The sequence below is a fragment of the Herpetosiphon llansteffanensis genome, assembly GCF_003205875.1.
GTDB lineage: Bacteria > Chloroflexota > Chloroflexia > Chloroflexales > Herpetosiphonaceae > Herpetosiphon > Herpetosiphon llansteffanensis.
The window spans coordinates 1-57,671 of record NZ_PUBZ01000054.1; the positions used below are offsets into that span (position 1 = coordinate 1).

A 57,671-nucleotide genomic window follows, 5' to 3' on the forward strand; every position below is an offset into this window, starting at 1 on the left:
TCCCGGATCCCCAGCCCCTATGTTCTCTGTTCTCTGTTCTATGCTCTATGCTCTCGGTTCATCCTGCATACTTAATTTTTCGCTCTCGGCCAGCAAATACTCGACGCGGGCAATCACCATATCGATGGCGATGGCATTGAGGCCGCCACGCGGAATAATAATATCAGCATAGCGCTTGGTTGGCTCGACAAACTCAAGGTGCATTGGGCGCACAGTTTTGGTATATTGCTCAATCACCGATTCGATCGAACGGCCCCGTTCGGCAATATCGCGTTTGAGCCGCCGAATAAAGCGCAGGTCTGCATCGGCATCAACATAGATTTTCACATCCATGCATTGGCGTAGCACAGCTTCGGCAAAAATCAAAATGCCTTCAACCAAAATCACCGGACGCGGCTGCACATGCATCACTTCTGGTCGCCGAGCATAACGGGTAAAATCGTAGATTGGCACTTCGATGGTTTGGCCGTTGCACAAGGCTTCAACATGTTCTGCCAATAAATTGCTATCCAGTGAATCAGGATGATCGAAATTAACCAGCAGCCGCTCTTCAAACGAAAGCTCAGCAAAATCACGGTAGTAGGAATCATGTTGTAAAAATGCAATTCGTGATGGCCCGACGCGACTAAGAATCGCCTGAGAAACCGTGGTTTTGCCCGATCCAGTTCCACCAGCGACCCCAATCACAATTGGTCGTTGCTCTGCGCTCACGCCGTTTGTCCTCCATTGTTCGCAAAAGGGGAGCAAAGAACAGCTAGGTTCTTTGCTCCCGTCTGCGCCTATTGTACCTGATTATGCTGCTTTTGCATGTCGCAAGCGTGGAGTATGATCAATTGCGATTCAGCATGCGAAATGTGGTTTAATCGATTCGAGCATTGCCAAGCCTGAAGTATCGAGGAGCAAACTAATGTCAATCTTGCCTCAACCAGTGACGATTCAAGCCTATCAACCAGAGAATCAAGCAGCCAGCGAGCAACTGATGCAGCAATGTTGGCCCGACGATCCCGACACAATCGCCTATTATCGAATTGGCGAGCAGAGCGAACTAACGCTTTGTGCTTGGCAGGAGCAGCAACTGGTTGGCATCAGCAGTCTCTGGAATAATCGCTTTCATCCTCAGCATTGTTACATTGGCATTCACGTTCAGCCTACATACCAACAGACAGGCATCGAGCAACAACTCTACAATCGTTTAATTGCCGAAACAAGCCTGATTGATGGCCGTGGGCTGCAAACCGCCACTTGGAGCCATGCCCAACAGCCGCTGAATTTTTTGCAGGCGCAAGGCTTTCAGATCATTAAAAACACCTATCTTGGTGAATTATCGTTGTCAGCGCTTGAAATTGCCCAGCTGGAGCCAACGCATGAGTTAACAATTGCTTCGTTTAAAACCTATTTAAGTAGCAATCAACCAGAAGCATTGCTCAATTTAATCAATAGCTGCTATCAGGCCAACCATAGCTATAACCCAGCCAGCCAAGCTACACTCGAGGCCCAATCAGCCTTCTTAACCGATCTGCATCCAGCAGCGTCATTTGTCGTTTATGCTGCTGATCAGCTTGTTGGCTTTAATTGCATCTATCATTCAACAGCTGCCCAAACGCTCGAACAAGGCTTGATCGGCGTAGCACCTACCTACAGCGCCCAGCAAGCAGCGATAATTCGCGCATTATTGCAAAAAACTGTGCACTTCGCCCAGCATAATGGCTATCAAAGCCTACGCTACGAAATTGATAGTATCGATCCATGGGCCAGCGAAGTGCTCACATTTTTGCCAATTATCACCCAGCCATGTTGGCAAACCCTCTGTTTGGGCCACAATCCTGAGTGATTAGGCTTGACATGGCATCATCAGCCGACTACTGTACTAGCCCAATAGCTATATGAGGAGCGTGCAGCAATGGGTATGCGTGGCTTATTTGTGGGGATCAATACGTACAGCGAGCGGCCACTCAAGGGCTGTGTCAACGATGTAACTGCCGTGCGCGAACTGCTCAAAACCCAATATAGTGCCGCCGATGATCAACTGCGGCTCATCAGCGATGGAGCTGCCACCCGCCAAGCAATGATCGACAATCTGCGCTGGCTCGCCGAACCGCTCAACGATGGTCAGCCAGAAGTGCGCATCTTTCACTACGCTGGCCATGGCTTGCCGCAGCCAGATCAAAATGGCGACGAACCAGATGGCGCTGATGAATGCCTTGCTCCAATCGATTATCTCAGCGCTGGCGTGCTGACCGACGATCATTTGGCCGAGCTATACCAAGGCTTTTTGGGCACAACCCGCTTGATTTTATTGATGGATTGTTGCCATTCGGGCACAATTAGCAAAGATCCGTTTGCCGATATTCGCTATCGCACATTAACCCCAGCCAACGAGGTCTACGCCGAAATTCGGGCCAAAAAAGCTGCCTATCAACAAAATCAGGTTGCTACCGTCAGCCAGCAAATTCACGATCTTCAGCAACGCACCAGCGACCCTGCTGCAATTGCCAAGTTTGCTGGCGAATTGATTGGATCGTTGCAAAAACAGCGCTTTGGCCAACGCCCACAGCACGAACAGCTGGTGCTGATTTCTGCTTGCAAAGCTGAGCAAGTTGCCGCCGATGCCAACTTTGGCGGAACCTACCACGGCGCAATGACATTCTTCTTGAAAAATATTCTGAGCGAGCAGCCCCAAATTAGCTATGCCGCGCTTAGCGAACAACTGCGCACCAGCCTCTATGCTAATAAATTCCAACAAATACCCCAACTAGAGTGTCCAAATGACCTACTTAACCAAGCCTTTCTAGCCTAAACAAAAGCCTTACAAAAAAAATCATGTATGGTACTATGCAGCAATCAAAATTCTGGTTGCTGCATGAAATTACCACTATCGCATCACACTATTGCACCAACGCTCCCGCCATTCAGCAGCACACCGCAGGCTATCCGATTCTGCCAGAGAACAGAATCTTAACAGCCATAGTCGAGTTTGTCCTTGAAGGAGCTACGATGGTGCATGATCATGCGTTGGTTATTGGTGCAAGCATTAGCGGTTTGGCAACGGCCCACATCCTCAGCCACTATTTCGCTCAGGTAACAATTATTGAGCGCGATCAGTTGCCTGAAAGCATCGAGGTTCGCGCAGGCTTGCCCCAAGCGCGCCACTTGCACTTGCTGCTCATGCGCGGCGCTCACGAGCTTGAACGCTTGTTTCCGGGCATCGGTCAAGCCTTGGTTGCGCAGGGCGCACAAGATATTGATCTGATGCACGATTATCGCTATTTGATGGCTGGTGGCTGGGCCAAACCCCACCAATCAACGCATCGCACGATTTCGGCCAGCCGCCCATTATACGATTGGGTCTTGTTGCAACGCTTGCGCCAAAATCCCAAAATTCGCATCGAAAGCCAAACCGATGTGCTTGGCTTGGTTGGCGATCTGCGCCATGTGCGCGGTATCAACACCAAACGCCGCGATACTGGCGTTGAACAGCAATTTTTAGCCGAAATTATTGTCGATTGCAGTGGGCGTTCATCCAAACTCGACCAATGGCTGCAAGCCCTTGGGCTGCCCCAAGTGCCCGAAACCAGCGTGGCCTCAAATGTTGGCTATTGCTCGCGCATCTATGCCAAGCCTGCCGGTTGGAACGAATGGAAAGGTTTGTTTGTGCGCCAACAGCCGTTGGTCAACCCACGTGGCGCGATTTTAACCGAGATTGAAGGCGATCGCTGGATCGTGACCTGTGGCGGTTTTAACCAGGCCAAACCACCACTGGAAGAGGGCGAATGGCTTAATTGGCTCAAACAATTGCGCTCGCCAATTATGTATGAATTGCTGAGCCAAGCCCAAGCGCTTAGCCCGTTGGTTGGCTTTGGCCGCACCGAAAATCGCCAACGCCATTACGAGCAGCTTGCCATGCCTGCGGGGATTGTGGCATTGGGTGATGCGGTTTGCGCCTTTAATCCAATTTATGGTCAAGGTATTAGCAATGCCACCATCGGGGCGCTTTTGCTCGATCAACAGCTCAAACAGCAGGATCGTGGCTCGGCGGCGTGGGGTCAGCGCTTCCAACAAGCGCTTGCCAAAAGTAATCTCTTTCCGTGGAGCCTCGCCGTGGGCGAAGATGCCCGCTACAATCCTAGCGTCAAGCGTTCGTTTGGGGCAACCCTACGCCGCCACTATTTCGATCAAATTAACCTTGCAACGAGCAGTAATCCAGTTGTGCTCAACCGTTTTACGCCGGTTGTGCATATGACCGCTAGCCCAACTGAATTGCTGCGCCCAAGTATGCTTTGGCAGGTGATCAAAGGTCGCTTGCAACGCCAACCAGCAGCAGCCAATACACCACCAATACCACACCAACTCAATGTCAATACGATCAACAATGCATAACCAAGGAGTTCTACAATGCTGCAAGATCACGCGATTGTTATTGGATCAAGCATCAGCGGATTAGTTACGACGCATATTTTATCGCACCATTATGGCCGTGTGAGCGTGCTTGAACGTGATAGTTTGCCTGAGGGCGGCGATTTTCGGGCGGGCGTGCCCCAAGGTCGTCACGTTCACCTGCTCTTGATTCGTGGCGCGCGCGAACTGGAAATTATGTTTCCCGGCATTAAGCAAGAACTCCAAGATCTCGGTGCGCAATCGTTTGATATTGTCAACGATTGCCACTACTATCTCAAAAATGGCTGGACAACGCCGCAACCAACCGAATTAAAAACCCTCTCGGCTACCCGCCCATTATTCGATTGGGCAATTCGCCGCCGCTTGCTACAAAACCCGAAAATTCAGTTTTTTGCCCAGCACGATGCGATCAATTTAATCGGCAATCGGCGGCATATTCAAGGCGTGCAAGCACGCAATCGCCAAGATGGTAGCGAAACGAGCTTATACGCCGATTTAGTGGTTGATGCCAGCGGGCGCAGCTCCAAATTAGCCACTTGGCTGGCCGAGATTGGTTGTGGCGCTGTCAGCGAAACTGTGCTCGATGCCAAACTCAGCTACACCTCACGAATCTACGCCAAGCCCGAAGGCTGGAACGAATGGAAAGGCTTGTTTGTGATGCAACAGCCGCCAAGCGTGCCCAAAGGCGCGATTTTGCTCGAAGTTGAGGGCAATCGTTGGATTGTGACTGGCGGTGGAGTTAATCAGGCCAAGCCACCAACCGATGAAGCAGGCTTTATGCAATGGCTGCGCGAATTGCCATCGCCAATTTTGGCCGATTTGCTCAGCAAAACCCAACCACTCGGCCCGACCAGCGGCTACGCGCGCACCGAAAACCGCCAACGCCACTACGAGCGCATGCACTTGCCCGCAGGCGTGGTGGCCTTGGGTGATGCAGTTTGTGCCTTCAATCCAATTTATGGCCAAGGCATCAGCACCGCGACGCTTGGCGCAATTTTGCTTGGCCAAAAGCTCAAAGAGCAAGATCGTGGCTCGGCGGCGTGGGGTCAGCGTTTTCAGCGCGATTTGTTCAAAAGCAATCAATTTGCCTGGGAAATGGCTAGCGGCGAGGATGCCCGCTATGATCCAAATTTCAAACGCCCATTAGCCAGCAAATTTTTGGCTCCCTACTTTGAGCAAATCAATCAAGCCAGCGTGTCGAGCAACGTCGTATTTAGCGAATTCATCAAAATGGTGCATATGGTTGGCAATCCAACGGCGCTGTTTCATCCACGAGTCTTTATCCCTGTTTTGATGAGCAAAATTCGCCCGAAAGTATCCAAGTTGGTGCCAAATTTGCCGTTGCAGCGCAACATTTAAGCATAGGCAAGCAGTCTTAGCTTTGCTATACTACTAGAATAGAAGTAGGACATTTCGGCTAGTGGGAGGTGTGCTGTGAGACGTGACCATGCGATTGTGATTGGAGCCAGCATCGGCGGGTTGCTAAGCGCGCGGGTGTTGAGCGAGGTGTATAGCAAAGTAACCATTTTGGAGCGCGATAGTTTGCCAGACGGCGTGCAATTTCGGGCTGGCGTGCCCCAAGGCCGTCAATTGCACTTGTTGCTCATGCGCGGGCTGCTGGAGCTAGAAAAACTGTTCCCAAATCTGCGCGATGATATGAAGGCGCTAGGCGGCAACGAGCTTGATCTCATGAACGATTGCCGCTATTTATTTGCCGCTGGCTGGGCTGAACCGCAGCCATCAAACTATCGCAGCATTATCGCCACCCGCCCATTGTTCGATGCGGCAATTTTGGGCCGCATTCGCCAAATTGCCAATATTGAAATTCAGACCCGCCAAGATGTGACCGATTTGCTGTTTCACGGGCGGCAAGTTGTTGGCGTGCAAGTGCGTAATCGCGATACTGGTGAGCAGCGCGACGTTGCGGCAAATTTAGTGGTCGATGCAGCTGGTCGTCCATCGAAGCTGCCCGAATGGCTCGAACAACACCAATTTGGCCGCGTCAAAGAGACGATTTATAAATCGGATGTTGGCTATGCCACGCGCATGTACACCGCTCCCGCCGATTGGCAAGGCTGGCCAGCGCTGTTCGTAATGCCCATGCCGCCGCATATTCGCCATGGCGCAACTTTTCTCAAAGTTGAAAACGACCAATGGTTGCTGACGATCGGCGGCGTTGGCAGCCAACGCCCACCAACCGATAACGACGAGTTCGAGGCTTGGCTCGCGCGCATGCGTACCCCGCTTGTGGCCGAAATAACCCAAAAATTCACACCCGCCAGCCAAGTTTATGGCTATGCCAAAACCGAAAATCGCTGGCTGCACTACGAGCAATTGCCAGTAATGCCCGCCGGATTAATTGCCATTGCCGATAGTGTGTGTGCCTTGAATCCAATTTATGGCCAAGGCATTACCAACACGACGCTCAGCGCCCAACTCTTGGCCAAATGGTTGCAACGGGAAGGCGTTGGCAGCGCACCGTGGGCCTTGGGCTTCCAAAAAGCCTTAGCTCGCCGCAACAAATCAGGCTGGATTACCACAATTAGCGAAGATTCACGCTTAGCTGACACGCCGACCTATAAGCCGCTTTTGCCAATTCGAATCCTGCAATGGTATAGCGACAAGGTGAACATGGCAGCAGCAGGCAATCGCGCCGCCACCAACGCCATGGTTGGCGCAATTCATATGATTGGCTCAGCAGCAAGTTTATTTACCCCGAAAGTATTCTTGGCAGCTGCCAAATTTTTCCGTTCACAACCACCAAGCAGCGTGCCCACAGCCCCCAACAAATAACCACCATCGGCCTCGATCGCTCCTAATCGAGGCCGACTTAACCCACCTGTGGCCTAAATCTTGCCTCATCTGCTGGCATAGAACAAAGGTGTAACAGGAGGTATGTATAATGAGCCATCATTTAAAAGGCAAACGTGTAGCAATTATCGCAACCCATGGTTTTGAGCAAAGTGAGCTAGAAGAACCAAAAGCAGCGCTTGAAGAAGCTGGGGCTGAAACCCATGTGATTTCACTCAAGGCTGGCACAATTCGCGGCTGGAAAGATCAAGATTGGGGCAGCGAAGTCAGCGTCGATCACACCCTTGAGCAAGTAAACCCCGCCGATTATGACGGGCTTTTGTTGCCCGGTGGCGTGATGAACCCCGATAAATTACGCCGTGAAGAGAGTGTTTTGAATTTTGTGCGTTCAATGGCCGAGGCAGGCAAGCCAATTGCCGCAATTTGCCATGGCCCATGGCCGCTGATTGATGCAGGAATTGTCAAAGGCCGCTTGATGACCTCGTACCCAACCTTGCAAAGCGACCTCAAAAATGCTGGGGCCGAATGGGTTGATCGCGAAGTCGTGGTTGATAATGGCTTAGTCACAAGCCGCAATCCACAAGATATTCCAGCCTTCAATCGCAAATTTATCGAAGAATTAGGCGAAGGTATTCATAAACAAGTTGGGCAATAAACTATGTTGCTCACTTCAGCCCCTCGCCCAAGCTTGGGCGAGGGGCTTTTTTAAATCCATTAGGCAATTGTAATGCCTGGCTCATTGGCCCAAATCGTAGCCAGCCGCTCAACATGCGGGTCAATTATATCCATCGTAGCGATTTCGGCCTCGCTGAAATAGCCAACTTCGGTGGTTTCGTTGCTTAGCCCAAGCTCGCCGCCAACCAAAGCCACCTCAAAATTGAGGCTGACGATGTGATATTGATTGCCATCGGCGTGGCGAATCATGCGATGGGGATTGCTATACACGCCCAACAAGCGCACAACTTCAACAATCAGGCCAGTTTCCTCAAAAACCTCGCGCACACAGGCTTCGCTCACCGATTCACCGGGCTCGAACGCACCGCCTGGCAAACACCAGCGGCCATTATCGGTGCGGCGCGTTAGCAAAAGCTTGCTGCGCGTGGCATCAAATAAGGTTGCTGAGCAACCAAGCATCAAACGCCCTTGGGCAGCAATGCGATCCCCATATAGATATTGCGCCATAGTTTACTCCTCTAAAATTCACTAGCGAACCTAGCAAAACCTAGCGAGTATAGATCGCAGCCTATTAAAAAACAATAGCCCTGCCGTGAAGCAGAGCCATTGATTAATACCACAAATTTCAATTAATGCTTGTAGGAATGTTTCATGCCGCAACCTTTTGATTTGTTGTTGCTAAACATGATTAGAAACACAATCGCCCACCACCAACCAGTCAGCATCAGAATTGGAATCCCAATCATCCATACCGCAGTCTGGCGCGATTTGCGCAGTGAAAGCACGCCAAAGCCCATCATAAACAGCATCCATGTTGGAATAGCAAGCTTGCTAAAGAAGACAAGGGCAAGCAGGACAATCCCAATCAGCATCAACCCATCGTTTGATTGCTTGCGCGGGAGGGCAACTGGCGCAATTGGCTGGGCAGCGGCCATTGGTGGCACGACTGGTTCAAGCTTGGGAATAACAGGAATCGATTGGACAGCAGGCGCAGACTCACGGCGTAAATCTATTGTCTTGCCAATGGCAGCCTGAACTGGTTTATGCTGATTGACGGTTTCAAGCCGAAAACCACAATAGATACAAAATACCGCTGCTGTTTCGTTGTGACGGCCACATGCTGAACAATCCATGACCTTTTGTTCCTTTCGCCTTGCCAAAAGAACTATCCAAGGCAATGCTAATGCTCGATCCTCAATCCTTCTGGCACACAGTACGCAGCCTTGGTGGCGAAGGTTTCAGCAATTAAACAAATTCGTATTCAAGCGCAAATGGATAGCCTTCTGCATGACCGCTAAGCGCAAGCTTGCCACTACCGCGCAAGCCAGCCAATTCGCCAGTTGCCGAGCCAGCCACAACTTCGATGCTATCGAACACATCAACTGCATTGGCAGTACCATTATGCTTCAAGACAAAACTGCCAGTTTTTCCGGCGAGCGTGCCCACAAAGCGTTGTAGACCAACATAGGTTGCATCGGCAGCTTCTGGGTAGTGCATCAAATATTCGACCGTACTTTCGCCAACCAGATCGCCTTCATAGCGATAGATGACGTGCGAGCGCGTGGTTTTGCCCTCGCCAGCTTGCTCGTGATACGGCTTTTCATCCCATTGCACCACACTAAACGTTGCGTTGGCAGTTGTACTCATTCCATCCTCCAAATACAAACATTTGTGCTAGTACTATATGCGATTGGAGCTTAAATGTAAAGCATCGAAACAAGAACATAGAACATAGAGCATAGAGCATAGGGTCAGGGGCGAGGGATTGGAGTTTTAACGCAGAGGCGCAGAGGAAATATGGCTATTGGCTATTGGCGTTGGGCTATAGGGGAGCAACATCAACATTAAAACCTACCTTCGCGTCCTTCGCGCTCTTCGCGGTTTCAACCCTTCGTTGATTGGAATTTTAACCCAGAGGCGCAGAGAAATTGTGGCTATGGGCTTTGGGTTATCAAAGATTGCTTGAAATGGCAACAATTGTTCCGATAGCCAATAGTCTATCGCCTATAGCCTTATCTTCGTGCGCTTCGTGTCCTTCGTGGATCAAAATTTCCGATCCCCAGCCCCAGCTAAAACAACAACACGCCATGAAACTTCATAGCGTGTACGGTGGCGGGTGGAGAGGGATTCGAACCCTCGAGAGCTTTGACACCCTACGGCATTTCCAGTGCCGCGCACTCGACCAACTATGCGACCCACCCGTGCGCCGGGCATTATACCAAAGAATGCCCTAGCAGGCAACGCCAATGATTTGGCGAATCAGCCCTTGAATTTGATGTAAGGTAAAGGGTTTGGCAAGAAAGTAGGGTTGTTGATGCACGGGGAATTGCGCACGTACTTCATCTTCGCTATGACCACTCATCAACACAACTGGCACATTGCTCGAACGCTGCATCTCCTGACACAACGCCACACCTGGTTCGTCGGGCAACTCAAAATCAACTACAACTGCATCGAGAGGCAAATTATGACAGATTGCCCGAGCCGCCCTCACACTCTCAGCTTCGCAGGTTGCCACATCGATCCGTGCTAGGGCTGCTGCCACAAACGCACGAATAAACGGCGAATCATCGACAACTAAGACCATACACAGGTTCTCCTACATGGAGTAGTATTCTCTGGCTATAGTATACCGTAGTTTTGCGCAGCCCAAACAGAATCGGGCTTAGGCCACAACAATTGCCTTGAGCAAGAGTTGCAAAGCGGCGTTTAATTGCTTGGTTAAATGCTGCGGCGTTGGTTCAAGCAACCACAAGATGGTTGAGCCTTCGTAAAGCGCTGCCAAATGCCACGCGACCTGCTCGGGATCGATTGAACTGAATTCGCCACGCTCAAGCCCTTGCTGGATTAACGTGACCAAACTAGCCCGATAGCGCTGAAAATAGCTTTTCAAAAAGCTTTGTACGCTGCTATTGCGCGCCGATAAGGCATACAATTCTTGGGCCAATGGCACAAGGCTCTGCAAGGCTTCCAAGTTGGCGGCCAAATTCGTGGTTAATTGGGTTAGGCGCTCAACGGTTGAGGTTGGGGCTTGGATGAGGGCTTGCACAGCGAGCAACGGCTGCTGGAACAAGTGCTCAAGCAATGCCAAAATAATCGCTTCTTTGCTTTCGAAATACCAATACAAGACCCCTTTGCTCATCCCAACAGCCTTGGCCAGCATGTCCATGCTGGTTTGATCAATGCCGTGCTGGGCAAACAAGCGCGTTGCTGCCTCGATAATCTGAGCTGTACGTTCAACCCGCACATCGCGCCGTGGAGACATGCCAATTCCTCATCAACAAAAAAAGCCAATCGTAGCAGCCTCAGCATACCACGATTGGCCTTGGGTTAGTTTAGTTAGATTTCGATGCTCAAGCCTTCGTAAGCGGCGGTTGTGTTGGCAAAAATTGCCTGCGCAGCCTGTTCCAGCTCGTGAATCATGGCATCGCTATAGCGTGGCTCGTGGTGAAACAGCACCAATTGTTTGGCCTGCGCCGCTTTGGCAACGGCACAAGCCATTTGGGGCGTGGAATGGCCCCAGCCTTGAGTGGCGTTATAGCCGCTATGGCCGAGATAATGCGCTTCACTATATTGAGCGTCGTGGATCAACAAGTCGGTTTGGTTGGCAAACGTCGCCAAGCGCTGATCAGTGTTGACATAGCCTTCGGTGTCGGTGGCATAGACCACACTTTTGCCCTGCCATTGCACCCGATAGATAAAGACACCTTCGGGGTGGGCATACGAACGCATAGCCCGAATCTGCACCACATCAGGATCGTCGTCAATCTGATCGTGGTAGAAATTCTTGACCGTCACCGTGTCTTGGTGCGTATCGAAAAGCAAGATATCGGTTTCGGTCATGTTGCGCATAAACTTCAACGAGTTCATTTCGCCCAATGAGATTGGGAAACTTGGTGGCAACATCGAGTGCGCCAAGGTTTCCTCAAGATCACGCTCGAACACCCGTGGCCCGAAAATATTCAGGATACTGGTGCCAACATAGGCCGGAGTAAAGAATGGAAAGCCTTGGGTATGATCGTGGTGCATATGGCTAAACAGCAAGGTCGCCCGCACTGGGCCGCCGCGCTCTTTGGCTCGCCGCAACAAATCATTGCCTAGGCGCACAATTCCCGTCCCCGCATCGAGAATAATCGTATGCCCATTGACCTCAACTTCGACACAGGGTGTATTACCGCCAAACTGCACAGTATCCGGACCGGGAACCGGATAGCTACCGCGCACACCCCAAAATGTGACCCGCATTGTCCCAGCCATAGACCACACTCCCGTTATAACGAAACGCCACTCCACTCGCGCAGCAATTCCGTCAAGAGGCGCACCCCATAGCCGGTTGCTCCTTTAGGGTTGTATTCCTTTGGTTGATCTTCCGTCCAAGCCACGCCAGCAATATCCAAGTGTACCCATGGATAATCGCCAACGAAGTGGCTCAAAAAGGCCCCTGCCGTAATCGCTCCACCGTTGCGGCCACCAGTATTCTTGATGTCGGCAACATCCGAGCGCACTTGGCGACGATATTCGTCCCACAATGGCAATTCCCAAACGCGGTCGCCTGAGCCTTCGGCTGCGTGCTGCACCCGTTGCAACAGGGCTTGATTGTTGGTCATTGCGCCAGCTGCATACGAGCCTAGTGCTACCACACAAGCACCAGTCAAGGTTGCAAGGTCAATAATCGCCGCAGGATTATATTTTTGAGCATAGGAGAGCGCATCGGCCAACACCAAACGGCCTTCGGCATCGGTATTGAGCACTTCGATGGTTACGCCATTCATCGCCTTGAGAATATCGCCTGGTTTGTAGGCATTGCTGCCGGGCATATTTTCAGTTGCAGCAACCAAGGCCACCACGTGAATTGGCAATTTCAAGCGTCCAACTGCTTCCATGGTGCCAATTACTGCGCCAGCGCCTTGCATGTCCATTTTCATTTTGTCCATGTTATCAGCTGGCTTAATTGAGATCCCGCCGGTATCGAAGGTAATGCCTTTGCCAACCAAACAAATTGTTGGTTTGCCTGGCTCAGCTTGGCCGTGTTCCAACACGATAAACTTGGCTGGCTCAGCAGCACCTTTGGCAACGCCAATCAACGCCCCCATGCCCAATTCTTGTTGTTGCTCGTGATCGAGCACCAAACAGGTCATGCCATAGTCGCGGGCAATCGTTTTCGAGGCTTCGGCCAAGTAGGTTGGGGTGGCAACGATTGGTGGGTTGTTGCCCAAATCGCGGGCAAGGTTGACCCCGTGGGCTAATGCAATGCCCCATTGCGCGCCAAATTCGGCAGCTTCAAGCTCAGCTTCAGCAACCAAGGTTACCTGTTCTAAGGCAACTGACGGCACGAAATCGTCAGGCAAGGTTTTAAAGCCATCAAAGCGATATGCGCCCAACAAGGCCCCTTCGCTCAAGGCCTCAGCCGTGCGGCTTATGCCCAATACTTCGCTGCCAAGCAACGGCAGACTATAGCTTGTCAGGCCCAAATCACGGATGCGTTGGGCCAGAATTGCCCCAATCACGCGCGCCCGTTCAGCGTTCCACAATTCGCGCTTGCCCAAACCAACCAACAGCACCCGGCGGCTGGCGAAGGTGGGATTGCCTGTTGCTTGTGCGCCAAGGTATAGCACAGTAGTTTTTTTGTACTTTCCTGACCAATCACTCGCTTCAATTAAACCAGCAACGCTGGCAGGCAGTTCCTCATTCGCCCACGTACCAACAACAACAATGGCATCGGCTTGTTGAGCAACAGCGCCTTGTACTACACGAATCTGCATTGGAGTCCTTCCGGTTTCTAGAGGTTGACAAGAGCTTGCACACTTAGTCGTTATTGTAACGGTTTCAATTTGTCGCTGTCAATGATTGATATTAATGGGGATCGGTTGTTGGGGGTCAGGGGTCAGGAAGTTTTGATCCACGAAGGACACGAAGGATGGCAACCGCGAAGCACGCGAAGGCCGCGAAGATTAATTTTTTTCGCCACAGATTGCACAGATTCTTGGGATTGGGCTATTGACTCTTGATTTCTGCCTTTCGGAATTCATCCCTCATAATTCATCCTTCATCCTTATTCCCCAGCCCCCAATAACCGATCCCCGATCCCCATAATTGAACAAAATCAACTATCATAGAGCGCAACTGATCATCCTGTGTACAAGGAGTACCATCTCATGACTTCATCGCGCATTGTGCGTGCACCACGCGGCTCGGAATTATCGTGCAAAGGGTGGGCGCAAGAAGCAGCGTTGCGAATGCTGATGAATAATCTTGATCCTGATGTGGCCGAAGATCCAGCAAATTTAATTGTTTATGGCGGCACTGGCAAGGCGGCCCGCAATTGGCAATGCTATGATGCAATTGTGCGTTCGTTGCAAGAGCTGAATGATGATGAAACCTTGCTGGTGCAATCGGGCAAACCAGTTGCGGTATTTCGCAGCCATCGCGACGCGCCACGGGTGCTGATCGCCAATTCGATGCTCGTGCCACATTGGGCAACATGGGAGAATTTCCGCGAGTTGGAGCAGGCTGGCCTGACGATGTATGGCCAAATGACCGCTGGCTCGTGGATTTACATTGGTACACAAGGAATTTTACAAGGCACCTACGAAACCTTGGCCGCGATTGCCCGCCAGCATTTCGGTGGCTCGTTGCGCGGGCGCTGGACGCTGACCGCTGGCCTTGGTGGTATGGGCGGCGCACAACCGCTTGCCGTCACCATGAACGATGGCGTGGCCTTGGTCGTTGAAGTTGATCGCCAACGCATGCAACGCCGCTTGGATACGCGCTATCTCGATGTTGCGGTTGATACGCTCGAAGAAGCTATGACCTTGGTTGATGAAGCAGTACGCGATGGCAAAGCGCTGTCGGTTGGCTTGTTGGGCAATGCAGCAGAAGTCTTTGGCGAATTGTATACCCGTGGAATCCGCCCCAATATTGTGACCGACCAAACCAGTGCCCACGATCCGCTGGAAGGCTACGTGCCAGCAGGCATGAGCCTTGAGCAAGCGCTCGAATTGCGCCAACGCGATCCACAAGAATATGTCAAGTTATCGACGGCTTCGATGGTTGAGCACGTTAAAGCCATGGTTGCCTTTGCCGATGCTGGATCGATTGTGTTTGATTATGGCAATAATTTGCGCGGCGTGGCCAAAGCTGCTGGCTATGAACGGGCTTTTGCCTACCCTGGTTTTGTGCCAGCCTACATTCGCCCGTTGTTCTGCGAAGGCAAAGGGCCATTTCGCTGGGCGGCGCTCTCCGGCGATCCTGCCGATATTGCCAAAACCGACGAAGCCTTGCTCGAACTATTCCCAGAGGATCAAGCATTGCACCGCTGGATTCGCGCTGCTCAAGAGCGCGTGCAATTCCAAGGCTTGCCCGCCCGCATTTGTTGGTTGGGCTATGGTGAGCGGGCCAAAGCTGGAACCTTATTCAACAAAATGGTACGTGATGGGGTAGTTAGTGCGCCGATTGTAATTGGCCGCGACCACCTTGATTGTGGCTCGGTGGCTTCGCCCAACCGCGAAACCGAGGCCATGCGCGATGGCTCCGATGCAATTGGCGATTGGCCAATTCTGAATGCGATGATTAACGCGGTCAATGGCGCAACTTGGGTTAGCGTGCATCATGGCGGCGGGGTTGGCATTGGCTATTCGCTGCACGCAGGCATGGTGATTGTGGCCGATGGCACTGCCGAAGCCGATCAACGCCTCGAACGCGTATTGACCAGCGACCCAGGCATGGGCGTGGTGCGCCACGTTGATGCTGGTTACGATGAAGCCATTGCCGTTGCCCAAGAGCGCAATGTGCACGTTCCAATGCTCAAGCAATAAGCAAGCTATAAAAGTGGTAGTCCTAGCAACACTACCACTTAAATCCCCCCAAATTTTGGCACAGCCTATGCTAAGATGATCAAACCCTAGATTTGCGGCTGAACCACGCAGTTCACGTCCAAGCTGACGCATCCACATTTAGGCCCACGCTTGGCTGCGAGTTCTCTATTAATTGTGATCCGAATCGGCGCTAATTTCTCGATGGTTGAGGCTCTATACCCAAGTAATGCTCATTTCCTCGCCAAATTCCCACGGGATGTTGGCTCAATCCTCTAGAGAATAGGTGTTGATGCGGTGGCATGGTATTGCGACAGATTCGATCCGAACGCTGCTTGGGCTGAGCACCCACTGGCGTAGTGATTTCTATTGGAGTGCAGCCCATGAACAATCCACGAATCTTAATGCTTGACCATTCAGCAACAAGCACGCACGATCTGAGCGGGCAATTAACCACTGCTGGCTGTAGCGTGGCCCAAGCTAGCTCGTGGCAAGCGGCAAATCAGATTCTCGGTAGCAGCAGCATCGATTTAATCTTAGCCAACCTGGCATTTCTGCCCCAAATCAATCAGCAAGAATGTCCGGTTCCGGTGTTGTATTTGAGCCAAGCAAATGAGCAACCAAGCACACACCCATCCAATCAACCAACCTCAATTGATATTTTGACCTTGCCAATTAGCACCGAAAGCCTTGTGCTAACGCTCAAAACCATCATCGAACGCAGCAACTTAAGCCGCCGTCTCAGCCGCGTTGAAGTTTGGATGCAAACCATGTTGGCGAATGTTAGCGATGGAGTCGTGGCGGTTGATCGCGCTGGCACCATTCAGTGGATCAATCCAGTCGCCGAGCGTATGACTGGCTGGGATTATCAGGCAGCAATCAAGCAAGATTTTAATCAGGTGGTGGTGATTCGCAGTAGCCTCAACGATCAACGGATTAATGTCATTGACGCTGCTTTGCGCAACGAACCAGTGCTGGCCTTGCCATTCGAGCGCTATTTACACGCGCGTGATGGGCATTCAACCTCGATTACCGAGCATGTTACGCCATTACTCAACGCCGAAGGCCAAAATAACGGCGCAATCGTGATTTTGCGCGACCACACCGCCCAATTACAAATGGAAGAAGCGCTCTATCATCAATCGCTGCACGATTCGCTGACGGGCCTGCCCAATCGGCGTTCGTTCCAATTGCATTTATCACGCGCCCTAGAATACCAGCGCCATCACCAGGATTATAGCTTTGCAATTATTTTGCTTGATATTGATGAATTTAAAATGGTCAACGATGGTTTGGGCTATCACATTGGCGATACGATGCTGACTGACATCGCCCAGCGCTTGCGCCGCGGTTTAGCGCTGCCAAGCGATGTGGTGGCGCGCTTCGATGGCGATGAATTTGCAATCTTTTTTGATCGTGTGCCCGATTTGCCCGCCGCCTTCAATGCAGCCCAACGCATTCGCCAATTATTCGAAGAGCCATTTGTGGTCGAAAATGGTCAAGAAATTTTCTGCAATGTGAGCATCGGCTTGGAATTAATTACCAGCGAAATGCCAATCGAAACCGTGATGCGCAACGTCGATCTAGCACTTTATCGCGCCAAACATACCGGGCGCGGCGGGATTGAAATTTTTGATCAAACCTTATACGCCAATTTTAGCACGCGCCTGCACAACGAAAGCGCGTTACGTTTGGCCTTGCAACGCCAAGAATTTCGGCTCTTTGCCCAGCCAATTATCGATTTTGAGCAGCAGCATTGTACTGGCTTTGAAATTTTGATTCGCTGGGCGCACCCCGATGGGCGATTGCGCTCGCCTGGCCAATTTTTGGATATTGCCGAAGAAACCGGCCTGATTATTCCGCTGGGATGGTGGATGTTGGAAGTTGCCGCCGAACAACTGGCCCAGTGGCAAACCGACCCATTGATGCAAAACATGACCTTGGCAATCAACCTTTCGCCACGCCAATTATTGCACAGCCAATTACTACCAACAATTGAAGCACTCGTTGAACGCTATCAATTTCCACGCCAGTTGCTGCATTTGGAAATTACCGAAGGCGCGTTATTGCATGCCGAGCGAGCTGAGCCAATTCTGAATGCGCTGCGCAATTTGGGCTTGCCGCTACACATTGACGATTTTGGCACTGGCTATTCATCGTTGACCTATTTGCACCGCTTTCCACTCAATACAATCAAAATCGATCGTTCGTTTATTCAGGCAGCGCTCGAAGATCAACGCAGCTTGGCGATTGTGCGTACAATTATCAATTTGGCCCAAACCATGCAGCTAGCGACGATTGCTGAGGGCATCGAAACCGCCGAACATATTCAGGTCTTGCGCGAACTTGGCTGCCAAGCGGGCCAAGGCTATTTCTTCTCGCCGCCCGTTCCGCTTGAACAGGCGGCAGATTTTTCGCTTTCGCTGAATTAGGCTTGGCTAGCTTCGATCATTACATTGGCGACCAAGCTATAGGCGGCAACCCATGCATCTTGCACGTCAGCATTCCATTGCGGGCCAAGTTGTTGCGTAAGCGCCCAAACCAAGGCTGCGCCAACGGTATCGTAATGTTCTGGCTTAACCCCATAATCAATATGGCGATGACCAAGCTCCTGCACCGCAGGCACAACTGCTTCGGGCTTTTTGAGGTTATTGACCACCAAGGTCAACGATTGCAATAATTTCTTTTGTTGCTCGCGCATATCCTCAGGAAACAACGGTCGAAAATCGGGAGCCAAGCTAAACAACCGCCCGTAGAATGCTTCAACCAATTGTTGGGGATTGCGCCCAACCTCGGCAAAGGTTTGTTGCACAAGCTCAATCGCCGCCGGAGATAATGTGGACATGGCCATCCTTTCAAACTATCGTGCTACTCCAAGTGACATGGCCTAGCCTACCAATCGCAAGCCATGGCTGGCAATCGGGTTGTGAGTGGAGTTAACATCAGGCTCACGCCTGATTGGATTTTGTTACCGAATGCTTATCCGCGTAGCTTTTTCAGCCAGCCAAAATAGCGCTATAATTGCCACATTATGAATAACTTTACTTACACCCTTGAACATAGCGATGGTGAGGCACGCGCTGGCCAATTGAGCACACCGCATGGCACCATTCAAACGCCTGTCTTTATGCCGGTTGGCACGCAAGCCACGGTAAAAACGCTCGACCCGTTGGAAGTCGAAGCAATTGGCTCGCAAATTATCTTATCGAATACCTATCATCTTTATTTGCGCCCCAGCGCCGATTTGGTGGCTGAAATGGGCGGCTTACATCGTTTTATGCAATGGTCTAAGCCAATTCTGACTGATTCTGGTGGATTTCAGGTGTTTAGCTTGGGGCCACATAGCAAAATCGACGAAGATGGCGTAACCTTCAAATCGCATATCGATGGCTCAAAACACCGCTTTACGCCCGAAAGCGCTATTGGCATTCAAGAAAAACTGGGCGCTGATATTATTATGGCCTTTGATGAATGTGCGCCGCAGCCAACCACCCATGCCTATACCAAAGCCGCCATGGAACGCACCCATCGCTGGTTGCTGCGCTGTATCGCCGCCAAAACCCGCGAAGACCAAGCCTTGTTTGGGATTGTGCAAGGTGGTGTTGAGGCCGATCTGCGGCGGGAAAGCGCGCGCTTTATCGCCCAACAAGATATTCCTGGGGTTGGCATTGGCGGCCTGAGTGTTGGCGAACCCAAAGAGCAGATGTATGGCATGCTCGAAGAAACCACGCCACTGCTGCCGCGCAACAAACCACGCTACCTGATGGGCGTTGGCTCGCCAGAAGATTTGCTCGAAGGCGTGGCGCGTGGGGTTGATATGTTCGATTGTGTGCTGCCAACCCGCTTGGGGCGTAATGGAGCCTTGTTTATTCCCGAAGGTCGCTTGAATATTGGCAATGCCAAATATGCCCGCGAGGATGCGCCAATCGATGCAACCTGCGATTGCTCGACCTGCCAGCGTTTTAGCCGCGCCTATTTGCGCCACTTGTTCCGCACCGAGGAAGTGCTTGGGCTACGCTTGGCCACGCTGCACAATTTGCGCTTCTTAATTCGCTTGATGGAGCAAGCTCGCGAGGCAATTCTGCAAGATCGCTATCAAAGCTTTATGGACGATTGGCTCAGTCGCTTCCAAACGATTCCGCATGCAGTGCGTGAAGCCAGCCGTGCAGCACGCTTAAACTCATTACGCACCCAAGGGGAAAAGGCATGAGCGGAGTGACCGTGCGGTCAACCGAAGAATATACCCGCATCGCTTGGCGTTTGATTATTCTGGGCTTTCTGGCGTTTTGCCTTGTGATTGCTGGCAGTTGCTATTTGGCGTGGCGGGTCAAAGCCTTTGCCCGCACCCAGCCAGCAGAGCCAGGCACGCTCGATACCTATATCAGTGGCATCGAAATTATTCGGGCTGGCTTAGTCCAGCCTGAGTTACCCACGCCGCCTAAAACCGTCATTTACGAAGGCGATCGGATTAATGTCAGCAGCACAGCGCCCGCTGGCATCGCCGCCACCGTTACCTTGTTTGATGGTAGCAAATTAGATATTTGGCCTGGCACGAGCCTGATCTTTGAAAAAGTGCAAACCACCAGATTTAGCTCGCGCAACCAAGAAGTGGCGTTGCGGCTTGAATCGGGCTTGGTGCGCTTGCGTTTAGCGTCCGAAGCCTCGCAGCAATATCAAGATGTGCATTACAGTGTGTTTGTGCAACAAGCTGGCTATAGCGTTGAGCAAGCATTGCTCAAACCAGGCGGCAGCTATCGAGTGCGCTTGTTGGATGCCAACGCACCAACGACCAGCGCCAGCGAACAAGAACGGCTTAAACAAACCACAATGAGCGAATATGTGGTTGAACAAGGCGGCATCACGTTGGCCTATAACAGCCAAAACCGCACTATCAGCAACCAACAAAAGCTCGAAATTGCCCAAGGCAGCTTATCGCAACCAAAACCAGCAGAATGGCAATTGGCCCGCGATAGCAATTTTACCGACTTCACCGCCCAAGAATATAACAATAATGCTACCGTGCCAGTTTCGGTCACCGATATTGTGCGCGCCGATACTTGGCGAGTGTTTGGCTCGTTGTATTCGCCAGAGGCCGAGGAAGATGGCTATTTCTATATTGTTGGCGGTTGTGCCCAACGCAGCACCGAGCAACCAAACAACTGCTTGCGCCCGTTGATCAATGTGGCTCAATTCCATCGCGATATTACCGAAGGCATCGACCATACCAAGAGCTTTCGTACTGGCATTACCCAAACGATTGACCTTGATACGACGGCCTACAGCGACCTTGAATTGAGCTTTACTGGGCGAATTTATGAGCAATCGCTCAATCGGGCTGGCGATATTGGCGAAGAATGTGCCTTGGCAATCGCCATCTTCTACTATAATCCCGTCGATCAGCTTGGTTCAACAACCTATTGTTTCTATGCTCGCGACGATCAAGGCCCAGGCAGCATTTCCAACAAAGAATATATTCGCTCAATTAAGCTGCCGTTTCGCCAATGGACCGATCAAACCATCGATCTCAAGGGCGATTTAAGCAATATGCGTCGTATCTCGCACCTAGAAATCTACGCCAATGGCCACGATTATATCTCTGAAATTACCAACATTCGGCTGGTAGCAAAATAAAAAGCCCAGGTTGACTCCCTCACCTCCAGCCCCCTCCAAGGGTAGGTTTTTAAGAATTGGTGGTGGTGTGGCGCGTTCCCTCACCCCCCAGCCCCCTCTCCCACTGAACGCGGGCGAGGGGGAGCCGACCGTTTTTCACGACACATTGCAGCAAAACCACGGAATGAAAGCCCCGCGCCGCGGGAGAAGGGTTGGGGTGAGGAAATCAAGCTTTACTTAGCAACACCAAACTCTCAACATGGCTGGTTTGCGGAAAGAAATCGTAGGGCTGCGCATGTTGAATGCTATAGCCACCAGCCTGCAAAATTTTAATATCCCTCGCCAACGTACCAGGATGACACGAAACATAGGCGATCATAGTTGGTTCGGCAGCAATTAATGCATTTAATGCTACTGGTTCAACTCCACGGCGCGGCGGGTCAACAATTGCCAAATCAAATTGTTGCTTGAGTTGCGGCAAAATTGCCTCAACCTTGCCAGTTTTCAAAGTCACATTGTTAAGTTGATTGGCTTTGGCGCTGGCCTGAGCATCGCGAATCGCCGCCGGATGTTCTTCGATGCCCCAGCCATGGCCAATTTTATGCGCCAAGGGCAACAAAAAGGTGCCAACTCCACAAAAACCATCAAGCAAGCGCGTTGTATTATTCAAGGGCAAAAATTGCTCGATCTGCTGCAAAACTGCTCGCGCCCGCTCAACATTGGCTTGAAAAAAGCTGGTCGGCGTAATCCGTAAGCGCACATTGCCTAATTGTTCATACAAATATTCAGCGCCTGCCAAGGCCATCCAACCCTCGCGCGTAGCAGCAGAAACGCCAGCAATGGTTTTGTCGGCGGCTAGCCAACGCCGTGCCCAACTGCGCCAAGCGCTCTGGCCTTGGCCCAGCAAATGGCCATGAATCGTGCCATCGGTGGTGCTCAAACGCAGGCTAATTTCGCGCAAGCCAACCAAGGGCAACAGCGGTTTCAAGCGCTCAATCGCCGCATTTAAACGCGGATCAATAATCAAACATTGCTCAAATTCGACGATTTGGCGACCGCCAGCAGCATAAAAGCCAACCTGTCGCCCATCGATATGCACCCGTGCCACCGAGCGATAGTGCCATGGCTCAGCAGCAGCAGTCGGAGCAACTTCGGCCTGATCGGTTTGGGCCACAAAGCGCAATTGCTCGGCCAAAATTATTTGTTTGGCTTGGCGCTGGCTTTCAATTGTTTGATGTTGCCAATCGCAGCCGCCGCAGCGCTGATAAACTGGACATGGCGGAGTAACCCGTTCGGCAGCAGGATTGCTTGGTGCATCGAGCAACACGCCGCGGGCCCAGCCATTACGCCGCTCGGTTAGCCGCACCCGCACCTGTTCACCGGGCAAGGCCGCCGCCACAAAGACTGGTCGGCCTTCATAACGGCCAACCCCGTCGCCACCTTGAGCCAAGCCATCTATTGTGGTTGCCAGCTCCCGTGGCCATTCAAAATCACTCATTTGATTTCCCATAGCATTAGTTCTTGATTTTGAGCGCACTCTGCACGAAGGCCACAACATCACGATGGCGCACAATCCCCACCACCGCATCGCCATCGGTCACAGGCAGGCTATCGTAGCGTTGGCCAAGCATCGTGTAGTAGGCAGTTTGCATACTATCGCCCACGTTAAGCCGCGGCAAATCGGCCTTGGGAGTCATGGCATCGCCCACCGAGACACTGCGCCACTCGCCCATGGCATAGCGGTACAAATGTTGGACGCTGATCATGCCAATCAGGCGTTCGGAGTGAACGACCGGAAAAGCAGGCTCTGCTTGGCCCAACAAATATTGGCCAGCAAACAAATCGAGGGTCAGATGCGGCGAAACTGTGCGAAAACTACGACTCATAACTTCGCCAACTAGGGCGCGGCTCAGCGTATAGTTGAGGGTTGTTTGCACAAAATTGCTCACCGCAGCTCGATTGGTCATCCAGCCCATCAGCAAGAGCAAGCTGCCGGTCAGGGCATTGCTCAAAAGGGTTACAACCCCAACCACCATCAAACCATTGCCAAGGTAGCGGCCAATCGTGCTGGCCAGCAGCGTACCACGCAGCAAATCATCATTCAAAAACCAAAAGATCGAGCGCAACACGCGCCCGCCATCGAGCGGGTGACAGGGCAGCAAATTAAACACTGCCAGCAAGCCGTTAATAATGGCGATTGTTGCCCAAAAATTGGCCCAAACCCCGTGCGAAAACCATGAGCCAAGAAATGCCAGCACAGCCAACGCCACGTTGACCAACGGGCCAATCAAGGCAATCTTAAATTCGCTTTGCGGCAAATCAACATCATCGGCCAACTCGGTTAGGCCGCCAGTTAAAAACAAAGTAATTGCGGTAACTCGCAAGCCTAACCGCCGCGCCATCAGCGCATGGCCAACTTCGTGCAGCACAATCGAGCACAACAACAGTAATGTGCCAAACAAGGCCAGCGGTAAGCCCGATTGCCCATTAAGCGCAAACATTTGCTGGAAGCTATAGATGCTCAGGCCTGCTAAAACCAGCCAGCTCAGATGCAGTTTAATCGGGATACCGCTTACATTACCGATGCGCATGCTCCACACTAGGCTGCCTCCGTTTCCTCGTTGCCACGCAATTGATCGACCAATTCGTTGATTTCGGCGCTATAATCTTGTTCGCACTCTGGCCGATCGCGCTTCCAAATGACACTATTGGTCACTTTGAAGCCATAACGGCCATACAAACGCATTGCGCCTTTATTGGCTTGGCGCACATCAAGCTGCACGGTTTGGCAGCCTTTGCCCTCTGCTCGTTGGCAAGCATAATCGAGCAATTTAGTGCCAATGCCTTGGGCGCGGGCCTCTGGCACAAGGTAGAAATCTTCTAAATAGGCATATGGGGCCGCAGCCCACGTCGAAAGCCGATAATTAATCTGAATACAACCCACAACTTCATCCTCGTTGGGGCCACGTTCAGCAATCACAAAATCGCTAAATCCAGTGGTCAGCATCGCCCGAATCACGTCTTCGATCGCTGCCAAATCGGGCGGAGTTGCGCCTTCTTCAGTAGCCAAAGCCGAAACGAGGGGAGCGAGCAAAGCAGCATCTTCAGGGTGACACAAACGCACGCTAAAGATCGATTCAAAATGCGCCATAAACGCTGGTCCTTACTTTAAGAATAATCTGTATTATACCGCAGTCGCGTTGGCCGTTTCGAGTGGCTCCGCATTGGTTGCACGCCGAGCTTGCCACCAATCAAAGCTAGCTAAAGCCCAAAAGAGCAGCGAAACCACTGCCGAGATAATGCACCATTGACACCATTCGTACAGTACCCAAGCCTCAATCGCCGTAAAATAGGCTGAAAAAGCCAAAGCCACACTAGCTAAACCTAAATTGATCGTTGGCAGGCTAAAGCGCCCAAGTTGGTTGCGTTGCAGGCTCAGCACGCTGAGCACAACCAAAATTAAAAAGCCAACAAAGCCAATGTAGGCCACGGGAATGCCATTGCTTGGCGGAAAAACGCTATATTTGCTTGCTTGCACGGCTTCGCAATTGCCAACCACACCACAAACCAATGGCGCACTTTGGGTCGGGCGCAAACGGTGAATCGATAAGTAGCTCGCATTAATCAAGCCGCCAAGCGCCAAAAAAGCCATGGCCATGCGCGGCCAATATGGACGCTCGTCCATCTTAAGCCTCCAAGGTTTAGGGTGTAACCCCTAATTTCGCATCAATTGCAGTTTTGATGTCAGTGTAATAATTACCGACGAACGTAATCCGATCATCATTGATAAAGACAGTTGGGGTCTGATCGAGGCCAAGGCTTTTGGCTGAATCGTACGAGGCATCGATCGTTGCCTTGTGGGTTTCAGCATCCATACAATCTTCCAAGGTATCAAGGTCGGCTCCAGCCTGAACCGCCGCATCAAGAATCAGTGGATTTGGGTTATCAAGGTTTGTCCACTGGATTTGGCTATCGTAAAGCGCCATATGCACTGGCCAATAGACATTTTGGTCGCCAGCACAGCGGCTTACTTCAGCAGTATATTGGGCCGATTTATGAATACTGCGCAATGGAAATTCGCGATAAATCCATTGCACTTTGCCAGTTTCAATATATTCAGCATCAAAATTGGCATTGGCCAAGTCAACCTCAAGCTGGCGACAGCCAGGGCATTCAAAATCAGCAAATTCAATAATTTTTACTGGCGCTTTTGGATCGCCTTTATACCAGTAGCCTTCTGAGGTTTGGCCTACCGCAGCCTTGATGTTGGGCCGAACTGGAATGCTGGCACTTGGCGGCGCAACTGGTGTTTGCAGCGCTTGAATAAACACAAAGGTTAGGCCAACAATGCCAGTCAAGCCAAGCAGCAAATAAAATGGCAACAGCGAGCGTTTCTCTTGCACGCGCTGGCGGCCTTGGCGAGATTTGGGTGTATTGCTCATGCAATCGATCCTTTCATACAAACAGCGAACTTCTGGCAACCAAGCTGTGCCACTTTGCATCGTAGCGAGCTTTGGTCACGCTGCCTATCAGAAAATAGTCCCATGTTTGGCCTTCTCAGCAAGCCCTAATCTTTGCATTGCCCAACGCGCCCCAGCCTTGCCCGAAAGCAACACCAGCGGAATCCCACCGCCAGGATGGGTCGCACCACCAACTAAGGCCACGTTATCGAACCCTGCTGGTTGGTTGGCTGGACGCAAAAAGGCTGCTTGCAAGCCATGCGAAGCTGGCCCATACAACGAGCCACGTCGCGCATTGGTCATGCTGGCTAAATCGGCGGGCGTGAGCATGGTTTCACTAATAATTGCCTGATTCAGCCCAACCAAGCCATGCTGTTCCAAACGCCGCACGACTAAATCGCGATAGGCCATTGCCTCACGTGGCCAATTGACCCGCCCCGTAACTGGCGCATTGACCAAGACAAATAAATTCATCATGCCAGCAGGTGCATGCTCAGGGTTGGCACGACAAGTTGCGGCAATATAGATGGTTGGATCGACTGCTGGCACGCCATGCTCAAAAATTGCCCGAAATTCGGCTGCGTAATCGTTGCTGAAGAAAATATTATGGTGCTGCAATTGGGCATAATCGCGCTCAACTCCCAACATCAACACAAAGCCCGAACACGCTAATTCATGGTCGGGCGCTTTGGTGGTTGGAATCAGCTGATCGAGCGCATACAGGGCATCTGCATTCACAATCACATAATCGGCGTTGATTGTGCGGCCATCAGCCAAGCGCACACCAGTCGCAGTTTTGCCTGTCAGCAAGACCTCAGTGACGGTGCTATTCAACTGAATATCAACCCCGATCTCGCCAGCAATTCTGCCGAGCGTGGCCGCTAGTTGATACATGCCACCATCGATATACCAGCCGCCTTGCGCAATTTCAACATAGGGAATAATGCAAAAGGTTGCTGGCGAACGATAGGGCGACGAGCCATTATAGGTTGCATAGCGATTGAACAATTGGCGCAGATAGGGGTGTTTGAAATACTTGCGCACTGCTTGATCAACAGTTTTTAATGGGGCAATTTTCCAAACATCGCGCAGCAAACGTGGTTGCAGCATTGTGCGTAAGCCCTTAAATGGCTCAAGCAAAAATGGCTCAGCTGCTGCCTGATAAATTTGGGCGCTAAATGCCATAAAGCCCAAAAATCCCGCCACATCGCTTGGCTCCAAGCGTTCAATCTCGCTCAACAATTTGGGCAAATCGCTCCAGGCATCGAGGCGCGTGCCATCGGGCCATTGATAGCGACAGGTTGGATCGACAGGCTTGATGGTTAATTCGTTGGCAAGCTCGCGCCCAACGCTGGCGAGCAATTCTTCGACCACCCAGGGCATGGTAAACAGCGATGGCCCTGTATCGAAGCGAAAGCCATTGTGCACAACTTGGGCCATTTTGCCGCCAAGGGCGTTGTTTTTTTCGCAGAGCGTCACCGCAACACCAGCCGCTCGCAGGCGTAACGCTGCTGCCAAACCACCCAAACCACCGCCAACAATTACCACATGCTGCATGCAATCATCCTTGAATTAACGCCTGATACCGTGCAATCGTATGCTATTGTACCGCGTGTTGCTGAGCGTGTGCCAACAGATCGCTTAACCGATGGTTAGGATTTTTTGACCAATGGCAGGATCAATGAAAATCATCAATAAAACCAAAAACCCCTCGCCGCGTACGGAAGAGGGGCCAACATCAGGCACTACGGTAGTTATTGATATTGCTGGACCATACGTTGGGCATGCTCGGCAACTTCGGCGCGTAGGTCGGCTGGCGCAAGCACTTCAACATCAGCGCCCCAACCAAGCACCCACGAACGCATTTCGCGCGTGCCAGCAAGCTTCATCGAAAGCTCACAACCACCGTCGGGCAGGTCGATGACAGCTTGCGAACGATGCCACGTACTTTCTTTGACCCGCCGTGCCACAACCGCACTGAAGCGTAAGCGCACCGTAACCGTATTGCCCTCATCCATAATGCCCCAGCTATCGGCGAGCATCGAATAAGGGTCAAAATCGGTTGGAATCACATATTCAGTATCGAGAATTTCGGCGCGTTGCACCCGTTCGAGCTTAAAGGTGCGTAACGCGTTACGCAACGGATCATGGCCAATCACATATGAGGCTGGCTCAAAGCGCGATACTTCGAGCACATACGGCGCAACAGTACGCTCCTCTGGCTCATCGCGGTTCGAGGCCCAATACGAAAATTTAACCATGCGCCGATCAGCCCAAGCTCTGGTAAAGGTTTCAAGCACCAAAATATATTCGCGCCGCGTTGGTCGCAGCTGAATTTGGGCCGCAACATTGCTCAGATGTTTGGCAATTGTTTCGTCGGGCAGTGAGGCGGCAATTTTCTCAAGCGCTGCAACCACGTGCGGGTTTTGCTCATCGCTATGGTGGGCCAGCAAACGCGCCGCAAAAAATAACGAAATCGTTTGATTTAAATTCAAGCGCACAGTCGAAAGATAATCTTCGCGATTAATTCCAAACTTGCCCTCGAATTGCCACATGGGCACACCCATGTCTTCAAGCGCCCCCAAATCGCGGTAGATGGTGCGCCGATCCATGCCCGTGGCCTCGGCCAAATCCATCACGCGCAAGCCTTGGGGATTATTATAGAGTTTGCGTTCGATCCAGCGTAAACGTGCTGCTTTACTGGCTAAACGTTCATCGCTCATAGCACCCTCAAGCATAAGCGCTGCTCAAAAAAGAAGCACGGCAAAGGCCGTGCCAGCAGCAAGCTTCGAATGTGTCGGCTAGAACACATTTAATACAGCTAGCACGACCATAATTGCCAACAACCCACCGCCCATCAAAATGATCCGTACAAGATCGTGGCGGATGAAGATGTATTCCAAATCAGGGTTGATGCCAGTTGAGGTTGATTGTTTGATGTTGCGAATTGGTGATCGTCGGCGCGCCCGCGTCGAACGGCGTTGGATTGTCATGAGCGTGTATCCTCCTTGTTTGTCAAACTATTATAGCAGATAAGCCGCTGCTTTCAGCTGCCTACAACGACCTTGAATTGATCCGAATTCACAGGATACGGAATGGTAGCGCTCGATAAAACATCACAGAATGTAATCAAAAACTCAGCAGGCCAAGCGCTATAGTAGAATACAGCAGTTATGATTGCTTTAACTCAAGGAGGAGTTATGCCCCACGCTGATCAATTAATTATTAATATAGGCCGCTTGGCAACTGGCCAGCAAGCACCGTTGCGCGGCCCCAACTTGGCCCAACTAACCTGTATCGATCAGGCGGCCATCGCTGTGCAAGCTGGCACAATCGTCGCCATTGGCCGCCAAGCAGAACTCAGTGCTTGGACCGCCGATCAGGTAATCGATGCTCAGGGCTATTTGGCAATTCCTGGCTTTGTCGACCCGCACACGCACGCCTGCTATGCTGGAGATCGCGCTCATGAGTTCGAACTGCGCATCAAAGGCGCAAGCTATAGCGAGTTGATGGCAGCAGGCGGCGGCATTATGTCAACAGTTCGCGCAACGCGGGCAGCCAGCAAAGCCGAATTAGTCGCCCAAACTCGGCCACGGCTCGATCAATTATTGGCCCATGGCACAACCACGGTCGAAATCAAAACTGGCTACGGCCTTGATACCGCCACTGAATTAACCATGCTCGAAGCCATCGCTGAACTGGCCCAAACCCACCCGATTGGCATCGTGCCTACTTTTATGGGCGCACACGCGATTCCCGCCGAATACCGCGATAATCCTGACGGCTTTGTAAGCTTGGTTGTTGAGGAGATGTTGCCTGCAGTAGCGGCGTGGTGGCAGCAGCAAACCATCTGGCACGAGCCGTTGGCCTGCGATATTTTCTGCGAAAACGGCGCGTTTTCGGTGGCCCAAAGCCAACGCATTTTGCTCAAGGCCAAAGAATTAGGCTTTCGCTTGAAGCTGCACGTCGATGAGTTTGAGCCATTGGGTGGTACGCCGCTGGCCGTCGAACTTGGCGCACTCTCGGTTGATCACTTGGTTGCTACGCCGCCAGAACATATCGCGATTCTCGCCAACTCGGAGACTGTTGGTGTTTCGTTGCCTGGCACGCCGTTTGGCTTAGGCAAAAGCCAATTCAGCCCCGCCCGCAGCCTGATCGAAGCCAACGGCATTTTGGCCTTGGCCACCGATTGCAATCCAGGCACTAGCCCCTGCGAATCGATGCCGATGGCAATTGCAATTGGCTGCCGCTACTTGCGGCTCACGCCAGCAGAAGCCTTGAATGCAGCAACCGTCAACTCAGCCTTTGCGATTCGCCAACACAAGCGAGTTGGCAGCTTAGCGGTAGGTATGCAGGCCGATATTGCCTTGCTCAATCTGCCCGACGAGCGCCATATTGGCTATAAATTCGGCACCAATCCGGTTGTAATGGTGATTAAAGCAGGTACGGTGGTGCATCAAAACCAACTTCACGCTGATCGCTAAGCGGCTGCTCGATCCAAGGCAATTTGACGGTAAAGGTCGAGCCATGGCCCCACTCGCTACTCACCTCAATATCGCCGCCCATTAATTTGCACAGATTGCGACTAATGGCCAAGCCCAGCCCAGTACCGCCATATTTGCGCGTTGTTGAGGCATCGGCTTGGCTAAAATTTTGAAAAAGATTGGCCACTTGATCATGGGTCATGCCAATGCCGGTATCGCAAACCCGAATTTGCAAACAAGCTGGGTCATCGGTCTCATCCAAAAACAGCGAGAGCGAAATTGTGCCATGCTCGGTGAACTTCGCTGCATTACCCAGCAAATTAATCAACACCCGCCGCAGCTTCGAAAGATCAGTCCAAAACATCAAATTATGGTAGGTTTGGTCGATCAGCAGGCTATTTTTGTTGCGATCAATCAAGGGGCGGATGGTGGTTACCACATCATTCAACAAAATGCTGACCCGCGTTTGCTCCCAATAAACTGGCATTTTGCCAGCCTCAATTTTCGAGAGATCAAGCACATCGTTGATCAAGCCCAACAAATGCGAGCCAGCAGAACGAATCCGATCCAAATCTTCGAGATACACCTGATGGTTGGAATCGATCAAATCTTCGCGCATTACATCGGCGTAGCCAATAATCGCGGTCAGCGGCGTGCGCAACTCGTGGCTCATATTGGCCAAAAACTGGCTCTTGGTTTGGCTGGCGGCTTCGGCTGCATCTTTGGCGCGGCTCAATTCGTGGTTCAGCTGTTGCTGGGTTTGGTAGACATGGGCATTGCCAATCGCATACGAAATTTGGGCTGTCGCAGCTTCCATTAATTCGGCGTGTTCTTGGCCAAAATGATCAACCTGCGAGTGCAAGAGCATCAAGATGCCCAGAATTCCGCTTGTGCCAAAAATTGGTAAGGCCAAGACCGAACGGGCATCGTAGGGCGCGTTTGGTAAATGCAGCCAGCGCTCATCAGTGTGGGTATCTTTGATCAAGGCCAGTTGGTTGTGAGCTACAATCCAGCCCGCTAAGCCTTGGCGCATCACGCGGCCAACCAAATTTTGCTGCTCAATCAAGGTAGCTTTTTCGCGCGCCAAAATGCTATGCGTCACCATTTGATATTGGTCGAGCAAAAAGATGCTGCCCTGCTCAGCCGTCGTTAGGTGCAAAGCCACATCCAGCGTGCTTTGCAAGGTCTGGTCAAGGTCAATTTGGGCGCTGGTGGCGCGCGCAACCTCGACCAAGCCAGCAAACAAATTGCGTTGCGAGCGCAGCAAATCTTCATATTGGTGGCGCTCGGTAATATCGCGCAGCAACAATAAATGGCCAAGATAGCGATTGCGGTCGCTCAACGGTGAGAGCTGCACATCGAGAATCAGCTTCTTGTCGGCGTGCATTAATGACTGTTCCCAGCGCAAATGCTGATCAGGGTCGTCAGCAGTTGGCGCAGCAAGCAAGCCTAAAATAGCAATTTCTGCCGATTGGCCAATCTGATCTGCTGGCCGCAGATCCAGTAAGTGGCCAGCGGTGGCGTTCATATCCATCACGCGGCGCTTAGCATCAAGAAAAATTACCCCCTCGCTGAGATTTTCCATCAAAATATGCCGCGCAATCGGAATTGTATCGAACAAACGATAGCGCAACGCGCCCCAAGCAAGGGCAACAGTGCTAATCACAAAGCCAAACGGAGTTAAATCGAGATACGGAAAAGGCCGATAGCCCAAAATATGAAAAGCATTGGTTACCCAAGGCGCAACTGCGCTTAAAATCAAAGCAATAATTTGATTTTGATATAAGGAAGAAGAAAGAACTAAAGCTTGCAGCAAAATCAATGTTCCTGCTGCCATAAACACATACGAATAGGCGGTATGCACCCAAAACCATGGCCCATAATAGGTTTGGAGCATGGTATAGTTGTGATACATGGCAATTTCAGTATTTGTCCAAATCAAATGATGCCATTCATTCGTCCAGACCAAAATAATCGTAATAACTGGAATAATCAGCGCATATAAAAAGCTACGCTTGGTAACAAAACGTTCTTGGCCGGTATAATACAACGCATACGCCACCCAAGCCACAGGTGGCGTAGTAATACCTAAATATTGAGTTTTCGCAAAAATAACTTTGGTAGCTAAATCAACACTGACCAATTCCCATCCATAACCCAATGTCCAAAAAGCAACAGTAAACGCTAAAAGAGCAAACGGCCACATTTGTGCAACAAAGCGGCGACGTGAGACAATAATAGCAATTGCAAACGAAACGCTGCTTGCAATTAATGTAGGAAATGTATACGATGGAATTTGCCAATGCATAACAGTACCTAGCCTAGTGATGACGGTGGCGATTCAGGATATAGGTAGTGCGCGTGCCAAGATGCTTCATTTCAACCCCATGGCGCGGCTGCAAACTCAAGTGTTCATGATCGTGTAACAGCGCATAGGTTTCGGCGCTCACTTGAATCGTATTGGGTTGGGCGCTACTTTCCATGCGGCTGGCAATATTGACTGTATCGCCCCACAAATCGTAGCTAAATTTGATCGTGCCAATCACCCCAGCAACCACTGGCCCGCTATGAATGCCGATGCGCATTTGCAATGGCTCGCCGTTGGGCATGCGAATTTGCTCAATCGCCGCCAGCATCGCCGTAGCAAACAAGGCCAAGCGTTCTGCATGGTCTGGTTGGGCAATTGGCAAGCCCGCCGCAACCATATAGGCATCGCCGATGGTTTTGATTTTCTCCAAGCCAGCATCAAGCGTCATCTGATCAAACAGCGAAAACAAACTATTGAGCCAAGCAACGAGTTCTTTGGCGTTGGTATGGCCTGAGAGTTGAGTAAAACCCACAATATCAGCAAAGAGCACGCTAACACTGCTAAAATATTCGGCGATATTCGCTTGTTGATCTTTAAGCTGGTCGGCGATAGTTTGCGGCAGAATATTACGCAAGAGGCGGGTCGATTGAGCTTGTTCTAAAGCAATCGCTTGCAGATAGGCATGTTCTTGGTCGTGCAGGCGCTTTTTCTCCAACGAGGCTTCAATCCGTGCGCGCAGCAAGGTTGTATTAAATGGTTTGGCCAAATAATCTTCTGCTCCTAGCTGAATTCCTTTGACGACATTTTCCATATCATCGGCGGCTGAAACAATAATAACTGGAATATGGCGTAGCTGATCATTCTTTTTTAAGGTTTGTAAGACCTCAAAACCATTCATTACAGGCATCATAATATCAAGTAACATCAGATCAATCACATGGCTTTGAACATAATCAAGTGCTTGCTGACCGTTCTCAGCAAGCACTACTCCATAATTGCGACGCACTAATTGGCGTTGTAAAAGAAAGCGGTTATCTTCGCTATCATCAACAACCAGAATACGGGGTTGGATTGCGGTCATAGTGGCGTATCCTTGACTAAGGCTTGAATTTTACTAACCAGGCTAGTAAAGTCAACTGGCTTAATCTCATATTCGTTGCAACCTGCTTCCAAACAACGCTCGCGATCGCCGGCCATGGCATGGGCCGTCAAGCCAATAATTGGAATCTGGCTGACCACAGGATTGGCCTTAATCGTGCGGGTCGCTGTCCAACCATCAACATTCGGCAAGCTCATGTCCATCAGAATAATATCGGGCATTAAGCTTTCAACCATATCGATCGCCTCTTGACCATCGACAGCGATTGAAACCGTAAAATCGCGGCGTTCAAGCCGGCGCTTCAGCATATCGCGATTCATTTCATGGTCTTCGACAAGTAGAATATGCATACAAACACTCCAATGCTCGTTGCTCCATGCCGAATCGCGAGGCTTCTCTGCTGTTGCTAGTGTCGCGATTGGGCATTACGAGTCAGTTTACGATCGGCTAATCGGGCTGGGCTAGGCCATAGACTTCGCGGGCTTCGGCAGCTACAAAGAGCGATCCGGTTACACAAATAAGGCCATCGACGGTGGTGAGTTGTTGAGCCAGCGTTAAGGCCTCGGCAACGCTGTTGGTCTGATGGACAGGGCGAGCAGCTGTTGGCTGAATCATCTCAGCCAAGCGTTCGGGCGCTAAAGCCCGTGGATGCCGTGAACAGGTAGTGATGATCTGGGTTGCGGCATTGCTCAGTTGCTGAATAATTGCCTGAATATCTTTGTCGCTTGATGTTCCTAAGACTAAGGTGAGTTGGCGTTTTGGGTAGTGTTGCTTGAGCGCTTGCAACAAGACGCGGGCCGAATCGCCGTTATGTGCGCCATCGACAATCGTCACGGGATTGTTGGCAATTTGCTCAAAGCGGGCGGGCCATTGGGTTGTAGCCAAGCCCTGGCGAATCGCATCGTCGCTGATGGGGAAACCAAGTTCGCGCAAGAGCATCGCGGCGCTGGCAGCAAGTTGGGCATTTTGCATCTGAAAATCACCCTTCAAGCCAAGCTGATCGGGCACGATAACCAAAGGATATTCGGCAATCACGCCTGATGCTTGTTCCTGCAAGCCCGCCATTCCAGCGATAAACAACGGAGCCGCTTGCTCAGCAGCAATTTGGCCAATCACCTCAGCCGCTTCGGCCTGTTGCACGGTGCTAATCACTGGCACATGCTGCTTAATAATACCAGCCTTTTCATAGGCAATTTTGGCCAGCGTATCGCCGAGAATCGCCGTGTGATCATAACTAATCGAGGCAATCGCACTCAACACCGGATCAACGCTGTTGATCGCATCATAGCGCCCACCCAAGCCAATTTCAAGTACCGCTAATTCAATTGCCTGTGCAGCAAAGTAGTACAAGCCGAGCACCACGCCAATCTCATAGGTAGTAGGTGCACCAAGCTCAGGGTCAAGCTGCTCAAGGAGCGGTTGCACTTGGTTAATTAGCTCGACCAACTGGGTTTGGCTAATTGGCTCGCGATTGATTTGGATGCGTTCGCGATACGAGTGCAAGTGCGGCGAGCTAAAAAAGCCAACCTTGAGGCCGCTGTGACGCGCAATCGACTCTAAGAAAGCGCAAGTCGAGCCTTTGCCCTTGGTTCCAGCCACAATTACGGCAGGATAGCGCAACTGTGGATTGTCTAAAAGTGCCAGCATCGCCTTGACTCGTGGCAAATTAAACTCGGTTGGGTTTTTGGGTAATTTCTTCTCACTATCGAGGAAACTATAAATCCAATCTAAAGCATCTTGATAGGTTTGCAGCATTGAGGTGCGCTCCGTCTAAACCAAATGATGCTTAGTGTACAACCAATAGCATAGAATAAGGATGAGGGATGAGGGATGAATGCCGAAAGTCAAAAAAGGGATGAAGGATGAGGGATGAATGCCGAAAGTCAAAAATCAGAAGTCAAACAAAGAACAAAGAGCATAGAACATAGAACATAGCATTAGGAAATCAGAGGTCGAGGGCTGGGGATCAGGCTATCGGCATTTCAGAATAATCACAACAATCTGTGCCAATCTGTGGCCAACGGAAAGGATGAAGGATGAGGGATGAAGGATGAAGTCAAACGAGGGGTCAGGGGCTGGGGATTAGGTTATGGGCTAGAGGAATACAATCCCAATAATCTGTGCCAATCTGTGGCACAAAAATACATGCTTCGTGGAATTCGTGCAATTCGTGGCTAAAACGTTCTGCGCGGTTCCAATCCCCGAACCCCAACAACCGATCCCCACACTTTAAAATACAAAACCCCTCAACCAACCTAAGTCGAGGGGTCAGAACAACAATCCTAGATACTGCTCGCATCGAGCGGCACGATGACGCGGACGGTCGTGCCTGCGCCAACGGCAGAGGTCATTTCGGCGCTACCACCAACCATGCGCGCTCGTTCATCGATATTGAGCAAGCCAAACGAGCCACGTTTGCTATAGTTGGCGCGCACCGCTTGCAAATCGAAGCCTTTGCCATCATCCTGAACCGTCGCCATCAACTCATCACCTTGGCGAGTCAAGCGAATCCAAATATGCTTGGCTTCGGCGTGCTTCATGGCATTATTGCTGGCCTCTTGAATGATATTAAACAAGGTGCCTTCGCGTTTGGCATCAAGCCGCAAATCGCCAACGGTTTCTTCGAGCAAAACTTGGGTTGGGCCATCTTTGAAGCGGGTAACATACTCGCGCAAGGTTGCAACCAGCCCTTGGCTATCGAGCGTCAATGGGCGCAACTCAAACAACAGCGTCCGAATATCGTAGGTGGTACGCCGCGCCAATTCGCCCATTTTGGTCAACTCTTGCATCACGCGGCTTGGTTCGCGCTCCAACAAACGCTTTACAAACTCGATGTTCATGGTGATTGCGGCGACCGATTGGGCCGGGCCATCGTGCAAATCGCGAGCCAATTGCTGGCGCACTTCTTCTTCTTTGCTAATCAGCTTGGTGCGTTCATCGCGCAACTCGCCAACCAACTGGGCGTTGAGCATGGCAATAATTGCATAATTGGCCAAGGCCGAAACCATGCCAAGTTCATCTTCGTTAATTTCGGTGCGATCAACCCCAACCACGACAATGCCATAATTGCGGCGGCCAGCGCTCAACGGCACACAGCACACACAAGCACAATGTTGCATCGAAGGCACGCTGCTGAGCGCATGCGATTGACTCAGATCGGTCAAAATGCGCGGCGTGCCAGAGGCCAAAATCGAAGCCATAATGCCAGTTGGCTCAATCCCAATCCGCAAATTGAGATCGCCAGAACCAACGCCAACCCCAGCTGCCACATACAACTCATCAGGCTCGCCAGTGGGCAAGAGCACCACGCTGCTACGACCATTGATTAGGCGAATCGATTCGGTGACGGTGGCATCGAGCACGGTTTGAAAATTCATGGTCGTGCTGAGTTTGTAGGCCACTTCGTACAACGAGCGCATGCGGTCGCGATACGATTCTGCGTCACGTTGCGCAGTATCAACATCGCGGCGGGCAGCAATCACATGTTCGCGATTGATTTCGCTGGATTGGCCAGAAAGCGTGCTGACCAACCACGATACCAAAATCAAGGCCGTACAATTGACCGCAATGCTGACAAACATTTCTTCGCTGCCAACATTGCTGGTATCGCCAAAGCGCCGTCGCAAGGTAATTGATGCAAACACAACGGCGGCAATCACGCCTGTGCCAACCGCTTGGGCTGGCGAGCGATTAGTCGAAGCCCAAACCGTGGGCAACATAATCAGCGCCACGATCAAGGTTAATGGCAGGCCGCTAAATAAGGCAAAAAGCCCAATAAAGCCAAAATCGATAATGAAGAGCCACGAGGGCAGGTTGCGAAAGCGCGGCACAAAGGCCAAGCCAGCCATCGCCAAGCCATAGAGCGCATAGACCCACCAAGTGAGGGCAAAAGTGGTGGTTGGTGGCACAACCGTATGTTGGTCGATGCGTGCGCCAACGACCAAAATCAAGCCAAGGCTAATCAACCGCACCAAGCTAAAAAGTGGATCACCGGACATTAATAGTCGTGGTGTAATGCGTGGGACGGAGATAGACATCGTTGAATCTTCCTCGGCACTAACTACTATCTAGAAGGAAATTCCGTCAATCAGTGGTTCGCCCTCGATTACAGCCTGATGCAGCTGCTCTTTGAGAATTTTACGGGCGTAAAATAGCCGCGATTTAATTGTTCCCTCGGGGCATTCGAGAATTTCGGCAATCTCCGTCAGTGAATAATCATGGAAATAGTGTAAAACTAAAACTGCGCGATGCTGTGGCGAAAGGCGCTCTAAGGTTTGGCGCACGACATCTTGCATCTCGCGGCGCTCAGCTACCACATCGGGCGCAGAACGCGAACTGGCCTTCAAACGCTCGGCCAATTGATGAAATGGCTCGTACCACGGGCGTTGACGCTTGATGCGGCTATAGCATAAGTTAACCGTCACCCGATAGAGCCAGGGCGCAAGTGGCATGCTGCCATCAAGCTTTTTGGCATGGCGATACAACCGATAGAAACAATCTTGCAACACTTCTTCGGCGAGTTGCTGATCGCGGGTAATGCCCAAGGCTGTCTGGAACAATTGTTGGCGATAGCGATCAAACAATTGTTGCAGCGCAAGCATATCGTTGTTGGCGGTAATTGCCTCCAACAAAACAGCATCACTTCGCTCTGATTGTGGTTGATCGTCAGCGATTGCCATTTGGGTATTCTTTCTAAATGGTTGTGTGGGTAAATGTGGGCGCTTGTGGCCCATTATACCACAGCCATTTTGGCTTTCTAGCCTTGATTTTGGCCAATTGGGCGCGAATGTTGGGCCAACCAACTACTTGCGGTCTCATAATCTTGGCGGTGCATCGCCAAAGCTGTAGTAAATTTATCGGCTTCGGCGGCATCGACCTGCAATTCATAGCCATTCAAGGCCAAAAATCGCGCGGTTATCGCCAGAGCGATGCGTTTATTGCCATCCCAAAATGGGTGGTTGCGCACCAAGCCAGCCAACAACATGCCAGCTTTAGCGCACAAACTTGGAAAAAGCTCCTCGCCAAACATCGATTGAAACGGCGTGGCCAAGGCCGAAAGCAATTGTTGAAAGCGCAAAACGTCGAAACTCTCGCCGTGTTCTTCAGCAATCGCATCGCGAATGCGCAAGGCCTCTTCTAAACTAATATATTGAACATTGACTTCTTCGCTCATAACTGCTCACAACGTTGCTCAATCCACACGGCCTGCTGTTCGCGATCCATGCCGCGTTCTGCCGCCACCAATAAAATCCAATCGTACAGGCTATCGTCGTCTGGGGTGTTGAAGGCATAACCGTTGCGAGCCAAAAATTCAATCATCGCCAGCAAGGCTGTACGTTTGTTGCCATCGCTAAAACAGTGGCCATGTGCCAGCGCATCAAACAGCGCAGCGGCTTTGCTAAATGTATCAGGATACAGATCTTCGCCAAACATGGTTTGTTGCGGCACAGCCAAAGCCGTTGCTAGCTTCTCGAAGCCTTGCTCGGTAATGCCATGAATGCCGCCAATATGCTGAATAACCATGGCTTGCAGCATAAAAGCATCAGTCAGGCCAAGATATTGGGTCACAGCAGCCTCCGCAAGGTTTCGGCATATTGGGCCATGGCTTTGCGCACCCGTGGCACAAGCTGTGGATCGACCTCGGGCAGTGCTTGCAGCGAAAGGTAGCCTTCAGCATCAAGCTCGACGGCCAATAAAATCGTGGTTTGTTGGCTAGCTTGCAGCCATTCGGCTAAATTGGCGGGCACTTCTTCTGGTTTTAAGGTTAATTGTTGCATGGTGCGAAACTCAATTCAAATTATGGCTATTGGCTTTTGGCTATTGGCTTTGGTCTATTGGCTATTGGCTATTGGCTATTGGCTATTGGCGTTTGGTCCTATTCCCGATAGCCTATAGCCTGAAGCCTATAGCCTTTATGTTCTATGCTCTATGTTCTATGCTCTTGCTTTCAACCAATTCTGGCTTGGGAATGCTCAGGAAGTTGGCAAGCAAGGCTTTGCCATGCTCAGTCATAATCGATTCGGGGTGGAATTGCACGCCCTCGATTGGCAAGCTACGGTGGCGCAAACCCATAATTAAGCCATCATCGCTCCAGGCGGTTGCCTCAAGATCGCTGGGCAAACTTGCTTCTTCGACAATCAACGAGTGATAGCGAGTGGCGGTGAATGGCGATGGCACGCCAGCGAAAATCCCAACATTCAAATGGGTAATCGGCGAGGTTTTGCCGTGACGCAACTGGGGAGCGCGAATCACTCGCCCGCCAAAAGCTGCGCCAATTGATTGATGGCCCAAGCAAACGCCCAAAATCGGATATTCCATGCACAATTCGCGAATCAGCGGCACACTAATGCCCGCTTCGGCAGGTGTACACGGCCCAGGCGAAATTACAATGCGGTCGATTGTTTCCATGCTGCGAATGTCATCGACCTCAATTTCATCGTTGCGCTTAACCACAACCTCGGCCCCAAGTTCGCAGAGATATTGATACAAATTATAGGTAAAGGAATCGTAGTTATCGAGTAGCAAGACGGCCATGGCACACTCCTTGATCATGGTTTAGAAATCGCTGGTATTTTGTACAAGTAAAACAGGAATTGGGCTATTAAACAAGATCTCGGCGCTGACATCTTCGAGCAACACTCGATCAAGCGGCGTGCGCGCGCGATGTGCGCCAATCACCAACAGATCATAGCCGCCGGTTTTAATCTCTGCTTGAATTTCTTCGAGCACCATGCCCGCACGAATCCGCACGCTGGTTGCCACGCCGCGCTCGGTCAAAATCGTTTTGGCGGCAGCAATATTGCGTGCAACTTCACCCTGTTTTTCCATCACCAAATCGGCCAAGCGCTCAGGGTCGCGCTCTTCTGGCTTGTAGGTCAGCGACAATTGCGAAACAATGTGCAAAATCGTGACCTGTCCGCCGAGCGGCCCGATAATTGAGGCCGTCATTTGGGCATCGTGCAGGGTTGCTGGCCCACCTGCGGCACAGACTAAAGCGCGGCGCAGTTCATTAGGTCGGCCTTGCATCAACAACATCGAGCAGGTTAAGCGGCGCGCCAACGAGCCGATGGCCGATTGACCAAGCCAACGTCGCCAACCTTCCTTGCGCAACGGCCCAAAAGCCACCAAATCGGGCTGACTAGCGCGGGTTTCGAGCACAATCGCCCGTTCTGGGGTTGCACCGCGCATGGTTCTGGTTGGCGCATGGTCGCTTTGCAACAATTGCTCAGCGTTAAAAAAATACATTTCGGCTTCATCTTGATGCGCTTCGTCAACCAAAAAGGTGGTGTTGACATGGGATTGGCGGGCCAGTGGCGCAAGATAGGCCACCATGCGCCGCGCCGCCGAAGAGCCATCAAGGTAAATCATTAAATTAAAAGGCTTCATATTGATCCTAGATAAATAACAGCAGAATCGGAGTCACGACCATCACCACCATAAATGTCACCAACATCGGCGTGTCGTTGACCACCCGATCAAGCAAGCGCAAAATTAACCGCTCATACGGGCGATAGAGGAACAGCAGAATAATTAATGAAATCACACTAATGCTGATAATTTCGGCCAGCACCACTGTAAAAGCAAATGGATCTTTGATCAACAATGAGGCCACCAGCGTATCAATAAAGGTGGTGATGTTGGCTCCCATAATGTAGGGCAAGGTATTTTCGCGCCGAATAAAGCCGCGCGCCGAAAGTGGCACCAAAATCGAGAGCGAAACCGAAACCGATAAAGTTAATGAGGTGACGAACGCACCCAGCAAAAACATTGCCCAAGGCCGATAAATCAAACCGCCGATGCGGCCAAAGGCATTATGTTCAGCATCAACTTGCGGCAGCGCTTTATCCAAGAGGTTGAAGGCAAAGAGCAGCGTGCTAACCCCAATAATAAAAATGATCACGCTGGTTGCTGGCAGCACGCCACTGGTTGCGGGAGTTGCGCCAAAAATATTGATAATCCCGCCATCAATTGTACGCAGCAGCCAAGCCACAATCGGATCAAACACCTGCTCGACAAAATCGAAAATCGCCGAGGGCAAGGCAATGCGCACTTGGTCGAGGCCGCTATCGGTCAGCAGCCAATAGCCAATCGCCAATGCAGGAATATAGGTGGTGGCCGTCACGCTCAGCGCCAGCACGCCAATCGAGAGCGAGGCGGCTTTTTCACGGCCCCGCAAAAAGTAGATGAAGCCAATCACCAGCACAATAAATGAGGCCCCAAGCCGCGAACCAGTAATCATGGTAAAGGCTTGCAGCGGATCGATGACTTTGCTGTCGAGAAACGAAAGCGCAATCCCCGCTACTGGCGAGCCGCTCAACACGCCATAAGCAAACAGCCAGCCAAAGCCCAGCGTATTGAGCGCATTTTCAATGCCCAACGTTTTGGTGAGAAACGGCCCCAGCCCGCCTGCACCTTTACTTAACAGCCGCAAAGCCAAAATAAAGAAGAACAGGCCAATCACCACAAATCCCAATTTCATCAAGCGCCGCAACCAACGATTGCGTTGCAACAATGAGCGCGTGGCCGGACTATCCACGCCAAGCGCTTGCTCCGACTGGTGTTCGCTCATGCAATGCCTCCCAAAGCACCAGAGAATCAGATCAAAGTATACAAGCAAAAATCATATAGAACATAGAGCAAAGAACATAGAACATAGCGAAAGGATGAAGGATGAGGGATGAAGGATGAAAGCCAATAGCCGAGGGATCGGGGGTCAGGGGTCGGGGATCAGGCGATGGGCTTTGGGCTGGCACGAACCTCATCCCAATAATCTGTGGAATCTGTGGCTAAAAACGTACTCTTCGTGTACTTCGCGGTTTTCGTCCTTCGTGCGCTTCGTGTCCTTCGTGGATCGGTTCTTTAACGCAGAGGCGTAGAGAAGCTATGGCTATTTGGCTCTTGGCTATCGGCATTGCAGAATAATCAGAGAAATCTGTGCAATCTGTGGCTAAAAACGTACTCTTCGCGTTCTTCGCGTGCTTCGCGGTTTCGTTCTTCGTGCGCTTCGTGTCCTTCGTGGATCAAAATCGCTTCGATCTTCGATCAGCTATTTTATGCTACACTAGAAGCCACCAAAAATACCTACAGATCTGACTCTGCTTCCAGCAATACACGGGGCGTTGGCCTATGACATCACAACCACGAAATGTTCGTTTTGGGGTTCAAGCGCGGGTTTTGTTGCTGGCATTGGGAGTTTCGCTGCCAGCGCTGATTATTGTTGGTTGGCTGAGCCTGAATGGCATCTCCCAAGCACGCTCGGCAGCAGTCAAGCAAAGCGAAAATACCCTCTTACTCCAAGCAGAAAATATGCTCATGAGTCGAGCAATCGATAAAGCCGAGTTGTATGATCAGGCTTTGTTGAGTGTGCAACGCCAAGTCCAAACCATGGTCAATATTACCCAACAGGCCTTTAGTCGCCCACTTGATCGGCTGGCAGATACGCGGCCCGACCCGTTTTGGCTGGCTGGCAGCGGCCCAACCCTAATTCCCCCCGATCAACTACGGCTCACCGTCGCCCGTGCGCGCCAAATCACTGGCGCACTCCAAAGCAATGTCAACCTGAACCCATTAATTTCCTTGGGCTATTTGGCCACCAAGGAAGGCGTGATGGTGCTCGATGATGTGCGGGTGGTCAGCGTTTTGCCCGATGGCTTCGATGCCCGCAAACGCCCGTGGTATCAGGCCGCCGAAGCTGCCAACGGCCCAACCTGGATCGGCACCTACGTCGATGCAGCAACCAAACAACTCAATATCACTGTCTCTGCTCCAGTCAACGTCAACGAACAAATGATTGGTGTCATTGGCATGGATTTGCTGCTGACCACGATTCAATCGGATGTGCTACGGATCGATGCTGGAACCTCGGGCTATGCCTTTGTGATGGATCACGATGGCAATATTTTGATTCGGCCTGAGCTTGAGGCTGGCAACACGCGCTGGGATGAAACCTTTCAAAAGCAAAATCTGTTTGAGAGCGATGATCCGAATTTTGCCTCGTTGCGCGAGAATATTCGCAATAATTTGCCGGGCGTAACTCGTTTGCAACTCGATGGCGGCGACCGCTATTTGGCCTACTCGCCAATGCGCACGGTTGGCTGGGTGGTGGCCTTGGTGCTGCCAATCGACGACGTAATTAGCCCCGCCCGCGATGCAAGTTTGGCAATCGAGCGCGAGCAACAGCAATTACGCCGCAATTTCCTCGCCGTATTGCTGATCGCCTCAGGCTTGATCATTATTTTGGCCACTGGCTTGGCACGAACGATCATCCGACCGTTGCGCGAGCTTGAGGTTGGCGCACAACGCATTGCCTCAGGCCAGCTTGATCAACAATTGGTCGTCCATGGCAACGATGAAATTGGCCGCCTCAGCCTTTCGTTTAACCAAATGAGCACGGCCTTGCGCGAAAAAGTCGATGCCTTGGAAGTTAATGCTCAGCAAATGGCGGCTATCAACGAAACCAGCAACGAATTAAAACGCCTACGTTCGTTGAATACCGTGCTTGATCACATCCCTCAATTGTTATGTCAACGACTAGGCTTTGATCGGGCTGTACTCTATTTGCTGCGCGACGATTTGATTGAAGTTGTGTCGGCTTCGTTTGGCCCGAATAATTACGAGCTTGAATCCGATTTTATGCGTTCGGCGCTCTCTGATCCAATCACGATTGAAAGCGACACCATCGAAGCCAGCGTGATCAAATCGCGCCAAGCGGTGATTGTTGATAATCCTTGGCAACACCCGCAAGTGATTCAGTCCAAGCAATTTATTTCTGGCGGCGATTCGTATGTGCAAGCGCCTATTTTGGGCCGTGAAAAAGTGCTGGGCCTGATTTCCGCCGACTACTACGAGCAAGGCCGCTTGGTAACAATCCAAGATGCAGCCTTGTTGCTCAACTTTGCGGATATGGTTGGCTTGACGATTGAAAACGCCTTCTCATTCCAAAACTTGGAAGATTTGGTGGCCCAACGCACTGGCGAGTTGCGTGAAGCCCTCGACCGCGCTCAAGCAGCCGATCGCTTGAAATCGCAGTTTTTGGCGAGCATTTCGCACGAACTACGCACGCCGTTGAATGCAATTATTGGCTTCTCAACCGTGCTGATCGATGAACTTTCGCCAGTAATCGTCGAAGAACAGCGCGAAGACCTTGAGACGATCAACAAAAACGGGCGCTATTTGCTCGATCTGATCAACGATATTTTGGATATGGCGCGGATCGAAGCTGGCAAATTTGCCTTGCACCGCGAAGCAACCGCCGTGCTGCCAGTTGTGCAATCGGCAGTCGATATTATGCACGGGCTGAATTCCAAGCCTGTGACCATGCGCATCGATATTGCGCCCGACTTGCCGCCGATGGATGTTGACCCAACGCGGCTGCGCCAAATTGTGATTAACCTGATTTCAAATGCGGTAAAATTTACCGATCGCGGCCAAATTGTGGTGCGCGCAACGCGGCGGATTGTGCACGAAGCCACGCCAATTGGCTCGCACTATCTTTTGCCCGGAGATTGGATTGTGATTAGCGTCCAAGATACAGGCATTGGGATGGATGCAGAAGCTTTGAGCAAGCTGTTTCAAGAGTTTCAGCAAGTGCATGCCAGCGCCAGAGGTATTTTGGGGTCGGGCTTGGGGCTTTCAATTACGCGCCGTCTGGTCGATTTGCACGATGGCGATTTGTGGGTTGATAGCAAAGTTGGGGTTGGTAGCACCTTCTCATTTGCGATTGCCACCGCCAACACCCAAGCTCCAATTGAGCAACAATAACCTAGTTAGAAGGAAATAACCGTCATGGCAGGTTCGACGCGGGTTCTTTACATTGAAGATAATCACGATAATCAACGCTTAGTTCGGCGGGTACTTGCAACCCGTGGCTATCAGATTATCATCGCCAATGACGGCAACGAAGGTTGGAAATCGGCCCAAACTGATCGCCCAGATTTGATTCTGATGGATATTAATTTGCCAGGCTTGAATGGCTACGAATTAACCACCAAATTCAAAGCCACGCCGCAACTTGCCGATGTCCCAATTGTGGCCCTAACAGCCAACACCACGCCTGGCGATCGCGAACGGGCCTTGGCTGCTGGCTGCGATGGCTACATCTCCAAGCCAATCGACCCTCGCGCCTTGCCCGATTTGGTGGCTAGCTACATCGGCGGCACGCGCGAAGTTTTGGCCAGCACCGATGCGCCCAGCGTCATGCGCGAATACAGCCAACAACTGGTCGGGCGCTTGGAATCGCATGTGCGCGAGCTGGAGCATGCCAATACGCGGCTGACACGGCTGGATCAGGCCAAAAACGATTTCTTGGCGACGATTTCGCACGAGCTGCGCACGCCATTAACCGTCATTCACGGCTACCTGGATTTATTAAATATGCAAGCGCTTGGCCCGATTAGCGATGGCCAACGCGAAGCCTTGGAATTGATGAAACGCAACAGCACACGCCTGTTACGCCATATCAACGACCTGATTTACCTACAACAAGTGCGCTCCAACCAAATGGATTTTACCCAAGCAGATTTGCGCGGCGTGGTGCAATCGATTTGCAACGATATGCAACCAACCTTTGGCGAGAAAAACCAAACCTTGGTGCGCAATATCTACGTTGGCGGCATCCAAACGCCCTTGATGATTCATATGGATGTGCATGGCGTTGATAATGCAGTGCGCCACTTGTTGGAGAATGCCAGCCAATACACCAATGCTGGTGGCGTGATTCAAGTTTCGGTCTATCAAGATGATCAATTGGTGCGGGTTTCGATTCGCGATAACGGCGTGGGGATTCCCGAAGCTGATTTCGAACGCATTTTCGAGCCATTTGTGCGCTTGGATGATACCTTGGCTAGCACTGGCGGGGCCGGCTTGGGCTTGGTGATTGCCAAACATGTTGCCGAGGCCCACAATGGCACAATTGCCGTCGAAAGTACCATGGGCGTTGGCAGTATCTTCACCCTGCAACTGCCAGTTAATCATCAATAACCCAACCCAAGCTCTCGGGCCAAGCACGCCAGAGAGCTTGGCTATTTAAGCAGCAATTAACGAGCGAGCCTAGCAGATTATCGGCCTTGGACTAAAATTAAAAAAGCTTGCTTATACCCAAAATAGGCATAGATTGCTGTTGACAGCAGCTAGGCGCTGGCCTATCATACCCATAGAGAACGGGTGAATAGCAAACTGAATGAATCAGCAATCAACGTATCGCATCTATCTTTGTCATGGGTTGCACTGTGGAAGCCAACTGGCCGAGGTGCAACGCAATTTTGAGCACGCACTTGCTGCTGCCGATTTACACGAAACCGTTGAAGTACGTCTGAGCAACTGCCTTGGTCGCTGTGAACGTGGCCCAAATGCAATCATTCAGCCCGGACGGGTCGTCTATTGCCAACTCAATGGCACAGCGATTAACCGAATTGTGCATGAACATCTCTTAACCAATACCCCTATCGTAGAATTACGTGACGAGTAAGCATTGCAACATCGAGGGCACTCATGACGCAGGAATTTGTAACCCAATTTTGGGGAGTGCGCGGCAGTCATCCTAGCACTGGCGCTGAGTTTAGCAAAACAGGTGGCAATACTTCGTGTGTTGAAATGCGCGTAGCAGGCCAGCAATTGATTTTTGATGCTGGTACTGGCATTGTGGAGCTTGGCCATCAATTATTAAACCAAGTCAATCCCCGCCCAATTTTAATTTTGCTTTCCCATTATCACCATGATCATATTCAAGGCTTGCCGCATTTCCCGCCACTCTACCGCGAAGATCAGATGATCTATATCGTGGCTCCGTGGAATCTCTATCAAGATCGGGTTTGGGAATTATTGGCCAGCGCTTCATCACACTCAATGCTGGCCGAACGCCCGGGCTTGTTGGCCCGCCGCCGCACTTTGTTAATCGAAGGTGGCGAGCGCTTGTGGTGGAATGCAGATGCGCCTACGCCGCTGCGCATTGCCAACGATGAGCAGGAGCAATGTCCTGCTGGCTCGGTGGAAATTCGCGCCTATCATTCGTTAGGTCACCCCCGTGGCGGCTCGATGTGCTATCGGATTGAGCAAAATGGGGTCAGTGCGGTCTACGCAACCGATATTGAATCGTATATTGGCACCGATCAGCGCTTGGCTAATTTTGCCCGTGATAGCGAATTAATCATCCACGATGCCCACTATACGCCAACCGAATATGCCAACCCCAAGGCCAGCCGCCAAGGCTGGGGCCATAGCACCTGGGAAATGGCCATCGAATTGGCGCATGTGGCAAATATCAAGCAAGTCGCGTTATTTCATCACGAACCAGCTCACACCGATAGCCAAATCGACCAGATCGAGGCCGATGCCCAAGCAGTCTATCCCTTGGCATTTGTGGCCCGAGAAGGCATGCAGGTCGATTTATTGGCCAGAATCAACGAACGCTCGCAAGGCCAATCGTTCTCACCAGTCGAGCCAGCTATCCAGCCACTCGCCTAGTGCTTGGCCGCTGCTTTGCTCCATCGCCGCTTGGAAATCGCTGCGGCTGATAATTTGATAGCGCTGCTGGGTGTTAAGTTGGGTCAGACCTTGAAAGAAGGCTTGATCGCCAAGCTTGATGCGCAGTTGATGCAGCATCGCCGCGCCTTTGCCATACACTGCGCGATAATAGCTGTTGAATGAGGGATATTCGTTAATCGCTAAGCCTGCTGGCCAGTTGCCATTGGCGTGATTGCTGTGCTCCAAACGCTCGATTTCGCCTGTGTAATAGCTATTGGCGGCGGCTTGACCAAGCACATCTTGGGTTGCAACGTAGGTCAAATAATTGGCCAAGGCCTCATCGAGCCAAGCCTCGCGATAAATATCATTGCCTAAAATGCCATACCACCACTGATGCGCAACCTCGTGGAACACCACATAATCAATCTCGCGGTTGACCACAGAATCGATCAAAATAATTGTATAGGCGGGGTATTCGATACCACCACGACTATCCCACGGCATCACATGCAAATCGAGTTTACGATAGGGATACGCGCCAAATTTGGCTTGATAACTGCTCAAAGCCCCCGCCGCCATCTCGCGCACCCGCTCAAGGTCAAGATACTCGGGGCCAAAAGCGGTCACTTCAAGTTCATCAATCATTGTGCTGCTGCTTGAAAATTCGCCAATGGCAGCAGCCCATTCGCGAACTGGCCCGCTAACATAGGTGCGAACGCTACGATCAGCGCTTTGACGCAATACACTGCCTGCGCCAATAACCTCGTACTCAACAGGCAAATTGAGTTCGACCAGATAGAGCGCCGTTTCAGCCAACACCCGATCAGGAAAGCGCGTCACATCCATGCGCCAATCGTTGGTCGCAACATCCCAACGCGCCAGCATTGGATAGGCCGAAAGCAAAGGATACGAGCCATCGGGCCAAGCCTTGATCGTGCCAGCAAAGCTCGTATTGATCACAACCTGTTGATTGGGGGCTAATGCTGTGGCGAGGTTAATCCGAAAGGCGCTATTTTCTGCTTCGCGACTAATCGTTAGCTCGCCAGCGTTACTCCACGCCTTGGTTACATTCAGCGTTGTATCGCCGCCATCGCCTTGCACATCGGGCGGAAAATTGGGATATGAGCGCAAAACCACACTATTGATGCTTGCGCCGGTTGTGTTGGTATAGCTAATAACTTGGCTGCCGCTATAGCTGCCTGCCGCTGGATCGAGCGTGATCTGCATTGCGTAGCGCGGCATACTTGGATCGTTGGCATCGCTGGCAAATGCTGGGCGCAGCGCGCTTGCTTGCTCGTTTGGCCATACATCGGCGATTGGCGTTGGTTGAGGTGGCAGCGGAAGTGTGGTTGGAGTTGGAACCGGTGGCGTATAGGCTGGCACTGGCTCCCATGTTATCAACGCATTGAGATTAATCAGCGTTGGCTCGGCTGTTGGGTTGGCAAATGCTGCCTGATTGCTGTTCGCAGGCGGCGCTTGGCCACAGCCAACCATAATCAATACAAACCCCAGATAAAGCCAACGGCGCATGGGCTACTCCTCGGTTGCCGCCAAATGGGTGGCGATTTGTTGAAAGCCAATTTTGGCATAGGTTGCTTGGGCAATCGCATCGGCGGCAAACAAAAATGCCAATTTGCCAGCCTTGGCATAATGGTCGGCAACCAAAAAACTGGTCAAACTCGCCGCCGCCCCGCGCCGTCGCCAACCTGGCAGGGTTGCAATCGCTACCAACTCGACCACGCCCGAAGGGGTTGGTTTATAGCCACCAACGGCGGCCAATTCGCCCTCAATCAGTGCCATAGCATAGCGCCAACCAGCATCCAAGGCCTCGTGCAAACTATCAACATCAGCTTGGCCAATTGCTGAATAATCGCCAAAGCCAAGCCGCGTCACTTGGCGATACAACCCCAGATCATCGGCGGTCGTGAGCCAACGTAATTCAACAGCGGGGTTATGGTAAGGCTGAAAGTTCTCTGGTGGGCAAATCATCTGCGGGTTACGATGATCGACCTTGATGCCAGCGGTTTGCAGCATTGATGCTAATTCTGGCCATAGCTCATCCGTCCATTCAAAGCGCAGCTGGCGTTGATGTTGCTGAAACACTTGGCGCAGCGCTGGCAAATTGGCCGCCGCATTTTCGAGCGGCGCAATCGGCAGCGCATAATTAAACCATGGCGCTGGATCATCAGGGTGAATCAAGGCCACAAACGGCGGCACCTGAATCGGGGTACAAACTTCGCTAGCGACCTGCTGTACACTAGCTTCAATTGCTTGCAATAGTTCAATCATGCAAAGCCTAAAAAAAAGCGAGCAGCCTTAAACTGCTCGCTTACACCAATTAACCAACCACAAGCAACAAAATAGCTGCCACGATCAAGGTTGCCCCAAAGCCAATCAACAGATAAATGCCATACTTTTGCAAGAAATTTTCGTTGTTGAGCGGCGCTGGTGGTGCAGTAAAGCCACCTTGGGCTGGCGGATTATAGCTTTGCTGCACGGTTTGATAGTTCTGGCCCTGACCATAGCCTTGTTGGCTTGGGGGCGCGTATTGGTTTTGTTGCTGCGCTGGTGGCGCATATTGATTTTGGGCTGGTGGCGCATATTGGTTCTGCGCTGGCGGTGCGTATTGGTTTTGTTGCTGCGCTGGTGGTGCATATTGATTTTGGGCTGGTGGCGCATATTGGTTCTGCGCTTGCGCTGGATACGATTGATCAACTGGAGCATTGCCATATTGCGCTCGGGCCTGACCTGGGCTCATAATCACCGTTTGATCAGGGAACGCTTGATGGGTGGCTGGAGCTGCTGGCGTATTCGCCACCGCACCACCGCGCATTGAGCTAACATTATCTGGCGCAGCTTGAACTGCTTGAGCAGCTTGGGCAGCTTGCGCTTCGGCCTTAACTCGCAACGCTTCAGCGCGCAAGGCCGCCATCTCCTCGGGATTGAGTTGGACAGTCGCATACGGATTTTCCAACTTCTTGTTGGTTGACGGCGCAGCATCGGCCTCGTTCAAACGCGTGGTGGCAAATTGATTCGCTTTATCTTTTTCTTGTTGCAATTCGGCTCGCATGGCGGCCAAATCGTCAGCGGTTAACTGCACGGTAGCTTTTGGATCGTGCAATTTCTTATCTTCATTTGGGCGATCACTCATCGCAAAGCCTCCATAGGGCGAGTGTTTGTTCGTCGCTTGCTACGCTATCATATTCAGGGGCAAAAATCAAAAGAATTTTGGATGAGAAATTGAGCAATTTTCACAATTGGCCAATTTTGGGCAACAAAAGCCCCTTGGGTTTGGTTAACCGCAAGGGGTATCGTAGTAAAAATACACGAATTACAATCGAGAACGAGACCATCGCGACGAACATGGTCGCACTGGTCGGCACAAAAAGACCACTAATCACTCACCATGGTGTTGATTAAGTCGATGAATGTATCGACCTCGAACGGCTTTTGTAAAATAACAGCACCTTCTTCTTCAAGGTCGCTGAACCATGGCTTACGATTAAGCGCCGTGACGATCACCATAGGAATGCCTTCATCCTGTATCCGCTCGCGAATTTGATTGAATGCCTCAACCCCATCCATCTCTGGCATCATAATGTCTGAAATAATCAGATCAGGTTTTAAGGTTTCAAGTTGGGCAATGCCCTCGACTCCGTTATTCGCCAGCACGACTTCATAGCCGACCTCGCGCAGGGCGATCTCCATCACCATCTGGAGTGCGAGATCATCATCCATGATGAAGATTGTTTTTGCCATATCTTCGATCCTTCTTTCAGCGCCATGGTTTGGCTATTATACCATGGCGCAGGCTGGCTCCCGTCATGCTGCTTCAACGCCGCGTTCGAGTTGCTGGCGCGCCCAAATTGGCCAATGCGGTGTGGCCGAAATTGCCGTTTCAAGGCCCACCAAATCGGCACAGCCTTCGCGCAACATATCTTCGGCAATCCACGGGTCGCCAAGCATGCCATGGGCAATTAATGGCACATCAACAATGCTGCGGATGCCCGCCACCAAGGGAATTTGCCAGCCAGGAAATTGGGCAATTGGCGCAACCGAACGCCCAACCACAATATCGAGCAGATCAACGCCCGCCGCCACCAATTCGTGGGCCAAAACTCGACTTTCCTGCAAACTCACGCCATCGGGTACGAGATCATCGACGACCAAGCGCACGCCCACCACAAAGCGTCGCCCAAGCCAACCGCGAATCGCCTCGATGCTTTCGAGCAACAACTGGCTGCGCGAGGTTGGGGGCACTTGTTTGCTGACCCGCATTTGATGAAAGAACGAGCCAGTGTTGGCATCAATCACCACGCCCGGGCAACCAGCAGCATAGGCGCGCCAAGCAGCAAACAGCAGTTGTTCGCGCAAGTTGGGCCAATGGGTTGGCTGAAGCATTGGTTCTGGTTGGCTGGCAAGCTGCAAGAGTGGCAAGCACTGGCTTTGATATTCGTGCAAGCATTGGTTCAAATTACGAAAGGCCTGAATATGCGCATCGGCGCTCAAGCCAGGTTTGGCTAGATTTGGGCTTGGCTGCACCAACACTGGCTCGCTGATAATCAAGCCAATGCCATAGCTGCTCCAGCGCCCATATTCCAAAATTAGGCTCCGATTGAGAAAGCCGCCGCCATGGCTAAATCGGCTTGGGACAGGCGTTGCCACCAAGCGATTGGTTAAGGCGAGTGTTCCTAGTTGAATCGCTGAAAAAAGACGTAGCATGGTCAAAACCTCCGCTGCTATTGTGCGCCGAAGCAAGTGGCTTTGACAAGCTGTTTAGGCCCAAAAAATGGCTAAAATAGCCGAGTGTCACCGAACTGTAATTTATTTTAATTGAGCCAGCCGCTCCAAACGAGTACCCTAGAACTATCCAAGCAAGGAGTGGCAGATTATGGCGATTGCACCATTTGATCGATTGTTGTTACCTCGGCTACGGCGTGCGCAACGCCAGCGTAGCTATGCTCGCTATGTGCAGGCACGTTGGGCCGAGCGCTTTCCCGCCCGCGTTCTGCCAACAATCGGCAGTTTGGTGTTGCAACTTAGCCCAATGCCCGCCAATGGCCAACACGCCAATCTCTGGCAAGCGCTCGAACTCGACCATCGGATTCGCTTGGTTGGCAGCTTGGGCAGCGGGCGTTCGTTGGTATTAATCAATATGCTCTTGCACTGGTGCGCCACCCAAGAACGCTTGCCCGGCTTGTTTCCAATTTTGCTGCATGTGCCCAGCGCCACCGAATCGCCAGATGCGACGCTGGCCCGTACCTTGGCCGAAGCTGGCTTTGCCAACGATCGCTTGGGCATTGAGCGCGGCTTGGCTTCTGGCAAATGGATGTTGCTGCTCGATGATCTTGAGGAAGCACAACCCCATATCGCCGAGCATTGGCGCAACTGGTTGTTTGATTTGACTGAGCGTTATCCAGCGCTCTCGGTAGTTGCGACCGACCATAGTAGCAACCCAAACTGGGATGGTTGGCAAACCTGGCAGGTGCAAGCGCCTGATGCACCTATTTTGGAGCAATGGTTGCGCCATTTGTTGCCCAACGAGGAGCCAGCGCTTTTATTGCCGCCACTATTAAATGATGGTCGCGGGCGCTTGGTGGCCGAACGCTTTGCAGATGTGGCAATTTTGGCCGCAACCTACCCAACCCATGGCTTTTCGGCCAATCGCGTGCGCATGTATGCAGCCGCCGTCGATCGCGCCCTGCGTCCGGTGGCTGGTGGCGATTTGCCCAAAGTGCGCACGGCATTGGCAGGCTTGGGCTATGCTTGGCTCCAAGGCGAAAACATCAAAGCAGTGTATTGGTTGCAGCCAAGTTTGGTGGCGCTCAATGGCTTGGTGCAGGTGGATCAGCGTGGGCTGGTGCGCTTTCGCTCGCCATTGTTTGCCTTGTTTTGTGCCGCCTTGCACTTAGCAGCTCATCACGCATGGCACGATTTCGATTTGGATAATCCGTTGTGGCATGAATTATTGCCCTTGACTGCTGGCCTTTTGGCCGACCCAGCCCCGCTGTACAACGCAATTCGCGGCAATAGCCCGCTGACCAGCGAACGGGTGTTGTTGCTTGGGCGCTGCTTGCGCGAACATCATGTGCCGATTGCAGGCTGGAGCGCGGCAATTATTCGGGCATTGGTGCATGTTGCTCGCCATGAGCCAGCCTATAGCGAGCAAATTTGGCAGTTGCTCGAAAGCATGGAAAGTGTGGTCAGCGCCACATTAGCTGAGCAACTGAGCAACGGCTCCGAAGGCGAAGCCTGGGCGCTAAACGTCGTCCGCAGCATGCCCAGCCATCTGGCGCTCAACTATTTATTGGATATGCTGAGCGATAGTCGGCTGAGCTATACCACCCGCCAAAGTGCGGCCCAACAGCTGTTTGCCATGCACGATCCTGAATTAACGCCCCGCTTGATCAGCTTGGCTCAACGCCAGCACGATGATTGGGGCCAGCTGCTGGTTAATTATTTGCTCGCCCACAACAGCCATGCAGGCCGAAGCTATTTACAAACCCAATTGCATGCTGGGCGGATTATTTTCTATTTACACTGCGAGCCAAACGGCGCACGCTTTGTTGTAGCCACCGCCAGCGCCTTGCTCGATGACCATGCTTTGGATCAGCAGGTGCATTTGCATGCCTCGCTGGCCTTGCAGGGTTGCGCGACCGAACGCACTGCGCCAGCCTTATTGAATGCCTGTACTGCTGCCAGCGCACCGTTGCGGGCGGCGGCGCGGCAAGCCTTGTTGCAAGCAACACCAAGTTTGGCGGTGCGCGCCTTGGGTCGCTTGGTGCTCGGCGATGATGTGCATTGGACAGCCCGCTACGAAGCCTTGCACGAACTGATGCGCTTCGAGCGCAGTGGCGCAAATCCATTATTGTTGCGGGTTGTGACCTCGCAATTGCCCTTGGCTGCTCGCTTGGAAGCAGCGCAAACGATTATGCAACGCCAGAACGAAACCAGCGAGCGCTTGATTCGGCTGCTCGAACAGCCACAGCTTGGCAATGCCTTGCGTAGCGGAATTATCTATCGCAGCGATCCGCAAACCCAACCATTATTGCTGCCTCGCTTGCTGACCCTCGCCTGCGATCAAACAGCGTTTATGGTGCGGGCTGCGGCAATCAGCACGCTGGCAAATCTAAAAAATGACGAAGCCCAAGCAGTGTTGGCGGGCATTGTCGAACACGAACGCCACGATCTGCAAGCCTTGCTCGCGGCAATCGTTGGGCTTGGCACGCGCCACGATGAAAGTGGCATTTGGGCCTTACGCACGATTATCATTGGCGAGTTGCCCCAGCAATTGGAGCTTGCTTGGCAACAAGAATTGCCCATGGGCTACTTGCACGAAGCACCGCTGCAATGGCCAGTTGCGAGTTTTTCGCCCGCCTTGCAATGGCGCTGGGCCGAAGCGTTGGCAGTTGGCAATACCAGCGCCGACCCGCCAACCAGCCTCGCCGAATTAGTTGGCCGCGAAGTGCATAATGTCCGTTCAGCAGCCGCCCAAGCGCTGAGCAAGATTGGCGGTTCTGCTGCGCGCTCGGTGTTGTACGAAGCATTGACTGGCAATCCAGATCGCTATAGTCTCACCGTTGCGCCCGTGGTGGCGGCCCAATTAGCCAATTGCGATGCAGAATATGAATTGGCCCAAACCGTTGGCACAGGCCAGCCATTGTTGCGCTGGGTTGCCGCCAACACCTTGAGCCAACAAGCCCAACCAAAGCCAAGTTTGCACCAAATGTTGATCAATAATCAGCTTGATCCGCAAACCCGTAGCGCCATGCTCACCGCTCTGAGCGGCGATAATCATCTTGCACCGTTGCTCGAAACGATGATTGTTGATGATCATACGCCGCTCAGTTTGCGGGTTGATGCAGTGCATAGCTTTCACAAATTGAACATGGCCCATAGCGAAGGTTTGCTGTTGGCATTGTTGACATCCAATCACGCCGAGCCAGCCTTGCATGTCGCCGCCTTAGATTGTTTGGTGGCTCCAGTTTCTGAGGCGAGTTTGAACACGGTGCGCCAGATTTTGCGCGACCCACGGCCAATCGTCGAGGTAGCGGCGGCAGCCTTGCGTTGCTTGGGAAGGATCGCTGATCGCGAATCGATTGCCTTGTTTTTGCGCTACGCCCAGCACGACAGCCCAAGCCTGGCAATTCCGGCGATGGATGGCTTGCGCTTCTTGCAAGAGCCAACCGCTATTGCCTTGCTCAATCGCTTGGCCCAAGCAGGCGGCAAAAGCACCAGAATTCGCTTGCATGCGCTACGGGTGTTGTTGGAGCTTGAAGGCGCGATTCATCTTGGCTTGGTGCGCGAACTAGCCAAAAGCGGCTCAATTGGCACGCGTTTGTTGGCGCTGGAAATTCTGTTGGCAGCAGCCAAAACGCCACTCGATACCTTGGAATTTTTGCGGCCCCACAACCCCTTGCCCTTACGCTTGCGGGTGGCTCAAGCCTTGGCCGAGGCCGACGACGAAGCAACTTTGCAGCACTTAGCCGAATTAGTGCACAGCGATCGTGAAGCGCTGGCAATTCGCAGTCTCGCCCTAAGTAGTTTATGTCAAGCTCGGTATACGCCAGTATTGGGCGATGTCGAAGCCTTGGCCGCCGAGCAAACGACACCGCTGATGTTGCGGCGGCGGGCGATTGCAGGTTTGCGGGCTTGGCGCAACGAGCCAACCACAATGCTCAGTTTAAGTCAGCTGGCCGAAAGCGCTGATCCTGCTAGCAGCGCATGGGCCTTGGCAGTCCTGCTCGATCTGCCGCTATTGCAGGAGGCAGCGTGAATGGCTCAGCCCACATTTTAGTTGTCGAAGATGATCCAGCGATTGGGCGTTTGTTGCTGATGCACTTGCGCGAGGCTGGTTGGCAAGCCATGCTGGCAAACACTGGCATGGCAGCGCTGCGTTTATGGGCCAGCGATTGCTTCCAGATCATTTTATTGGATGTGATGTTGCCCGATTTGAGTGGCTGGGAATTGTGCCAGCAATTTCGGGCTGAAAGTAACGTGCCAATTTTAATGCTCACCGCCAAAGCGAGCGATGATGATGTGGTACGCGGGTTGAATCTGGGCGCTGATGATTATTTGACCAAGCCATTCAGCCAAGCCCAATTAATTGCCCGCGTGCAACGCTTAATACAGCGTCAAGCCTTGCTTGAGCCAGCCCAACCAACGCCAAGTTTGCTGGCTGAGCAACCAGAAGTAATGCCAATTCACAGCCCAATGGGCGCGGCCTTACTGCGCGAGGCGCGCCAAAAAGCTGGCCTCAGCTTATACGCCGTCGAACGGCGTAGCGGGATTCGATGGGATTATTTGCAAGCGATCGAACAAGGTTCGTTTATGCAAATTCCCTTGAAGCAGATCAAGCCGTTGTTGCTGCAATATTGCGAATTATTGCAGGTTGATGCTCGGCCAGTCTTTGCCCATGCCCAGCAAGTGTATTTAGCCTCGCCAGAATATCATCCGCGCCGCACGTGGCCATGGCTAGTTGCCGTCAGTTGCATCATTGTGATTGTACTGGTGATGTTGTGGTAAGCGCACCAAGCAGAGATACATTGGTGCGCTTGT

The 57,671-nt window shown here is 51.8% G+C and carries 51 protein-coding genes and 1 tRNA gene; 17 read left to right on the forward strand and 35 right to left on the reverse strand.

The genetic code is table 11. The features are described from left to right. Positions 1-45: 45 nt before the first annotated feature. Complete coding sequence (gene udk / locus C5S61_RS03175; protein WP_110513665.1) at positions 46-711, reverse strand: uridine kinase; 666 nt, start codon at positions 709-711, stop codon at positions 46-48. 196 nt (positions 712-907) lie between these two features. On the opposite strand from udk, the gene C5S61_RS03180 reads away from it, so the two are divergent. From C5S61_RS03180 to C5S61_RS03205, 6 genes are all read left to right on the forward strand, one after another. Beyond that, a complete protein-coding gene (locus C5S61_RS03180) occupies positions 908-1,831 on the forward strand; it encodes a GNAT family N-acetyltransferase (RefSeq protein WP_110513666.1) in 924 nt (307 codons plus the stop codon). Between the two features lie 69 nt (positions 1,832-1,900). Then, positions 1,901-2,797, forward strand: coding sequence for a caspase family protein (locus tag C5S61_RS03185; protein WP_110513667.1), 897 nt, complete (start codon positions 1,901-1,903; stop codon positions 2,795-2,797). A gap of 197 nt (positions 2,798-2,994) precedes the next feature. Next, the gene (locus tag C5S61_RS03190) at positions 2,995-4,377 is read left to right on the forward strand and encodes an FAD-dependent oxidoreductase (protein WP_110513668.1); all 1,383 of its coding nucleotides are present in this window, start codon (positions 2,995-2,997) and stop codon (positions 4,375-4,377) included. Between the two features lie 15 nt (positions 4,378-4,392). After that, on the forward strand, positions 4,393-5,754 hold the full coding sequence (locus C5S61_RS03195) for an FAD-dependent oxidoreductase (protein WP_110513669.1): 1,362 nt from the start codon (positions 4,393-4,395) through the stop codon (positions 5,752-5,754). A gap of 75 nt (positions 5,755-5,829) precedes the next feature. Continuing rightward, a complete protein-coding gene (locus C5S61_RS03200) occupies positions 5,830-7,188 on the forward strand; it encodes an NAD(P)/FAD-dependent oxidoreductase (RefSeq protein WP_164689201.1) in 1,359 nt (452 codons plus the stop codon). 109 nt (positions 7,189-7,297) lie between these two features. After that, on the forward strand, positions 7,298-7,861 hold the full coding sequence (locus tag C5S61_RS03205; RefSeq protein WP_110513671.1) for a type 1 glutamine amidotransferase domain-containing protein: 564 nt from the start codon (positions 7,298-7,300) through the stop codon (positions 7,859-7,861). 59 nt (positions 7,862-7,920) lie between these two features. Here C5S61_RS03205 and C5S61_RS03210 read toward each other — a convergent pair whose 3' ends face one another. From C5S61_RS03210 to C5S61_RS03245, 8 genes are all read right to left on the reverse strand, one after another. Continuing rightward, positions 7,921-8,388 carry an NUDIX domain-containing protein gene (locus tag C5S61_RS03210; RefSeq protein WP_110513672.1) on the reverse strand — a complete coding sequence of 156 codons (468 nt, stop codon included), beginning with the start codon at positions 8,386-8,388 and terminating at the stop codon, positions 7,921-7,923. A gap of 122 nt (positions 8,389-8,510) precedes the next feature. After that, positions 8,511-9,014, reverse strand: a complete 504-nt coding sequence (locus C5S61_RS03215) for a zinc ribbon domain-containing protein (protein WP_110513673.1) — start codon at positions 9,012-9,014, stop codon at positions 8,511-8,513. Between the two features lie 112 nt (positions 9,015-9,126). After that, a complete protein-coding gene (locus tag C5S61_RS03220; protein ID WP_110513674.1) occupies positions 9,127-9,528 on the reverse strand; it encodes a DUF3224 domain-containing protein in 402 nt (133 codons plus the stop codon). 463 nt (positions 9,529-9,991) lie between these two features. Continuing rightward, positions 9,992-10,082 (reverse strand) — tRNA-Ser (locus C5S61_RS03225). 29 nt (positions 10,083-10,111) lie between these two features. Next, on the reverse strand, positions 10,112-10,468 hold the full coding sequence (locus C5S61_RS03230; protein ID WP_110513675.1) for a response regulator: 357 nt from the start codon (positions 10,466-10,468) through the stop codon (positions 10,112-10,114). A 78-nt stretch (positions 10,469-10,546) separates the two neighbouring features. Then, the gene (locus C5S61_RS03235) at positions 10,547-11,146 is read right to left on the reverse strand and encodes a TetR/AcrR family transcriptional regulator (protein ID WP_110513676.1); all 600 of its coding nucleotides are present in this window, start codon (positions 11,144-11,146) and stop codon (positions 10,547-10,549) included. A gap of 74 nt (positions 11,147-11,220) precedes the next feature. Beyond that, positions 11,221-12,138, reverse strand: coding sequence for an MBL fold metallo-hydrolase (locus tag C5S61_RS03240; RefSeq protein ID WP_110513677.1), 918 nt, complete (start codon positions 12,136-12,138; stop codon positions 11,221-11,223). Between the two features lie 14 nt (positions 12,139-12,152). Continuing rightward, a complete protein-coding gene (locus C5S61_RS03245) occupies positions 12,153-13,643 on the reverse strand; it encodes a leucyl aminopeptidase (RefSeq protein WP_110513678.1) in 1,491 nt (496 codons plus the stop codon). A gap of 393 nt (positions 13,644-14,036) precedes the next feature. Here C5S61_RS03245 and hutU point away from each other — a divergent pair, with 393 nt between their 5' ends. After that, positions 14,037-15,695 (forward strand): urocanate hydratase, encoded by a 1,659-nt coding sequence (gene hutU / locus C5S61_RS03250; RefSeq protein ID WP_110513679.1) that lies wholly within the window; start codon positions 14,037-14,039, stop codon positions 15,693-15,695. Between the two features lie 380 nt (positions 15,696-16,075). Beyond that, positions 16,076-18,124, forward strand: coding sequence for a GGDEF domain-containing phosphodiesterase (locus C5S61_RS03255; RefSeq protein ID WP_110513680.1), 2,049 nt, complete (start codon positions 16,076-16,078; stop codon positions 18,122-18,124). Here the strand turns inward: C5S61_RS03255 and C5S61_RS03260 are convergent. Continuing rightward, positions 18,121-18,537 (reverse strand): globin family protein, encoded by a 417-nt coding sequence (locus C5S61_RS03260; protein ID WP_240614413.1) that lies wholly within the window; start codon positions 18,535-18,537, stop codon positions 18,121-18,123. The two genes, C5S61_RS03255 and C5S61_RS03260, sit on opposite strands and share 4 nt — an antisense overlap. Positions 18,538-18,723: 186 nt before the next feature. Between C5S61_RS03260 and tgt the strand changes: the two genes are divergently transcribed. Both tgt and C5S61_RS03270 read left to right on the forward strand, forming a co-directional pair. Then, a complete protein-coding gene (gene tgt, locus C5S61_RS03265; RefSeq protein ID WP_110513681.1) occupies positions 18,724-19,902 on the forward strand; it encodes a tRNA guanosine(34) transglycosylase Tgt in 1,179 nt (392 codons plus the stop codon). Next, complete coding sequence (locus C5S61_RS03270) at positions 19,899-21,323, forward strand: hypothetical protein (protein ID WP_110513682.1); 1,425 nt, start codon at positions 19,899-19,901, stop codon at positions 21,321-21,323. Before tgt ends, C5S61_RS03270 begins: the two co-directional genes overlap by 4 nt. Positions 21,324-21,528: 205 nt before the next feature. Here C5S61_RS03270 and rlmD read toward each other — a convergent pair whose 3' ends face one another. From rlmD to C5S61_RS03310, 8 genes are all read right to left on the reverse strand, one after another. After that, complete coding sequence (rlmD, locus tag C5S61_RS03275) at positions 21,529-22,800, reverse strand: 23S rRNA (uracil(1939)-C(5))-methyltransferase RlmD (RefSeq protein ID WP_164689202.1); 1,272 nt, start codon at positions 22,798-22,800, stop codon at positions 21,529-21,531. Positions 22,801-22,816: 16 nt separating this feature from the next. After that, positions 22,817-23,893, reverse strand: a complete 1,077-nt coding sequence (locus C5S61_RS03280; protein WP_124033371.1) for a site-2 protease family protein — start codon at positions 23,891-23,893, stop codon at positions 22,817-22,819. 8 nt (positions 23,894-23,901) lie between these two features. Beyond that, positions 23,902-24,453 (reverse strand): GNAT family N-acetyltransferase, encoded by a 552-nt coding sequence (locus C5S61_RS03285; RefSeq protein ID WP_110513685.1) that lies wholly within the window; start codon positions 24,451-24,453, stop codon positions 23,902-23,904. Positions 24,454-24,486: 33 nt separating this feature from the next. After that, complete coding sequence (locus tag C5S61_RS03290; protein ID WP_110513686.1) at positions 24,487-24,987, reverse strand: vitamin K epoxide reductase family protein; 501 nt, start codon at positions 24,985-24,987, stop codon at positions 24,487-24,489. Positions 24,988-25,003: 16 nt separating this feature from the next. Beyond that, positions 25,004-25,744, reverse strand: a complete 741-nt coding sequence (locus C5S61_RS03295) for a DsbA family protein (RefSeq protein WP_110513687.1) — start codon at positions 25,742-25,744, stop codon at positions 25,004-25,006. 87 nt (positions 25,745-25,831) lie between these two features. Beyond that, on the reverse strand, positions 25,832-27,319 hold the full coding sequence (locus C5S61_RS03300; protein WP_110513688.1) for a phytoene desaturase family protein: 1,488 nt from the start codon (positions 27,317-27,319) through the stop codon (positions 25,832-25,834). A 197-nt stretch (positions 27,320-27,516) separates the two neighbouring features. Then, on the reverse strand, positions 27,517-28,485 hold the full coding sequence (locus C5S61_RS03305) for a helix-turn-helix transcriptional regulator (protein ID WP_110513790.1): 969 nt from the start codon (positions 28,483-28,485) through the stop codon (positions 27,517-27,519). A 78-nt stretch (positions 28,486-28,563) separates the two neighbouring features. Next, on the reverse strand, positions 28,564-28,755 hold the full coding sequence (locus tag C5S61_RS03310; RefSeq protein ID WP_110513689.1) for a hypothetical protein: 192 nt from the start codon (positions 28,753-28,755) through the stop codon (positions 28,564-28,566). Positions 28,756-28,962: 207 nt separating this feature from the next. On the opposite strand from C5S61_RS03310, the gene hutI reads away from it, so the two are divergent. Then, positions 28,963-30,246, forward strand: coding sequence for an imidazolonepropionase (gene hutI, locus C5S61_RS03315; protein WP_110513690.1), 1,284 nt, complete (start codon positions 28,963-28,965; stop codon positions 30,244-30,246). Here the strand turns inward: hutI and C5S61_RS03320 are convergent. From C5S61_RS03320 to C5S61_RS03375, 12 genes are all read right to left on the reverse strand, one after another. After that, entirely contained in the window at positions 30,197-32,554 is a 2,358-nt protein-coding gene (locus C5S61_RS03320) for a histidine kinase N-terminal 7TM domain-containing protein (RefSeq protein WP_110513691.1), read from the reverse strand. The genes hutI and C5S61_RS03320 overlap by 50 nt on opposite strands. A 13-nt stretch (positions 32,555-32,567) precedes the next feature. Then, on the reverse strand, positions 32,568-33,635 hold the full coding sequence (locus tag C5S61_RS03325) for an adenylate/guanylate cyclase domain-containing protein (RefSeq protein ID WP_110513692.1): 1,068 nt from the start codon (positions 33,633-33,635) through the stop codon (positions 32,568-32,570). Then, entirely contained in the window at positions 33,632-34,003 is a 372-nt protein-coding gene (locus C5S61_RS03330; RefSeq protein WP_110513693.1) for a response regulator, read from the reverse strand. The genes C5S61_RS03325 and C5S61_RS03330 overlap by 4 nt, the downstream gene beginning before the upstream one ends. A 97-nt stretch (positions 34,004-34,100) precedes the next feature. Next, positions 34,101-35,408: a bifunctional folylpolyglutamate synthase/dihydrofolate synthase gene (locus tag C5S61_RS03335; protein ID WP_110513694.1), complete on the reverse strand. Its 1,308-nt coding sequence runs from the start codon at positions 35,406-35,408 to the stop codon at positions 34,101-34,103. A gap of 527 nt (positions 35,409-35,935) precedes the next feature. Further along, entirely contained in the window at positions 35,936-37,690 is a 1,755-nt protein-coding gene (locus C5S61_RS03340) for a GAF domain-containing sensor histidine kinase (RefSeq protein ID WP_110513695.1), read from the reverse strand. A 30-nt stretch (positions 37,691-37,720) separates the two neighbouring features. Continuing rightward, complete coding sequence (locus C5S61_RS03345) at positions 37,721-38,332, reverse strand: RNA polymerase sigma factor (protein ID WP_164689203.1); 612 nt, start codon at positions 38,330-38,332, stop codon at positions 37,721-37,723. 77 nt (positions 38,333-38,409) lie between these two features. Continuing rightward, a complete protein-coding gene (locus C5S61_RS03350; protein ID WP_110513697.1) occupies positions 38,410-38,826 on the reverse strand; it encodes a type II toxin-antitoxin system death-on-curing family toxin in 417 nt (138 codons plus the stop codon). Then, positions 38,823-39,221, reverse strand: a complete 399-nt coding sequence (locus C5S61_RS03355; protein ID WP_110513698.1) for a type II toxin-antitoxin system death-on-curing family toxin — start codon at positions 39,219-39,221, stop codon at positions 38,823-38,825. Before C5S61_RS03355 ends, C5S61_RS03350 begins: the two co-directional genes overlap by 4 nt. Next, complete coding sequence (locus C5S61_RS03360; protein WP_054535317.1) at positions 39,218-39,430, reverse strand: hypothetical protein; 213 nt, start codon at positions 39,428-39,430, stop codon at positions 39,218-39,220. The genes C5S61_RS03355 and C5S61_RS03360 overlap by 4 nt, the downstream gene beginning before the upstream one ends. Before the next feature lie 142 nt (positions 39,431-39,572). Continuing rightward, positions 39,573-40,187 carry an anthranilate synthase component II gene (locus C5S61_RS03365; protein ID WP_110513699.1) on the reverse strand — a complete coding sequence of 205 codons (615 nt, stop codon included), beginning with the start codon at positions 40,185-40,187 and terminating at the stop codon, positions 39,573-39,575. 21 nt (positions 40,188-40,208) lie between these two features. After that, positions 40,209-41,039: a universal stress protein gene (locus C5S61_RS03370; protein ID WP_110513700.1), complete on the reverse strand. Its 831-nt coding sequence runs from the start codon at positions 41,037-41,039 to the stop codon at positions 40,209-40,211. A gap of 7 nt (positions 41,040-41,046) precedes the next feature. Then, the gene (locus tag C5S61_RS03375; protein ID WP_110513701.1) at positions 41,047-42,222 is read right to left on the reverse strand and encodes a hypothetical protein; all 1,176 of its coding nucleotides are present in this window, start codon (positions 42,220-42,222) and stop codon (positions 41,047-41,049) included. 557 nt (positions 42,223-42,779) lie between these two features. Here C5S61_RS03375 and C5S61_RS03380 point away from each other — a divergent pair. From C5S61_RS03380 to C5S61_RS03395, 4 genes are all read left to right on the forward strand, one after another. Further along, on the forward strand, positions 42,780-45,413 hold the full coding sequence (locus tag C5S61_RS03380) for a sensor histidine kinase (protein ID WP_110513702.1): 2,634 nt from the start codon (positions 42,780-42,782) through the stop codon (positions 45,411-45,413). Between the two features lie 24 nt (positions 45,414-45,437). Continuing rightward, positions 45,438-46,631 (forward strand): sensor histidine kinase, encoded by a 1,194-nt coding sequence (locus C5S61_RS03385; protein ID WP_110513703.1) that lies wholly within the window; start codon positions 45,438-45,440, stop codon positions 46,629-46,631. A 199-nt stretch (positions 46,632-46,830) separates the two neighbouring features. After that, positions 46,831-47,118, forward strand: coding sequence for a (2Fe-2S) ferredoxin domain-containing protein (locus tag C5S61_RS03390; RefSeq protein WP_110513704.1), 288 nt, complete (start codon positions 46,831-46,833; stop codon positions 47,116-47,118). Between the two features lie 23 nt (positions 47,119-47,141). Further along, positions 47,142-48,113 carry an MBL fold metallo-hydrolase gene (locus C5S61_RS03395; protein ID WP_110513705.1) on the forward strand — a complete coding sequence of 324 codons (972 nt, stop codon included), beginning with the start codon at positions 47,142-47,144 and terminating at the stop codon, positions 48,111-48,113. Here C5S61_RS03395 and C5S61_RS03400 read toward each other — a convergent pair. From C5S61_RS03400 to C5S61_RS03420, 5 genes are all read right to left on the reverse strand, one after another. Beyond that, a complete protein-coding gene (locus tag C5S61_RS03400) occupies positions 48,078-49,643 on the reverse strand; it encodes a M1 family aminopeptidase (RefSeq protein WP_110513706.1) in 1,566 nt (521 codons plus the stop codon). The genes C5S61_RS03395 and C5S61_RS03400 overlap by 36 nt on opposite strands. Positions 49,644-49,646: 3 nt before the next feature. Further along, positions 49,647-50,402 (reverse strand): GNAT family N-acetyltransferase, encoded by a 756-nt coding sequence (locus C5S61_RS03405; RefSeq protein WP_110513707.1) that lies wholly within the window; start codon positions 50,400-50,402, stop codon positions 49,647-49,649. Between the two features lie 49 nt (positions 50,403-50,451). Continuing rightward, a complete protein-coding gene (locus tag C5S61_RS03410) occupies positions 50,452-51,264 on the reverse strand; it encodes a hypothetical protein (protein WP_110513708.1) in 813 nt (270 codons plus the stop codon). Positions 51,265-51,506: 242 nt separating this feature from the next. Further along, positions 51,507-51,872 (reverse strand): response regulator, encoded by a 366-nt coding sequence (locus tag C5S61_RS03415; protein WP_012188143.1) that lies wholly within the window; start codon positions 51,870-51,872, stop codon positions 51,507-51,509. A 63-nt stretch (positions 51,873-51,935) separates the two neighbouring features. Further along, positions 51,936-52,835 (reverse strand): oxidoreductase, encoded by a 900-nt coding sequence (locus C5S61_RS03420; RefSeq protein WP_110513709.1) that lies wholly within the window; start codon positions 52,833-52,835, stop codon positions 51,936-51,938. Between the two features lie 169 nt (positions 52,836-53,004). Between C5S61_RS03420 and C5S61_RS03425 the strand changes: the two genes are divergently transcribed. Together C5S61_RS03425 and C5S61_RS03430 are read left to right on the forward strand one after the other, a co-directional pair. Then, positions 53,005-56,889, forward strand: coding sequence for a HEAT repeat domain-containing protein (locus C5S61_RS03425; protein WP_110513710.1), 3,885 nt, complete (start codon positions 53,005-53,007; stop codon positions 56,887-56,889). Beyond that, complete coding sequence (locus tag C5S61_RS03430; RefSeq protein ID WP_164689204.1) at positions 56,886-57,638, forward strand: response regulator; 753 nt, start codon at positions 56,886-56,888, stop codon at positions 57,636-57,638. Before C5S61_RS03425 ends, C5S61_RS03430 begins: the two co-directional genes overlap by 4 nt. The last annotated feature ends 33 nt before the right edge of the window (positions 57,639-57,671 follow it).

Excerpts from the sequence above, each read along its gene's own strand:
- C5S61_RS03260 (WP_240614413.1), bottom strand. The coding sequence starts at position 18,537 with ATGTCCACATTATCTCCGGCGGCGATTGAGCTTGTGCAACAAACCTTT.
- C5S61_RS03290 (WP_110513686.1), bottom strand. The coding sequence starts at position 24,987 with ATGGACGAGCGTCCATATTGGCCGCGCATGGCCATGGCTTTTTTGGCG.
- C5S61_RS03395 (WP_110513705.1), top strand. The coding sequence starts at position 47,142 with ATGACGCAGGAATTTGTAACCCAATTTTGGGGAGTGCGCGGCAGTCAT.
- C5S61_RS03280 (WP_124033371.1), bottom strand. The coding sequence starts at position 23,893 with ATGCGCATCGGTAATGTAAGCGGTATCCCGATTAAACTGCATCTGAGC.
- C5S61_RS03360 (WP_054535317.1), bottom strand. The coding sequence starts at position 39,430 with ATGCAACAATTAACCTTAAAACCAGAAGAAGTGCCCGCCAATTTAGCC.
- C5S61_RS03345 (WP_164689203.1), bottom strand. The coding sequence starts at position 38,332 with ATGGCAATCGCTGACGATCAACCACAATCAGAGCGAAGTGATGCTGTT.
- C5S61_RS03215 (WP_110513673.1), bottom strand. The coding sequence starts at position 9,014 with ATGGATTGTTCAGCATGTGGCCGTCACAACGAAACAGCAGCGGTATTT.
- C5S61_RS03335 (WP_110513694.1), bottom strand. The coding sequence starts at position 35,408 with ATGCTGCAAACCTATCAAGATGCTTTAGATTGGATTTATAGTTTCCTC.
- C5S61_RS03380 (WP_110513702.1), top strand. The coding sequence starts at position 42,780 with ATGACATCACAACCACGAAATGTTCGTTTTGGGGTTCAAGCGCGGGTT.
- C5S61_RS03410 (WP_110513708.1), bottom strand. The coding sequence starts at position 51,264 with ATGAGTGATCGCCCAAATGAAGATAAGAAATTGCACGATCCAAAAGCT.
- C5S61_RS03300 (WP_110513688.1), bottom strand. The coding sequence starts at position 27,319 with ATGCAGCATGTGGTAATTGTTGGCGGTGGTTTGGGTGGTTTGGCAGCA.
- C5S61_RS03305 (WP_110513790.1), bottom strand. The coding sequence starts at position 28,485 with ATGAGCGATGAACGTTTAGCCAGTAAAGCAGCACGTTTACGCTGGATC.
- C5S61_RS03285 (WP_110513685.1), bottom strand. The coding sequence starts at position 24,453 with ATGGCGCATTTTGAATCGATCTTTAGCGTGCGTTTGTGTCACCCTGAA.
- C5S61_RS03385 (WP_110513703.1), top strand. The coding sequence starts at position 45,438 with ATGGCAGGTTCGACGCGGGTTCTTTACATTGAAGATAATCACGATAAT.
- C5S61_RS03220 (WP_110513674.1), bottom strand. The coding sequence starts at position 9,528 with ATGAGTACAACTGCCAACGCAACGTTTAGTGTGGTGCAATGGGATGAA.
- C5S61_RS03255 (WP_110513680.1), top strand. The coding sequence starts at position 16,076 with ATGAACAATCCACGAATCTTAATGCTTGACCATTCAGCAACAAGCACG.
- C5S61_RS03210 (WP_110513672.1), bottom strand. The coding sequence starts at position 8,388 with ATGGCGCAATATCTATATGGGGATCGCATTGCTGCCCAAGGGCGTTTG.
- C5S61_RS03270 (WP_110513682.1), top strand. The coding sequence starts at position 19,899 with ATGAGCGGAGTGACCGTGCGGTCAACCGAAGAATATACCCGCATCGCT.
- C5S61_RS03245 (WP_110513678.1), bottom strand. The coding sequence starts at position 13,643 with ATGCAGATTCGTGTAGTACAAGGCGCTGTTGCTCAACAAGCCGATGCC.
- C5S61_RS03310 (WP_110513689.1), bottom strand. The coding sequence starts at position 28,755 with ATGACAATCCAACGCCGTTCGACGCGGGCGCGCCGACGATCACCAATT.
- C5S61_RS03420 (WP_110513709.1), bottom strand. The coding sequence starts at position 52,835 with ATGCTACGTCTTTTTTCAGCGATTCAACTAGGAACACTCGCCTTAACC.
- hutI (WP_110513690.1), top strand. The coding sequence starts at position 28,963 with ATGCCCCACGCTGATCAATTAATTATTAATATAGGCCGCTTGGCAACT.
- C5S61_RS03330 (WP_110513693.1), bottom strand. The coding sequence starts at position 34,003 with ATGCATATTCTACTTGTCGAAGACCATGAAATGAATCGCGATATGCTG.
- C5S61_RS03405 (WP_110513707.1), bottom strand. The coding sequence starts at position 50,402 with ATGATTGAACTATTGCAAGCAATTGAAGCTAGTGTACAGCAGGTCGCT.
- C5S61_RS03365 (WP_110513699.1), bottom strand. The coding sequence starts at position 40,187 with ATGGCCGTCTTGCTACTCGATAACTACGATTCCTTTACCTATAATTTG.
- C5S61_RS03320 (WP_110513691.1), bottom strand. The coding sequence starts at position 32,554 with ATGCATTGGCAAATTCCATCGTATACATTTCCTACATTAATTGCAAGC.
- C5S61_RS03425 (WP_110513710.1), top strand. The coding sequence starts at position 53,005 with ATGGCGATTGCACCATTTGATCGATTGTTGTTACCTCGGCTACGGCGT.
- C5S61_RS03295 (WP_110513687.1), bottom strand. The coding sequence starts at position 25,744 with ATGAGCAATACACCCAAATCTCGCCAAGGCCGCCAGCGCGTGCAAGAG.
- C5S61_RS03235 (WP_110513676.1), bottom strand. The coding sequence starts at position 11,146 with ATGTCTCCACGGCGCGATGTGCGGGTTGAACGTACAGCTCAGATTATC.
- C5S61_RS03415 (WP_012188143.1), bottom strand. The coding sequence starts at position 51,872 with ATGGCAAAAACAATCTTCATCATGGATGATGATCTCGCACTCCAGATG.
- C5S61_RS03205 (WP_110513671.1), top strand. The coding sequence starts at position 7,298 with ATGAGCCATCATTTAAAAGGCAAACGTGTAGCAATTATCGCAACCCAT.
- C5S61_RS03185 (WP_110513667.1), top strand. The coding sequence starts at position 1,901 with ATGGGTATGCGTGGCTTATTTGTGGGGATCAATACGTACAGCGAGCGG.
- hutU (WP_110513679.1), top strand. The coding sequence starts at position 14,037 with ATGACTTCATCGCGCATTGTGCGTGCACCACGCGGCTCGGAATTATCG.
- C5S61_RS03230 (WP_110513675.1), bottom strand. The coding sequence starts at position 10,468 with ATGGTCTTAGTTGTCGATGATTCGCCGTTTATTCGTGCGTTTGTGGCA.
- C5S61_RS03325 (WP_110513692.1), bottom strand. The coding sequence starts at position 33,635 with ATGACCGCAATCCAACCCCGTATTCTGGTTGTTGATGATAGCGAAGAT.
- C5S61_RS03240 (WP_110513677.1), bottom strand. The coding sequence starts at position 12,138 with ATGGCTGGGACAATGCGGGTCACATTTTGGGGTGTGCGCGGTAGCTAT.
- C5S61_RS03180 (WP_110513666.1), top strand. The coding sequence starts at position 908 with ATGTCAATCTTGCCTCAACCAGTGACGATTCAAGCCTATCAACCAGAG.
- tgt (WP_110513681.1), top strand. The coding sequence starts at position 18,724 with ATGAATAACTTTACTTACACCCTTGAACATAGCGATGGTGAGGCACGC.
- C5S61_RS03400 (WP_110513706.1), bottom strand. The coding sequence starts at position 49,643 with ATGCGCCGTTGGCTTTATCTGGGGTTTGTATTGATTATGGTTGGCTGT.
- C5S61_RS03390 (WP_110513704.1), top strand. The coding sequence starts at position 46,831 with ATGAATCAGCAATCAACGTATCGCATCTATCTTTGTCATGGGTTGCAC.
- rlmD (WP_164689202.1), bottom strand. The coding sequence starts at position 22,800 with ATGAGTGATTTTGAATGGCCACGGGAGCTGGCAACCACAATAGATGGC.
- C5S61_RS03340 (WP_110513695.1), bottom strand. The coding sequence starts at position 37,690 with ATGTCTATCTCCGTCCCACGCATTACACCACGACTATTAATGTCCGGT.
- C5S61_RS03190 (WP_110513668.1), top strand. The coding sequence starts at position 2,995 with ATGGTGCATGATCATGCGTTGGTTATTGGTGCAAGCATTAGCGGTTTG.
- C5S61_RS03370 (WP_110513700.1), bottom strand. The coding sequence starts at position 41,039 with ATGAAGCCTTTTAATTTAATGATTTACCTTGATGGCTCTTCGGCGGCG.
- C5S61_RS03375 (WP_110513701.1), bottom strand. The coding sequence starts at position 42,222 with ATGAGCGAACACCAGTCGGAGCAAGCGCTTGGCGTGGATAGTCCGGCC.
- C5S61_RS03350 (WP_110513697.1), bottom strand. The coding sequence starts at position 38,826 with ATGAGCGAAGAAGTCAATGTTCAATATATTAGTTTAGAAGAGGCCTTG.
- C5S61_RS03195 (WP_110513669.1), top strand. The coding sequence starts at position 4,393 with ATGCTGCAAGATCACGCGATTGTTATTGGATCAAGCATCAGCGGATTA.